Source organism: Dermacoccus sp. CCH2-D9, assembly GCF_001556795.1.
Classification (GTDB): domain Bacteria; phylum Actinomycetota; class Actinomycetes; order Actinomycetales; family Dermatophilaceae; genus Dermacoccus; species Dermacoccus nishinomiyaensis.
In genome coordinates this window covers 1-56,863 of record NZ_LSJT01000062.1, presented here as the reverse complement: position 1 = coordinate 56,863, position 56,863 = coordinate 1, and the positions used below count along the sequence as shown (strand labels likewise).

Annotated in this window: 51 protein-coding genes and 1 tRNA gene; 22 read left to right on the top strand and 30 right to left on the bottom strand. The window is 70.8% G+C overall.

The genetic code is table 11. The annotated features are described in order from the left end of the window. The first annotated feature begins 178 nt into the window (after window positions 1–178). Together AX669_RS05560 and AX669_RS05555 are read left to right on the top strand one after the other, a co-directional pair. Complete coding sequence (locus AX669_RS05560; protein WP_062257110.1) at window positions 179–1,099, top strand: FHA domain-containing protein; 921 nt, start codon at window positions 179–181, stop codon at window positions 1,097–1,099. Window positions 1,100–1,190: 91 nt separating this feature from the next. After that, complete coding sequence (locus AX669_RS05555; protein WP_160126188.1) at window positions 1,191–3,776, top strand: ATP-binding cassette domain-containing protein; 2,586 nt, start codon at window positions 1,191–1,193, stop codon at window positions 3,774–3,776. 90 nt (window positions 3,777–3,866) lie between these two features. Here the strand turns inward: AX669_RS05555 and AX669_RS05550 are convergent, their stop codons facing one another. From AX669_RS05550 to AX669_RS05520, 7 genes are all read right to left on the bottom strand, one after another. After that, a complete protein-coding gene (locus tag AX669_RS05550; RefSeq protein ID WP_131940692.1) occupies window positions 3,867–4,847 on the bottom strand; it encodes an endonuclease/exonuclease/phosphatase family protein in 981 nt (326 codons plus the stop codon). Between the two features lie 179 nt (window positions 4,848–5,026). Continuing rightward, complete coding sequence (locus tag AX669_RS05545; protein WP_131940690.1) at window positions 5,027–5,416, bottom strand: RNA-binding S4 domain-containing protein; 390 nt, start codon at window positions 5,414–5,416, stop codon at window positions 5,027–5,029. Window positions 5,417–5,658: 242 nt separating this feature from the next. Next, window positions 5,659–6,141, bottom strand: a complete 483-nt coding sequence (locus AX669_RS05540) for a hypothetical protein (protein ID WP_160126187.1) — start codon at window positions 6,139–6,141, stop codon at window positions 5,659–5,661. A 256-nt stretch (window positions 6,142–6,397) separates the two neighbouring features. Next, on the bottom strand, window positions 6,398–7,735 hold the full coding sequence (locus AX669_RS05535; protein ID WP_082740616.1) for a glycosyltransferase 87 family protein: 1,338 nt from the start codon (window positions 7,733–7,735) through the stop codon (window positions 6,398–6,400). A 62-nt stretch (window positions 7,736–7,797) separates the two neighbouring features. Continuing rightward, window positions 7,798–7,874, bottom strand: a tRNA-Met gene (locus AX669_RS05530). A 227-nt stretch (window positions 7,875–8,101) separates the two neighbouring features. After that, the gene (locus AX669_RS05525; protein WP_062257105.1) at window positions 8,102–8,626 is read right to left on the bottom strand and encodes a PPA1309 family protein; all 525 of its coding nucleotides are present in this window, start codon (window positions 8,624–8,626) and stop codon (window positions 8,102–8,104) included. A gap of 20 nt (window positions 8,627–8,646) precedes the next feature. Further along, a complete protein-coding gene (locus AX669_RS05520; protein WP_062257103.1) occupies window positions 8,647–9,744 on the bottom strand; it encodes a PDZ domain-containing protein in 1,098 nt (365 codons plus the stop codon). Window positions 9,745–9,913: 169 nt separating this feature from the next. On the opposite strand from AX669_RS05520, the gene AX669_RS05515 reads away from it, so the two are divergent. Together AX669_RS05515 and AX669_RS05510 are read left to right on the top strand one after the other, a co-directional pair. Then, window positions 9,914–11,641 (top strand): zinc-dependent metalloprotease, encoded by a 1,728-nt coding sequence (locus tag AX669_RS05515; RefSeq protein WP_040014192.1) that lies wholly within the window; start codon window positions 9,914–9,916, stop codon window positions 11,639–11,641. 77 nt (window positions 11,642–11,718) lie between these two features. Continuing rightward, window positions 11,719–12,288 (top strand): NUDIX hydrolase, encoded by a 570-nt coding sequence (locus tag AX669_RS05510; protein WP_040014202.1) that lies wholly within the window; start codon window positions 11,719–11,721, stop codon window positions 12,286–12,288. A gap of 28 nt (window positions 12,289–12,316) precedes the next feature. Here the strand turns inward: AX669_RS05510 and AX669_RS05505 are convergent, their stop codons facing one another. After that, window positions 12,317–12,934, bottom strand: coding sequence for a M48 family metallopeptidase (locus AX669_RS05505; protein WP_082740613.1), 618 nt, complete (start codon window positions 12,932–12,934; stop codon window positions 12,317–12,319). 256 nt (window positions 12,935–13,190) lie between these two features. Between AX669_RS05505 and AX669_RS05500 the strand changes: the two genes are divergently transcribed. Continuing rightward, window positions 13,191–13,880 (top strand): hypothetical protein, encoded by a 690-nt coding sequence (locus AX669_RS05500; protein WP_050786405.1) that lies wholly within the window; start codon window positions 13,191–13,193, stop codon window positions 13,878–13,880. Window positions 13,881–13,953: 73 nt separating this feature from the next. Here the strand turns inward: AX669_RS05500 and AX669_RS05495 are convergent, their stop codons facing one another. The 4 genes from AX669_RS05495 to nudC form a co-directional block, all read right to left on the bottom strand. After that, window positions 13,954–14,235, bottom strand: coding sequence for a WhiB family transcriptional regulator (locus AX669_RS05495; RefSeq protein WP_006943409.1), 282 nt, complete (start codon window positions 14,233–14,235; stop codon window positions 13,954–13,956). A gap of 182 nt (window positions 14,236–14,417) precedes the next feature. Beyond that, complete coding sequence (locus AX669_RS05490; RefSeq protein ID WP_062257101.1) at window positions 14,418–14,675, bottom strand: hypothetical protein; 258 nt, start codon at window positions 14,673–14,675, stop codon at window positions 14,418–14,420. A gap of 158 nt (window positions 14,676–14,833) precedes the next feature. After that, window positions 14,834–16,960, bottom strand: a complete 2,127-nt coding sequence (locus AX669_RS05485; protein WP_062257099.1) for an ATP-dependent DNA helicase UvrD2 — start codon at window positions 16,958–16,960, stop codon at window positions 14,834–14,836. A gap of 76 nt (window positions 16,961–17,036) precedes the next feature. Continuing rightward, a complete protein-coding gene (gene nudC / locus AX669_RS05480; RefSeq protein WP_006943437.1) occupies window positions 17,037–18,026 on the bottom strand; it encodes an NAD(+) diphosphatase in 990 nt (329 codons plus the stop codon). 44 nt (window positions 18,027–18,070) lie between these two features. Between nudC and AX669_RS05475 the strand changes: the two genes are divergently transcribed. Continuing rightward, a complete protein-coding gene (locus AX669_RS05475; protein ID WP_231729439.1) occupies window positions 18,071–19,279 on the top strand; it encodes a phosphotransferase in 1,209 nt (402 codons plus the stop codon). Between the two features lie 62 nt (window positions 19,280–19,341). Here AX669_RS05475 and AX669_RS05470 read toward each other — a convergent pair whose 3' ends face one another. The 4 genes from AX669_RS05470 to AX669_RS05455 all read right to left on the bottom strand — a co-directional run bounded on the left by AX669_RS05470 (window position 19,342) and on the right by AX669_RS05455 (window position 27,905). Further along, window positions 19,342–22,872 (bottom strand): ATP-dependent DNA helicase, encoded by a 3,531-nt coding sequence (locus AX669_RS05470; protein WP_082740612.1) that lies wholly within the window; start codon window positions 22,870–22,872, stop codon window positions 19,342–19,344. Then, window positions 22,869–26,222 carry an ATP-dependent DNA helicase gene (locus tag AX669_RS05465; protein WP_062257097.1) on the bottom strand — a complete coding sequence of 1,118 codons (3,354 nt, stop codon included), beginning with the start codon at window positions 26,220–26,222 and terminating at the stop codon, window positions 22,869–22,871. The genes AX669_RS05470 and AX669_RS05465 overlap by 4 nt, the downstream gene beginning before the upstream one ends. Before the next feature lie 65 nt (window positions 26,223–26,287). Beyond that, the gene (locus AX669_RS05460; protein ID WP_074040398.1) at window positions 26,288–26,590 is read right to left on the bottom strand and encodes an MGMT family protein; all 303 of its coding nucleotides are present in this window, start codon (window positions 26,588–26,590) and stop codon (window positions 26,288–26,290) included. Between the two features lie 7 nt (window positions 26,591–26,597). Next, complete coding sequence (locus tag AX669_RS05455; RefSeq protein ID WP_160126185.1) at window positions 26,598–27,905, bottom strand: HesA/MoeB/ThiF family protein; 1,308 nt, start codon at window positions 27,903–27,905, stop codon at window positions 26,598–26,600. A 91-nt stretch (window positions 27,906–27,996) separates the two neighbouring features. On the opposite strand from AX669_RS05455, the gene AX669_RS05450 reads away from it, so the two are divergent. The 3 genes from AX669_RS05450 (at window position 27,997) to AX669_RS05440 (ending at window position 29,444) form a co-directional block, all read left to right on the top strand. Beyond that, the gene (locus tag AX669_RS05450) at window positions 27,997–28,632 is read left to right on the top strand and encodes a TetR/AcrR family transcriptional regulator (RefSeq protein ID WP_038567284.1); all 636 of its coding nucleotides are present in this window, start codon (window positions 27,997–27,999) and stop codon (window positions 28,630–28,632) included. Window positions 28,633–28,771: 139 nt separating this feature from the next. After that, window positions 28,772–28,993 carry a DUF3107 domain-containing protein gene (locus tag AX669_RS05445; protein ID WP_006943432.1) on the top strand — a complete coding sequence of 74 codons (222 nt, stop codon included), beginning with the start codon at window positions 28,772–28,774 and terminating at the stop codon, window positions 28,991–28,993. Window positions 28,994–29,177: 184 nt separating this feature from the next. After that, window positions 29,178–29,444: a GlsB/YeaQ/YmgE family stress response membrane protein gene (locus AX669_RS05440; protein ID WP_006943429.1), complete on the top strand. Its 267-nt coding sequence runs from the start codon at window positions 29,178–29,180 to the stop codon at window positions 29,442–29,444. A 97-nt stretch (window positions 29,445–29,541) separates the two neighbouring features. Here AX669_RS05440 and AX669_RS05435 read toward each other — a convergent pair whose 3' ends face one another. Next, complete coding sequence (locus tag AX669_RS05435; protein ID WP_062257092.1) at window positions 29,542–30,249, bottom strand: ferritin-like fold-containing protein; 708 nt, start codon at window positions 30,247–30,249, stop codon at window positions 29,542–29,544. A gap of 228 nt (window positions 30,250–30,477) precedes the next feature. Between AX669_RS05435 and AX669_RS05430 the strand changes: the two genes are divergently transcribed. Together AX669_RS05430 and AX669_RS05425 are read left to right on the top strand one after the other, a co-directional pair. Beyond that, complete coding sequence (locus AX669_RS05430) at window positions 30,478–32,091, top strand: DEAD/DEAH box helicase (protein WP_006943420.1); 1,614 nt, start codon at window positions 30,478–30,480, stop codon at window positions 32,089–32,091. 150 nt (window positions 32,092–32,241) lie between these two features. Then, entirely contained in the window at window positions 32,242–33,726 is a 1,485-nt protein-coding gene (locus AX669_RS05425) for an AI-2E family transporter (protein ID WP_006943440.1), read from the top strand. A 148-nt stretch (window positions 33,727–33,874) separates the two neighbouring features. Here the strand turns inward: AX669_RS05425 and AX669_RS05420 are convergent, their stop codons facing one another. Continuing rightward, window positions 33,875–34,723 carry a PHP domain-containing protein gene (locus AX669_RS05420; protein WP_062257090.1) on the bottom strand — a complete coding sequence of 283 codons (849 nt, stop codon included), beginning with the start codon at window positions 34,721–34,723 and terminating at the stop codon, window positions 33,875–33,877. Here AX669_RS05420 and AX669_RS05415 point away from each other — a divergent pair. Together AX669_RS05415 and AX669_RS05410 are read left to right on the top strand one after the other, a co-directional pair. Then, on the top strand, window positions 34,722–35,243 hold the full coding sequence (locus AX669_RS05415; RefSeq protein WP_143181232.1) for a hypothetical protein: 522 nt from the start codon (window positions 34,722–34,724) through the stop codon (window positions 35,241–35,243). The genes AX669_RS05420 and AX669_RS05415 overlap by 2 nt on opposite strands. Before the next feature lie 28 nt (window positions 35,244–35,271). Further along, window positions 35,272–36,117: a hypothetical protein gene (locus AX669_RS05410; RefSeq protein WP_062257088.1), complete on the top strand. Its 846-nt coding sequence runs from the start codon at window positions 35,272–35,274 to the stop codon at window positions 36,115–36,117. Window positions 36,118–36,132: 15 nt separating this feature from the next. On the opposite strand, the gene AX669_RS05405 is transcribed toward AX669_RS05410, so the two are convergent. After that, window positions 36,133–37,734: a threonine/serine exporter family protein gene (locus AX669_RS05405; protein ID WP_082740607.1), complete on the bottom strand. Its 1,602-nt coding sequence runs from the start codon at window positions 37,732–37,734 to the stop codon at window positions 36,133–36,135. A 114-nt stretch (window positions 37,735–37,848) separates the two neighbouring features. Between AX669_RS05405 and AX669_RS05400 the strand changes: the two genes are divergently transcribed. Next, the gene (locus AX669_RS05400; protein WP_062257084.1) at window positions 37,849–39,342 is read left to right on the top strand and encodes an aminopeptidase P family protein; all 1,494 of its coding nucleotides are present in this window, start codon (window positions 37,849–37,851) and stop codon (window positions 39,340–39,342) included. Window positions 39,343–39,742: 400 nt separating this feature from the next. On the opposite strand, the gene AX669_RS05395 is transcribed toward AX669_RS05400, so the two are convergent. Then, entirely contained in the window at window positions 39,743–40,444 is a 702-nt protein-coding gene (locus AX669_RS05395; protein WP_006943417.1) for a L,D-transpeptidase family protein, read from the bottom strand. 346 nt (window positions 40,445–40,790) lie between these two features. Between AX669_RS05395 and AX669_RS05390 the strand changes: the two genes are divergently transcribed. From AX669_RS05390 to AX669_RS05375, 4 genes are all read left to right on the top strand, one after another. Further along, window positions 40,791–41,555: a hypothetical protein gene (locus tag AX669_RS05390; RefSeq protein WP_062257083.1), complete on the top strand. Its 765-nt coding sequence runs from the start codon at window positions 40,791–40,793 to the stop codon at window positions 41,553–41,555. Further along, a complete protein-coding gene (locus tag AX669_RS05385; protein WP_062257081.1) occupies window positions 41,552–42,859 on the top strand; it encodes a magnesium transporter MgtE N-terminal domain-containing protein in 1,308 nt (435 codons plus the stop codon). Before AX669_RS05390 ends, AX669_RS05385 begins: the two co-directional genes overlap by 4 nt. Beyond that, on the top strand, window positions 42,856–43,563 hold the full coding sequence (locus AX669_RS05380; protein ID WP_369815064.1) for a DUF1003 domain-containing protein: 708 nt from the start codon (window positions 42,856–42,858) through the stop codon (window positions 43,561–43,563). The genes AX669_RS05385 and AX669_RS05380 overlap by 4 nt, the downstream gene beginning before the upstream one ends. Before the next feature lie 63 nt (window positions 43,564–43,626). Then, window positions 43,627–44,763 carry an Mrp/NBP35 family ATP-binding protein gene (locus AX669_RS05375; protein ID WP_006947406.1) on the top strand — a complete coding sequence of 379 codons (1,137 nt, stop codon included), beginning with the start codon at window positions 43,627–43,629 and terminating at the stop codon, window positions 44,761–44,763. Between the two features lie 145 nt (window positions 44,764–44,908). Here AX669_RS05375 and AX669_RS05370 read toward each other — a convergent pair whose 3' ends face one another. The 3 genes from AX669_RS05370 to sigE are packed head-to-tail and all read right to left on the bottom strand — an operon-like array spanning window position 44,909 to window position 46,774. Next, on the bottom strand, window positions 44,909–45,436 hold the full coding sequence (locus AX669_RS05370) for a hypothetical protein (RefSeq protein WP_074040392.1): 528 nt from the start codon (window positions 45,434–45,436) through the stop codon (window positions 44,909–44,911). A gap of 25 nt (window positions 45,437–45,461) precedes the next feature. Continuing rightward, on the bottom strand, window positions 45,462–46,094 hold the full coding sequence (locus AX669_RS05365) for a hypothetical protein (protein ID WP_062257077.1): 633 nt from the start codon (window positions 46,092–46,094) through the stop codon (window positions 45,462–45,464). Beyond that, window positions 46,091–46,774: an RNA polymerase sigma factor SigE gene (gene sigE / locus AX669_RS05360; RefSeq protein ID WP_082740606.1), complete on the bottom strand. Its 684-nt coding sequence runs from the start codon at window positions 46,772–46,774 to the stop codon at window positions 46,091–46,093. Before sigE ends, AX669_RS05365 begins: the two co-directional genes overlap by 4 nt. 374 nt (window positions 46,775–47,148) lie before the next feature. Here sigE and AX669_RS05355 point away from each other — a divergent pair, with 374 nt between their 5' ends. Next, on the top strand, window positions 47,149–47,781 hold the full coding sequence (locus tag AX669_RS05355; protein ID WP_038567255.1) for an O-methyltransferase: 633 nt from the start codon (window positions 47,149–47,151) through the stop codon (window positions 47,779–47,781). A gap of 226 nt (window positions 47,782–48,007) precedes the next feature. On the opposite strand, the gene AX669_RS12970 is transcribed toward AX669_RS05355, so the two are convergent. Next, complete coding sequence (locus AX669_RS12970; protein WP_006947428.1) at window positions 48,008–48,175, bottom strand: DUF3117 domain-containing protein; 168 nt, start codon at window positions 48,173–48,175, stop codon at window positions 48,008–48,010. 198 nt (window positions 48,176–48,373) lie between these two features. Between AX669_RS12970 and AX669_RS05350 the strand changes: the two genes are divergently transcribed. Continuing rightward, entirely contained in the window at window positions 48,374–49,162 is a 789-nt protein-coding gene (locus tag AX669_RS05350) for an enoyl-CoA hydratase-related protein (RefSeq protein WP_040015157.1), read from the top strand. Window positions 49,163–49,459: 297 nt separating this feature from the next. Here AX669_RS05350 and AX669_RS05345 read toward each other — a convergent pair whose 3' ends face one another. Genes AX669_RS05345 through dapE form a run of 4 tightly spaced genes read right to left on the bottom strand, consistent with a single transcriptional unit; the run spans window position 49,460 to window position 52,567 of the window. Beyond that, window positions 49,460–50,053 carry a DNA-3-methyladenine glycosylase I gene (locus AX669_RS05345; protein WP_062257075.1) on the bottom strand — a complete coding sequence of 198 codons (594 nt, stop codon included), beginning with the start codon at window positions 50,051–50,053 and terminating at the stop codon, window positions 49,460–49,462. Then, a complete protein-coding gene (locus tag AX669_RS05340; RefSeq protein ID WP_006947425.1) occupies window positions 50,050–50,589 on the bottom strand; it encodes a DivIVA domain-containing protein in 540 nt (179 codons plus the stop codon). The genes AX669_RS05345 and AX669_RS05340 overlap by 4 nt, the downstream gene beginning before the upstream one ends. 11 nt (window positions 50,590–50,600) lie before the next feature. Then, window positions 50,601–51,509 carry a TIGR00730 family Rossman fold protein gene (locus tag AX669_RS05335; protein ID WP_006947405.1) on the bottom strand — a complete coding sequence of 303 codons (909 nt, stop codon included), beginning with the start codon at window positions 51,507–51,509 and terminating at the stop codon, window positions 50,601–50,603. Next, window positions 51,497–52,567 carry a succinyl-diaminopimelate desuccinylase gene (gene dapE / locus AX669_RS05330; protein ID WP_062257073.1) on the bottom strand — a complete coding sequence of 357 codons (1,071 nt, stop codon included), beginning with the start codon at window positions 52,565–52,567 and terminating at the stop codon, window positions 51,497–51,499. The genes AX669_RS05335 and dapE overlap by 13 nt, the downstream gene beginning before the upstream one ends. Before the next feature lie 153 nt (window positions 52,568–52,720). On the opposite strand from dapE, the gene dapD reads away from it, so the two are divergent. Beyond that, window positions 52,721–53,650 (top strand): 2,3,4,5-tetrahydropyridine-2,6-dicarboxylate N-succinyltransferase, encoded by a 930-nt coding sequence (dapD, locus tag AX669_RS05325; RefSeq protein WP_062257071.1) that lies wholly within the window; start codon window positions 52,721–52,723, stop codon window positions 53,648–53,650. Between the two features lie 131 nt (window positions 53,651–53,781). Beyond that, window positions 53,782–54,030 (top strand): hypothetical protein, encoded by a 249-nt coding sequence (locus AX669_RS05320; RefSeq protein WP_062257068.1) that lies wholly within the window; start codon window positions 53,782–53,784, stop codon window positions 54,028–54,030. A gap of 191 nt (window positions 54,031–54,221) precedes the next feature. On the opposite strand, the gene AX669_RS05315 is transcribed toward AX669_RS05320, so the two are convergent. Then, on the bottom strand, window positions 54,222–55,487 hold the full coding sequence (locus AX669_RS05315; protein ID WP_062257067.1) for a citrate synthase: 1,266 nt from the start codon (window positions 55,485–55,487) through the stop codon (window positions 54,222–54,224). Between the two features lie 121 nt (window positions 55,488–55,608). Next, complete coding sequence (dapC, locus tag AX669_RS05310; RefSeq protein WP_062257065.1) at window positions 55,609–56,724, bottom strand: succinyldiaminopimelate transaminase; 1,116 nt, start codon at window positions 56,722–56,724, stop codon at window positions 55,609–55,611. Between the last annotated feature and the right edge of the window lie 139 nt (window positions 56,725–56,863).

Here is a 56,863-nt window from a genome sequence, read left to right as displayed (position 1 = left end):
TTGGACGCTGCCCCCAGCTTACTCATTCCCGACGCCCACCCATGGGTGTGTCGCGGCCGGTAGGCTGCCCCATGACACGGGCGCGCCCGACCACCGACATCGGCGGGCCGACACCCGGATGACAACGACGGATCGACGTAGGACCGGACGGCGCCCCGCGCCGCGAACGGAGTGGACGATGAGCGAACGAGGCCGCGAGCCGTACCCCATCCAGTGGAACGCGCCCGCCACGGGCACCGCGCAGCCGGCGTGGGCCGGGCCGCGACCAGATGCCCAGCTCGACGCGCCCGCCGCGCAGGCTGACGCTCCGGCCACCGGTGGCCGTTCGTCGGGCGATGCCCCGGCCGCGCCGCAGCAGAGGGATGCGCGACAGACGGACGCGAGCTCGGCCGACGAGCAGGGCGTCGGCCCGGCCGCTCCCGGGCAGCTCGGCAACCCGTGGAACGACGCCCAGCCCGCCGCCACGCCCGTGGGGTGGGCAGGCGAACAGCAGCCCGCCGGGCGGCCTGCGCCCGGCGATGCAGGTCAGCACGCGGCGCCCTCGGCGCCTCACGCGGTGGGCTCCGACCCCGCTGACGGTGCATCCGAGTCGCCGCGCCACGACCAGGCCGACGGCGACGCCGACCAGGCACCCCGCGGGGGTGCCTCACCCGTCGGAGCCGTGCCCGCGCCGGCAGCCGACGCGCAGGCGGCGAGCCCGTCGAACGGCTACCCGTCGGCACCTCCGTCGGGTGGTTACCCGTCCGCACCTCCGTCTGGGGGCTATGCGTCGGCTCCCCCGTCGAACGGGTACTCCTCGAGCGGGTACGAGTCGGCGCCGCCTCAGGTCGTCGGCCAGAACGACGATCTGCCGGAGGACTCGCTGACGATCGGCCGCAGCCGCAGCAACAGCATCGTGCTCGACGACATGCTCGTCTCGCGCCGACACGTCGTCATCACGGCGGAGGATGAGGGTCTGCTGCTGCGCGATCTCGGGTCGCGCAACGGCACGTTCGTCAACGGGCGCCGCGTCGAGCAGACATTGCTGCACGAAGGCGACCGCATCGGCATCGGCGCCTCCACCTTCGAGGTGCGCGACGGCTGGCTCGTCTCGGTCTGAGCCGCGAACACCCGTCCGGACCGGCCGCGATCCAACCTGGACATCGACCACAGCAGCGCCCGTGGGCGCTGGAACGCTCCGGGAGGGAAGCGTGGGAATACAAGAACTGACGGTGCAGGTCGACGGGCACGTCGTGCGGTTGCAACCAGGTGAGAGCGCGACGATCGGCCGCGGCCGCGACTGCGACATCACGATCGTCGACGTCGACGTCTCACGACGCCACGCTCAGGTGAGCGCGCAGGGCGAGGGATGGCAGGTGCGTGACCTCGACAGCTCGAACGGCACCTGGGTCGACGGCCAGCGCGTGCACGGTTACCGCGATCTGCGCGGTGGTGAGGACGTCCGACTCGGCGGGCCCCGTGGGACGCGAGTCCAGTTCTCGCGAAGTTCCACCCCAGCAGGTGAGCAGGTCGCGCGCAGTGTCGACCCGAACGGCGCGAGCCCGTCACAGGCCCCGCCTGAGGCAACCTCGATCTCCGTGCCGATGCCGCGTCGCAGCAGCGGCGCTTCGAGCGCTGCGCCCACGCCCGACGCCACGACCGGTTCGAGCCTGAAGACCGGCCCGATCCGGCTGCCCCGCCCCCCGCAGGCCCCCGCCGAGCGACGTGCGAGCGGCGACGTGTTCCAGGGATGGACCGGGCAGCTCGAGCCCGAACCCACCGGCCGCCTGACCGTCCAGGGCGCCGTCCCGCAGGCCATGGCCCTGCCGTCGGGCACCATCACCATCGGTCGCGGCACCGAGAACGAGATCGTCGTGCGCGACCTGCTCGCGAGCCGGCGTCACGCCCGCCTCGTGCCGCAGGGCGACAGCTTCGCCGTCGAGGATCTCGGCAGCAGCAACGGCACCTACATCAACGGTGCGCGCATCACCCGCGGCACCTTGCGCGAGGACGACCTGCTCGCCGTCGGCCACACCCGATTCACGTTGAAGAACGGGCGTCTCGTCGCGAGCGAGGACGAAGGTGACGTCACCTTCGTCGCCAACCACCTGTCGTTCTCGCTGCCCGACGGCAAGAAGCTGCTCGACGACGTCAGTTTCGGCCTCGAAGGATCGAGCCTCGTCGCCGTCATCGGCCCCTCGGGTGCGGGCAAGTCGACGCTGCTCAAGGCCCTCATCGGTGCCCAGAAGGCTACCGAGGGCGAGGTCTACTACGACGGACGAGACCTCTACGACAACTACGAGGATCTGCGCCACCGTATCGGCGTCGTCCCGCAGGACGACGTCGTCCACCCCGAGCTGACGGTCCGTCAGGCCCTGCGGTACGCGGCCGAGCTGCGCTTCCCCGCCGACCTCGATCGTGAGTCGCGCGAGGCCCGCGTCGAGGAGGTCATCGACGAACTGGGGCTGACGGAGCACGCCACCACCCAGGTCTCACGCCTGTCCGGTGGCCAACGCAAACGCACATCCGTTGCCCTCGAGCTGCTGACGCGCCCGTCGCTGCTCTTCCTCGACGAACCGACCTCCGGCCTCGACCCGGGCCTCGACAAGCGCGTCATGCTGACGCTGCGCGGCCTCGCCGACGGCGGCCGCACCGTCGTCGTCATCACGCACAACGTCGCGAGCCTCGGCGTGTGCGACCGGGTGCTCATGCTCGCACCGGGCGGACGGGTCGCCTACTTCGGCCCGCCCGACGAGATGCTGCCCTACTTCTCGGCGAGCGATCACGCCGATGTGTTCAACACCGTCACCGACGACCCGCAGCGCTCGCAGGACGTGTTCCGCTCCTCGGCGATGATGGACAGCCAGGTGTCCGCTCCCCTGAGCGCGCCGCGCCCGTCCGCGTCGTCGCAGCGGGACGTGCCACCGCGTCAGCAGTCGATCTTTCGTCAGCTGTCGACGCTCATCCGACGCCAGTTCAGGGTCATCGCGGCCGACCGCGGCTTCGTCGCCTTCATGCTGCTGCTCCCCATCGCCCTCGCGGGCCTGGCGATGCTCGTACCGGGCACGCACGGGCTGAAGACGGTCTTCTTCGAGCAGGAACTCATCGCCAACGGGGGCGACCCCGGCAAGGTGACGCTGCGGGCTGAAGGAACCCAGATCATGACGCTCATCGTCATGGGATCGGTCTTCATGGGGTTGGCCGCCACCATCCGCGAACTCGTCGCCGAGCGCCCGATCTTCTTGCGGGAGAAGGCCGTCGGACTGTCACCCTTCGCCTACATCGGCAGCAAGGTCGTCACGTACGGGCTGCTCGTCGCGGTGCAGTGCGCCATCCTCGTCCTGCTCGTCATCGCGGGCAAGGGCGCGCCGACCGCCCCCGTCGCGCTCGCCAACACGACGCTCGAGACGTTCGTCCTCGCCTTCCTGACGGGGCTCGCGGCTGTCGCGATCGGCCTCGCGTTGTCGAGCTTCGCGAAGACGAACGAGCAGGTCATGCCGATGCTCGTCATCGTCATCATGGGCGCGCTGGTCTTCTCGGGTGGGCTGTTCGATCTCGACAGCCAGCTCATGCGCGGCCTCGGCAGCATCTTCCCGAGCCGCTGGGGCCTGGCCATGGGTGCCCAGACCGCCGACGTCAAGACGAGCATGACGATCCCCGGCCGTTCCCGCTCGTGGGATCCGTTCTGGGTGCGGGACACCGACCACTGGCTCATCGCCGCGGCCGCGCTGATCGCCATCTTCGTGGTCGGCACGACCATCGCCTGGTGGAGCTCGCGCCGCCGCAAGAGCATGTGAGGCCCGCCGGGCTCACGAGTCCTCGAACATCGCCCGGAAACGCGTCAGCCACGACGCGTTTCCGAGCGATGTTCGTCAGGGAGTGTTCCGTCAGTAGCGCAGGTCGCTCCACACGCCGGCATGATCAGTGCCGGGGACGGTGAAGGTGCCCGCATCGACGGGCACGAAACCACGCGTGAGGATGTGGTCGATCTGGGCGAACGGCGGCACGACGGCGTCCTGCGGCCACGTCGGCGGCCAGTTGCCATGCTGGGCGGGAAAGGCGTCGATGAGTCCATCCGCGAGATGCCGGAACGCCGGGTGCGCCGTCGAGGCGTTGAAATCGCCCGCCATGACGAGGTGCGGCGCGTTCTCGCCGCGTTGCCAGCGTCCCAGCGCCTCGAGCTGCGGGCGCCAGTGGTTCGCGCCGTCCTGCAGCGGCGGGTAGGTGTGCACGCCGTGCACGGTGACATCGGCGCCGGGTGCTGCGACCGTCACGATCGGCATCTGCAGATCGTAGGGGCCGAGGTGGCGGCCGTCGTCAAGCGTGTGCAGCGGGTAGCGCGACAGGACGGCCGTGCCGCGTGAGCCGTCGTCGACGAGCCCCGAGGCGCGGTACGGCAGCCGCCCACCCAGACCCGCGGCGTCGAGCAGGCGCAGCTTCACGGCCGTTGTCTCGGGCATGACGACGACGTCCGGGCGCACCCGGGCGACCTCAGCGGCGACGGCGCCTGCGTCAGCGCCTCCGAACTCGAGGTTGAGCGCGAGGACACGCAGGTGCCGCTGGCCGGCAGCATGCTGCACCGACGACGGCGGGCTCGGATGCTGCGCGAGTGCCACGCCTGCCGCCGTTGCGGCGACGAGCATGGGAAGCGCCGCGAGGAGCGCCGCGCGCCGGCGTACGAGCACCGCCGCGACGAGCATCACCGCGGCGATCAGCACCCAGACCGGCGTGAGCGCCTGCAGAACGGGCACGACGTTACCGATGAGCACGTCGCACCACATGAGAGCGCACAGCGCGGCAGTGAGCAGGCACGCGAGCGCGATGACGACACCGAGCACGCGACGAACGCGGCCTGCGGGCCTCGTCACCCAGCGTTTCGACTTGCTTCCCGACCGATCCTCGACGGCGCTTCGCCCGAATCGTGCCCTTGGCCAGCTCGAGCCGCCCTTCTCTTGATCATCGACCGCGTTCACCGTGGTCAACGCAGGTGAGTTGCCGGCATGCCCTCCGGCGCACTGATCACCGTCGGCCTGCGCACCCTGATCACTCACCGCGCTCCCCCGTGACGCAGGCGCTCCATCTCACGGCGGTCTTTCTTCGTCGGACGCCCAGCGCCGCGGTCACGCACCGGGATCTGCGGGATGGTCTCGCGCTGGCGCGGCGGCGTCGACTCGACGTAGCACTGCGCCGCGACGGGCGCCCCGACGCGCTTCTTGACCAGGCCCGTGACATGCACGATGCGGTCGAAGCCCTGCTGCCGCACGCGGAGATCGGCGCCCACCGTCACGCTCGTCGACGGCTTGACGGTCGCACCGTTCATGCGGACGTGCCCGGCGCGACACGCGGTCGTCGCCGCCGAGCGGGTCTTGTACAACCGGACAGCCCACAACCAGGCATCGATGCGGACGCTGCCCTCCACCCCCGACGTCATGCTCATGGGCGCCAGGGTAAGCCACCTCCCTGCACCGACGCTGGGCCGGCTCGCAGATCTCGCGGCGCCCAGCCGGATGGCGACTGACTCACAGGGAGGCACGTCATACGCTGCTTCCCTGTGAGTTCGTCGCCATCCTGCGTTGGGCTCGCCCGCGGCATCGTCCTACGACCGGGCGCGCATCGTGGCGTCTCGACCCTGAGCACCTGCCCCCGTGCTCGTCGCTGATCGCGCTCGTCGCTCGCCGCTCATCGGGCGCGGCGCAGGCGGCGCGTCGCGCTCAGCAGTGCACCCGCCGCACCGGGGAACGACACGACCAGCGCGCCCGGGTCGCGATCGCTCGATACGTGGTCGGTCTCGACGACCGGGCCGACGCCCGGAGGCGTCTGGCTGGGGCGCCTCGCAGGTGGCAGCAGCGTCGAGCTCGGGTGGGTCGCCGGAATCGAACCGTCCTCGACCGGCCCGGTCGGTGACCATCCGGACGTGGGTGTACCGCCGGCCGGAGTACCGCAGTGCAGGTCCGTCGCGATCTTCGCAGCGACCGCGCCGGTGCGGGGGTCGACGAACGCGAGTGTGTGGCGCCCGTCCGGCACCCCGAGTGCGCCATAGTCATGGCTCGCGGGCCGAACCTGAGCGCCCGCGTAGCCGACCCCGTCGAGGGTGACGTTCCACCGCGCCGGCGTGTTCGCGAAGTTGACGACCCACCCCGGCATAGCCGTGGCCCCTGTCACACGTCGTGCCGAGGAACGCGGCGGCCGCCGGGTAGGTGACACCGATGCTTCCGGCGATGTCGCGTCGTTTCCCCGCCGTCCCGTGCTTGATGGCCCGGGCGAGCATCGCGTCGTCGGAGGTCGCCGCAGCCGCGCTCGTGGGCACGGGCATCCCGAAGCCCTTCGCAGGCACCGCGGGCGTCGAGCTCACACGATGGCTCAGGTTCGAGCCGCGAGCAGGTGGCATGCCGGTGAATCGGCCGGCGACCGGACGACGTCAACGCGTCGGGTGCGGCTCTGTTGCCCGTCTGCTGCGCGCGATCGCGGCGGCGAGCGTCAGGAGGATCGTCAGGCTGAGCACCGGGACGGCCTCGCTGATGAAGGTCTCGAGAGGGTCGTGGTGCAGTTCGGCTCCGTTGTCGCGCGGCACGCTCTGGTACATCCCGGTGAGCACCCAGAGCCCGAGCAGGAAAGCCTGCGCCGCGATCGCCGGGTACAGCCCCTTGGCCCAACCGCGCGTCGCGAGGATCGCCCACACGGCGAACAGCGGAACGAGGACGAGGTGGTGGTACCAGGTGATCGGGCTGACCGCGCCCGTCGTGACGAAGATGACCAGGACCGCGCCCACGTCGTCGTCACGACGCAGCAGCGCGGCCGTGACGAACACCCCCGCGACGAGCGCCGCCGCGATGACGAGCAGGCGGACGAGGCCGGCGCCCGACACGTCGTGCATGACGCGCGCGACGAGGCCCGACAGCGACTGGTTCCACTCACTCTCCGGCGCGCCGGGCCGGCTCGTGTCCCACAACGCCGACGTGAAGTACGTGACGACCTCGTGCGGCAGCACGATCGCCGAGACGCCAACGGTGACGACGCCCGCCCCCAGCGCGCGCAGGGCGCTCGCGTGGTCGCGGCTGAACAGGCGCGGGACGGCGGCGAGCGCCGGCGTCACCTTGACTCCCGCAGCCAGGCCGGTGAGCACGCCTGACAGCCGACCCCCCGCGAGGCGCCGGCGGCCGAGACCGAGGTAGTCCTCGACGACGAACCAGGCCATGACGAGGTTGATCTGGCCGAAGGCGAGCGTGCCGCCGACGGCGTCCGAGCGCGCGGCTAGCAGCACCCCACCCGCGGCGGCGAGGGGCGTGAGGGCTCCCGTCGCCAAGCCGGGGGCCGGGGCTCGCTCCCCCAGCCTCCACTGTGCGATCGAGCGATCCGCGAGCAACCAGCAGATGCGGAACAGTGCGACGAGGCTGCCGAGCGTCAGCAGCGCCGTCGCGACAGACCGCGCCAATGCGGCGAGCGGCGCGAAGGCCAGGACGGCGAACGGCGGATAGGTGAACGGCCAGCCGTCACCGAACCGGCCCTCGTACAGATCGGCTGTGCCGTTCAGCGTCTTCGTCGTCGCGTCGAGGTAGATGCGAGTGTCGAACAGCGTCCAGTTCCAGGAGCGCAGCTGCAGGATGGCGCTGACGGTCACGAACGCGCAGGCGAGCAGGTACACGAGCCACGCCTCGCGACGAAACGAACGCCCCATGAACTCCCCCTCGTCCGGCCACCTCGAGCGGCCGGCCTGCTCGACAGTGAGCCACCGTCGGCGCACTGAACTCGATGTCATCACCACGACGATCTCACGACAAAAAAGCCCGCCGCCTCTGAGATCAGAAGCGGCGGGCCACGTGGTAGCGGGGACAGGATTTGAACCTGCGACCTCCGGGTTATGAGCCCGGCGAGCTACCGAGCTGCTCCACCCCGCGTCGGTATGCCTTAACCCTACGATCAGATGAACAAAGAATGCAAATCGGATGCCGCGTGAGCCTCGTCACCCCTCGCGAGACGCCTCCGCGCTGTGCCCTGCTCGAGCGTCTGCCCACGTTTTCCCCTGCGTGCAAGCGCACCCGGGTGCACTTGAGCGCAAGAGGATGCGAGTCGTCACGGAGCCGTGGAGATGGTCGTGCCGGGTGGTCGCCGCCAGGCCACGTCATCAGGTCAGCGTCGCCTTGAGCGCCTCGACGAGCCCCGGCGCGATGTTCGTGCCGATCGCCACCTTGTCGTCATCGTCCTCGGCACGACGTCGCACGAGGGTGATGATCTCGCCGTTGCGCAGCGCCGCGACGAGCAGGCGCACGTCCTCACGCTGCTCGTGGGTCGCCAGCCGCTGCGCATTCGTCCCGCCGCGACCGAACGTCTCGATCTCGGCCTGCGGCGGCACGATGATGCGCTCGACCGCGAGCGCCACCCCGTCGACGTCCGCCGGCCAAGCCGTGTGCCCTAGCGCCTTCTCGAGGTCGTCACCGCGGATGACTCCCTCCTGCTCGATCGCGGAGAACTCGTCGGGGTCGACGTCGCCGAGCATCGCCGCGAGGGCCGGCTGACGACGCAGCAGCTCACCGTTGCGGGCGAGGGAGAACAGGCGCGCCGGTTGACCCCACCCGTCTGTCGCGACGTGCGCCTCGGTCTCGAGAGCAGCGCGGGTGAGAGGGGACAGCACGGGCTTGACGGCACTCATGCGACCCATCGTAGGGGCGTTCAGCCGCAGCGCGGCAGCCCCTGCGTCGAACCGTCGGCGACGTGCTCGACCGTCGAGATGGCGTCCTTGATCGTCGCGACGCGGTAGACGTCAAGCCCGTTCGGCACGTGGCCCTTCAGTTCGGCGCAGTTGTCGGCCGGGGCGAGGAACGCCGTCGCACCGGCCTGGCGCGCGCCGACGACCTTCTCACGGATGCCGCCGATCGCGCCGACGTCACCGGCTGAGTCCATCGTGCCCGTGCCCGCGATCTGCTTGCCACCGGTGAGCGCACCGGGCGTCAGTTCGTCGTAGATCGCGAGGGCGAACATCGTGCCGGCGCTAGGGCCGCCGACGTCGCCGACGGAGATGTTCACCTTGAACGGCATCGTTGCCTTCGGATTGAGCGTCAGCCCCATGACGGCGCGGTCGTCGACCTTCGTCGTCGGCACGGCGAACGTCATCGCCTTGCCGTCGCGGGTGATGCCGAGCTGCACCTTCTGGCCCGGCGTGACCTTCTTCATCTCGCGCTGCAGCGACAGCGAATCCGCAATCTTCACCCCGTTGACGGAGACGATGACGTCCTTGACGCGCAGCAGCTTCTTCGCCTCGCTCGCCGAGTCGGAGATGCCGGCGATCTCGATCATCTCGGGCACGTCGTAGCCCGCCTGACGCGCGGCGACGACCTCGGCCGACGACTGCGACCCCGTCATCTCCGCCTCGTTCTGCTGCTGCACCTGCTCCCGCGTGGTCTGCGGCGCGAACAGCTGCGACTCTTCGTAGATCTGCGCGTGATCGTCGAGTTTCGCGAGCCCGTACTCGATGAGGCTGGGGCGGTTGCCGGGGCCGCCGACCATCGAGACCGTCGTGAAGTGCAGGCCGCCCGAGGTCGGGTAGGTCTTCGCGCCGCTCAGCGTCAACACCTTCTTTCCCTCGAAGGTGCCGAGGGTGTTCGGCGCCGGGCCGGGGCGCAGGATGACGTAGGGCACCTTGATGCCGAAGCCTGCGACCACGGCGAGGAGCACGACGACGAAGATCGCCAGCATCACCTTGGTCCGCGTGCGCATCGACGCCCAGCGTGACGGGCGGCGCTCGGCCGCGTCGACGGTTCGGGAACTCATGGGCGCCTCTCGCTGTTGTACGTCACGAAGGAGTCGAACAGCCGTCATCCTCTCACCTGCCCACAGCGGCGCGGGCGCCCGCTCAGGCCTGCCCGCCGCACGCGCGGCGCCGACGACGGCCGGTAGTGTCGGCTCCAGACGGACACGAACCTCTCGGAAGGTGCGCACCATGGCTGATGACCACAACCCGATGAACCCCTACGGCGGCCGCAAGGACGACGACGAGCGCGGTGACGCGAACGGCGGCGACGGTCTCGAGGAGATGCTGCGCGGCCTCATGGGTGGGGGCACGCCCGACCCGCAGATGATGGATGCGCTGCGCCAGATGGGCATGGGTTCGATGGACCCGGCGCAGATGGGGATGATGCAGGCGCAGCTGCAGGCGATGATGAGCGGCGACTCGGGCTCGGCGTTCAACGAACAGCTCGCGGCGAACGTCGCGCGCCAGGTCGTCTCCGCGGAGGGTGACCCGAGCGTGCCCACCTCGACGAAGAGCGACGTCGCGCAGGTCGCGGCCGTCGCCAACCTGTGGCTCGACGCGGTCACCGACTTCGCCGCTCCCGGCGCCCCGGCCCGTGCCCTGTCGCGCAGCGAATGGGTCGAGGCGACGATGCCGACCTGGCGCAAGGTCGTCGAACCCGTCGCGGGCGGCGTCGGCAACGCCGTCGCAGACGCGATGATGAAGCAGCTCGGCTCGTTCGACGCGAGCGACCTGTCGCAGCTCGGCATCCCCGAGGGCATGTTGCCGCCAGGCTTCGACATCTCCAGCCTCAGCGCTCAGATGACGCCGATGCTCAAGCAGATGAGTGCGCAGATGTTCGGCGTGCAGGTCGGCCAGGCCATCGGCGCGCTCGCGAAGGAGAGCGTCACCGGCACCGAGGTCGGCCTGCCGCTGCTGCGCCCCAACGCCGTCACGATCCTGCCGCACAACGTCGCGTCGTTCGCCGACGGCCTCGAGCTCGACGCCGGCGAGGTGCACCTCTACCTCGCGGTGCGCGAGGCCGCCCGCGTGCGCCTGTACGAGCGCGTGCCGTGGCTCGACGCGGCCCTCATCGCCGCCGTCCAGACGTACGCCGGTGACATCCGCATCGACACCGACGCCATCGAGGAGAAGCTGCGCGACATCGACCCGCAGGACGCCGAGGCCCTGCAGGGAGCGCTCGCCGGCAACCTGTTCTCCCCCGAACCGTCGGATGCGCAGAAGCGCACGCTCGCTCACCTGGAGAACCTGCTCGCTCTCGTCGAGGGGTGGGTCGACGTCGTCACCGACGCCGCGGTCGCGCAGCACCTGCCGAACGCCGCGGCCCTCGCCGAGGTCGTGCGTCGCCGTCGCGCCTCCGCCGGCCCGGCCGAGAAGGTCTTCAGCTCGCTCGTCGGGCTCGAACTGCGCCCGCGCCGCCTGCGTGAAGCGGCAGCGCTGTGGACGCAGCTGACCGACGCGACGGACGCCGCCACCCGCGACGGCGTGTGGTCGCACCCCGACCACGTTCCCAGCGCCACTGACCTCGACGACCCGTCGACGTTCATCGCGCGCGCGAGCGGCGAGGAGACTCCCGAGACGGGCCGCGATGAGATGGACGACGCCCTCGACGCGCTGCTGGCCCAGGGGCTCGCCGAGATGGGCGAGTCGAGTTCGGCCGGCGGTGAAGGCTACGGCGGTTCATCGACGGGCCGTTCGTCGTCGGATGACGCGTCGGCCGGTGCCGCGTCCGGTGAGCAGGCCGCCATGAACCCGCGCGATCCGCGTCATGACGGTCTGGACGACCGCGCGGACGAGGCCCCCGGTGAGGTCGACTCGGCGGGCAGCGCGAAGGGTGGCACGTCGGAGGACGAAGGCGGCGCCGGCGACGGAGACGGCCAGGACGATCCGACGCAGGGTGGAACGCCGGGCGCGTGAACCACTCCACGACATCCGACCACGGGGCCGGGCGGGTCGAGACCCGTTCGGCCCCGTCGTCGCGCGCCGAGCCCGCCATGCCCGAACAGTTCACGGCGCTGCACTCGCAGGCGCTCGCCGACCTGAGCACCTGGACGGCCCCGAGCCCGCCGCAGGAGCAGATGCGCGCCCGCATGGTCGAGACCCTGCGACTCGATGCGACAGCAATGTGGCGTCATCACAGCCGAGCCCACTTCACGACGTCGCTGGTCGTCGTCGATGCCGACGCCCGCCGCGTGGCGCTGACGCTGCACGCGAAGGCGAAGCGGTGGTTCCAGTTCGGCGGGCACCTCGAGTGCGGCGACGCAACGCTCGAGGCGGCGGCCCTGCGGGAGGGCCTCGAAGAATCCGGCCTCGCCGACCTGCGGCTGCTGCCTGGGCTGCTCGCCGTCGACATCCATGCTCTCGACGGGGCGTTCGGATGGTGCACGGAACACCTCGACGTGCGGTACGTCGCCGTGGCAGGCGGCGAATCCCTCACGGTGAGCGACGAATCCGACGATGTGCGTTGGTTCGACGTCGACGCCCTGCCCGAGGATGCCGAACCGGCGCTGCGCGAGGCCATCGCCCTCGCATGCGAGCGCGTCCGCGCCAACCCCGGGCTCTGAGCCCACTCGGCCGCGATCGACGCGGCCGTCACGGCTCCCTCGTCGGGTCGGCGACGTCTCCTTCCTCTTCGCCGAGGTCGTCATCGAGTGACGCCGACGGCGCGGGCGCGGCACGACTTGCCCCGAACGAGGCGCCGGCGAGGAAGGCCTGGGCGCGTTCGTGCTCCGGGTAGCGGCGCACGATCTCCTGGAAGCGCGGCCCGTGCCCGCGCTCGAGCAGGTGCGTGACCTCGTGCAGGAGCACCGCGTCGACGACGTAGTCGGGCATGCCGACCATCGCGTCGGAGAGCCGGATCGAAGCATCCCCCGGTGAGCACGACGCCCACCTGGTCGTCATGTTCGACACCCACCGCACCGAGGCAGGCTCGGGCGCGCCGGGCACGAAGCGTCGGCTGAGCGCCACGGCTCGCCGCATCAGGGTGTCGTCGTTGCGCTGCGAGCGACTCTTGCGCAGCATCTTGCGCACGAGATCTTCGACGATGCGTGTCTCCTCGCGCGCCGAGAGCGTCGCCGGGGCGAGCACGACGACGACGCCGTCCTCGAAGCGTGCCTGCACGGATCGCGTGCGGCGCGCGCTACGCCGGATCTCGACGTCCTGACCGTCGACGGTGATTCGCGTGGGTGCGGGGGCGGTGGTTCTCGGCATGCCCCGAGGCTATCGACAGCGACTGACAACCCCGGGATTCTGCGTCATCCCCAGGTGTGACGCCTGTGGACGAGCCCTGCGGCGATCTGCGCGCGCGGGGCAGGCTCGAAGACATGACGGGCACCGCCCGTCGTGCTGGATCACCTGCTCGGGTGCGCCGGCCAACCGTTCGCGTGGGCGCTCGACCGTGCCCTGTCACCCACCCGCCGTCCTCGGTATCCGTCCCATCCGCGTCACCCACCCACAGGAGCCTCTCGTGTCCGACACCGTCATCACGCCGCGTCCCCACGTCGCCGAGCGCCGCGCCCTGCGTCACCTCGTGCTGAACGACCTCGACGACACCTCGCTGCACGCCCTCACCGACCCCGAACCCGGTTCCGGTGCCCCCGCCCACGACGCAGGCTGGCGCGACCTCGTCGCCGCCGTCACCCACCGCCCGCGACGCACGACGCGCACCCTCGTCACCGGTCCTGCGGCGCTCGAACGAGCCGTCCTCGACGTCGTCGCCCCGCTGTGCGACGGGGCCGGGGTGTGGGACGGCCGCGCGAGTGCATCCGCGCCCGATCTGCTCATCGGGGCGCTGCCGTGGCGTTACGAAGAACTGGGTGACGTCCCCGATCTGCCCGGCCCGCTGACCGGCCCGGCGCCAGCCGTCCTGCCGCTCGCGTTCACGGCTCGCACCGTCACCGTCGGCCCCGTCGCTGGCGCAGGCGGCGCGTGCGCCGGGTGCGTCAACCCGGCCTATTCGAGCGGGACGCGGCGCCCAGACGCCGCCCTCAGCCCCGCCCTGTTCGCCTTCGCCGCGGGTGCGGCCGGGTTGTTCGTCCGGGCGTTCGCGGCGGGCAACGTCACGGCCTGCTCGATCAGTCTCACCTTCGACATGGCCGCGCCGCACGTCGAGCACCGCCTGTGGTCGTGCACCCCGACATGCCGAGACGCTGCCTGAGCAGCAGCTCGGGCAGCGTGTCGGGTGCATCGGTACCCCGGGTCATCGCGCGCTTCGGGGCGGGCGGTAGCGCTCACGCGGCGTTCTTGCGCGGACGCCCACGCGGGCGCTTGCGCGGCACGACGACGCCGCGTTCGAACAGCTCACCGCCCCACACGCCCCATGGCTCCTGACGCTCCTTCGCGCCCGCGAGGCACAGCTGCGCCGCGGGGCAGGTGGCGCAGAGCGCCTTGGCGAACTCGACGTCCGCCGGGGACTGCGCGAACCACAGCTCGGGGTCAGCGGTGGCGCACGGCGTGTCGACGTCACCGCCCGCCAGGGGTATCAGGGCGTCGGATATCAGGTCTTCGAACATTGCAGTCATGTCGGTCTCTCGCTCTTGCTCCGGAAAGGATGTGGGCCCCGGTGTCGGGGAGTTTCTGGTGGGGGCCCTGAGCCTCGTTCGCGAAGACGCTCGATGCTGGATCGGTTCGTCACACGAAAGAAGCCGCGGACCCGGGTTCGGATCTCGCGGCTTTCGCTGACGTTCGCAGGTGGCTAGACCACCTGCGCCGTGCAGGAGAGCGGGAAGAACCGAGGGGTGTGGGGGCGACGCTCGGCGCGGAACGGCACGCCCACCTCGCGGAAGATGTGGCGGGCTTCAGAGCCATTGATGCCGGCGGCGCGCAGCCCGGAGCCGATGACGGTCTGGGCAGACGTCTCCCCCGAAAGATCGAGGAGGAACGCCTGAGCGCTCGGGCGCAGGCAAGCACGCAGGGAGGCGGCGTACGTCGTCATCGTCGTGATGATGTCCATGAGGCACCTCCTGGGTCGGCGGTTCGCGTCGGGCGAACTCGGTTCGTTCGTGCGGATCGTTCGCGGCGCACCCAAGGCGCGGCGCGAAGTGGTCTCAGGCTAGCGGCGCCCGCGAGAAGGGAGCAACCGAATTATCGAGAAAGTTCTTCGGCGGCTTCTCAGGCCGGGTCGAAGTCGCCGAACTGCGACGGCTTCTCGACCTCGTCGAGCGGTTTCGCGCCGCCCAGGACGGCGAGGACGGACGCGCCGTACTTGGAGATCTTGGTGTTGCCGACCCCCGCGATGGCGCGCAGGCCGGCGGGGTTCGCCGGCAGCGTCTCGGCGATGGCGACGAGCGTCGCGTCGGTGAAGACGACGAACGCCGGTACCTTGTCTCGCTTCGCGACCGCGGCGCGCCATTCGCGCAGCGCCTCGAACTGGGCCTCGTCATAGGTCGCAGGGCATTCGGTGCAGCGGCCGATCTTGCGCTCGGGCGCGGAGTACAGATCCTTGCCGCAGGTGCGGCACTTCGCCGTCGAGCGCTTGGGGGCGGGCGCGGCGCGCTTCGTCTTCGTCGCCGCGACGACGGCGCCGTCGAGCGAGTCGCCCAGCCCGTCGAGGAAGCGTGACGGGTTGCGCGACGCCCGGCCACCTTCGTGGCGGCTGCGCGAGTAGCTGAGCTGCAGGAAACGGCGCGCACGCGTGATGCCGACGTACATGAGACGCCGCTCCTCCTCGATCGCCTCGGGCGCACTCGCCATCATGATGGGCAGCAGCCCGTCGCTCGCGCCGACGAAGAACACCGCGTCCCACTCGAGTCCCTTGGCCGCGTGCAGCGACGCGAGCGTCACGCCCTCGACCTTCGGCGCGTGCTGCTCGGACGCACGTCGGTCGAGCTCGGCGACGAAGTCGCGCAACCGCGCGCCGGGGACGGTGCGGGCGACGTCCTTGCTCAGTTCCGCGAGGGACTGCAGCGACTCCCACCGTTCACGGCTCGCCCCCGCCGCGGGCGCCTGCTGCGACCAGCCGGCGCCGCTCAGGACGTCGGCGACGACGTCGGGCAACGGTTTCGAGCCGTCGTCGCTGCGGGCCGCGCCGCGCATGAGCAGGACGGCCTTGCGCACCTCGTCGCGGTGGAAGAAGCGTTCACCGCCGCGTATCTGGTAGGGAACGCCGGCGTCGGCGAGCGCCGTCTCGAAGGCCTCGGACTGCGCGTTGGTGCGATACAGGACGGCGATGCCGCTGGCCTTCACGCCGTCGGCGAGGAGCCGCTTGATCTCCTTCGCGACGCCCCGCGCCTCCGCCGGATCGTCGGGGTAGGTGACGAGCTTCGGCGTGACGCCCCCCTCGCGCTGCGCCTGGAGCGTCACGCTGCCGAACGCCTGATCGGCGCGCTTCATCACGTCGTTGGCGAGGCGGACGATGGGCGGGTCGGAGCGGTAGTTGCGCACGAGCTCGACCTTCGCGGCACCCTCGAAGCGCTGGGCGAAGGTGCGCAGATGCCGCGGCGAGGCGCCGGTGAACGAGTAGATCGTCTGCGCCGGGTCACCGACGACGCACAGATCCTTGCGCTCACCGACCCACAGCGACAGCAGGTACTGCTGGACGGTGTTGACGTCCTGGTACTCGTCGACGACGAAGTGGCGGTACTGATCGCGCACCTGACGGGCGATGTCCTCGCGCTCGGCGAGGATGCCGGCGGCCAGGAGCAGGACGTCTTCGAAGTCGATGACGCCGCGCGCGGACTTGACGTCCTCGTAGGCATCGAGCAGTCGCGCCATCGCCGTGACGTCGAGATCGGCGGGCTGACGGCCGGCGCGCCGTGCTGCGGCCGGGTAGGTCTCCGGGGTGAGCATCGAGACCTTGGCCCACTCGACCTCACCGGCGAGGTCGCGCAGTCCGGTGCGATCGACCTGCAGACGCAGCCGCCCCGCCGCCTCGCCGACGAGGCTGCCCTTCGTCCCGACGACCTCCGGCGCGCCCCCACCGATCGCCTGCGGCCAGAAGTAGCGTAGTTGGCTCAGCGCCGCGGCGTGGAAGGTGCGTGCCACGACCTGCGGGACGCCCAACTCGCGAAGGCGCGTGCGCATCTCGCCCGCAGCACGCGCGGTGAACGTCACCGCCAGCGTGCGCTGACCGACGAGAGCGCCCGAGTGCACGCCGTACGCGATGCGGTGCGTGATGGCGCGCGTCTTGCCCGTGCCCGCGCCGGCGAGGACGACCATCGGGCCGAGCGGGTTCGCCGCGACCTCCCGCTGCTGCGGGTCCAGACCCGCGAGCACCGAATCGGCGTCATGCTCGTTCACTGCTCAGGTACTCCTCGAAATGGTCGTTCGTCGCGATGCGGGTGGGCGGGTTGGTCGGTCGGATCGTGCGCCACCGTCACGGGAGCGGCTCACCGTACCAATGCTCGATGAGAGCGCGCGCGATCGACAGGCGCCCCGGCAGCGCGAGGGAACCGTCGGCGAGGCCCTGACGGACGTCGGCGCGCGAGTACCACCCGATCTCCTCGATCTCGCCCTCCTGAGCGCGCAGCGGTGTCGTCACCGCACGCGCGATGCAGCCGATCATGAGGGAGGCGGGAAAGGGCCACGGCTGGCTGCCGAGATAGCGCACGTCGGTGACCTCGACGCCGGACTCCTCGAACGTCTCGCGCGCCACGGCCTGCTCGAACGACTCCCCTGGCTCGACGAAACCCGCGAGCACCGAACGGTGCGGGCCCTTCCAGCGTGGGCCGCGGGCGAGCAGGAGGCGCGAGTCGTCGGGGTCGGACTCGTCGACGATCGCCATGATGACGGCCGGGTCGGTGCGCGGGAAGTGATGCGAACCGTCCGCTTCGCAGCGACGCACCCAGCCCGCCTCGACGACGATGGTGGGCGCCCCGCAGCGCGGGCAGTGCGTGTGCGTCGCATGCCACTGGGCCAACGCGACGGCCGCGGTGACGCAGGCGAGGTCGTCGCCCGACAGTTCGAGCCCGATGTCGCGCAGGGTGCGCCACGACGGCGCGTCGTCGCCGTCATCCTCCGAAGTCGTGGCGGTAGCCGCGTTGCCAGGGCGCTCCCCCGTCGGCGCAGGGACCGGTGCGTCGTCCTGCGGGCGAAGCACGGCGAGCGCGGGGCCGTGGGACGTCTGACCGAGGTAGAGGACGACACCGCCGGTGTCGAACCACTGCCGATCCTCGGCCTGTGGTGCGCGCCAGAGCAGCTGGGTGCGCCGTTGCGGCACCGAGGCGCCGCGCACGTCGAGGACCCGCGTCGTCGCGACGGCGAGCAGCCGCTCGATGAGATCCGGTTCGGAGCGCCGCAGCGCATCACGGTCGACGACGGCGTCGCCGAGGACGAGATCGGGCAAAGGTCGCGTGGCGTCGGGCATGCCTCCCAGGCTAGACGCCACCTCCGACATACGGTGTGGGGGTGATGCGCTCGCCCCTGCTCCTCGCCGCCCTCGCCGACGCCGCCGTGCCCGGAATCCGCCCCATCAAGGTCGAAGGCCTGCCCGTGCCGGCCGGCGACCTCTACCAGAGTGCCCACATCACGGGCGCCGACGGCCGGGTCTGGCTCGTCCGCTCCGCGCTGACTGGAGCCGCAGGCGCCGAACTCGCCGCATCCGACGCCCTCGTGCAATTGCTCACGCGACGCGTCGACTTCGACGTGCCCCGCGTCGAGGGCTCCGCCCGCCCGAAGGAGGGATCGGCCGTCGCCGTCTACGCGCGCCCCCGCGGCAGGGCGCTCGACTGGCGCCACCTCGCCGGACGCTCCGCCGCGGCGCGTGCCCTCGGCCAGGCGCTCGCGCACCTGCACGGCGTCGACCCGCGCGTCGTCGAGGAGGCCGGCCTCGCCACCTACGACGCCGACACCTACCGTCAGCGTCTGCGCGCCGACGTCGATCGCGCCGCCGCGACGTCCCGGGTGCCGTCGGCCCTCATCGCCCGCTGGCGCGAGGCCCTTGACACGCCGGCGTTGTGGCGCTTCTCGACGACGGTGACGCACGGGCCGCTGCGCGGCGCCGACGTCCATGTCGACGAGGGTGAGGTGAGCGCCATCAGCGGCTGGGAGCATGCCGGCGTCGCCGACCCCGCGCGCGACTTCGCGCTGCTGTGGAACTCTGCGCCGCAGCAGGCGTTCGACACCGTGTTCGAGGCCTACGCCGCCGAACGCGCCGAGAGGCCCGACCCGAACCTGGAGCGCCGCGTCCGCCTCATGGGCGAGATGGAACTCGCGTACGCGCTGCTCGCAAGCCGCACGATGGGCGACGACGCGCGCGTCGAGCGTCACGCCGCGGCGCTCGAGGAACTCGCCTTCGAGGTGGAGGGCGACTCGAGTCTCCTGCCGCCGGCGCGCCGTGCGGGCACGGCGCCGATCGACCTCGTCCCCCCGCTCGACCCCGCCGACATCGAGGTCGTCGACGCCGAGGTCGGCGAGGAGGACGCCACCGTCGAGATCCCCGTGCGCCTGGCCCCGGAGCGAGAGGACCGCTCCGAGCACGCGGGCGCCACGCGCGTCGATGGCGACGCCGCGCGCACCCGACTGCCTCACGGCTCGTCCGAGGAGCCCGCGGCCTCGAGCGACGACTCGGCAGGCGCCGTCGCCGACGAATCGTCCGGCGGGAACGCGAGATCCCGCTGACCGCTCGGGCCGCACCCGCGGGACGCCCCGCCTCCGCGACCCGAGCGCGACAAGCACCGCCGTCAGCCCCCGACCGACCCGAGAAGCTCCTCGAGGTCGCGCTGCGACGCAACGCCGGGGCGATACGTCTCCCCCGTGGCGGCGTAGAAGAACGCGGCGTCGACGTCCTCGGGATCCAGGCCGCGCAGGCGCGCGTAACCGAGGGCGTAGGCGGCGAGCTGCAGCGAGCGATGACGCAGGGTCGGCCCCGCCGGCTTGGCTCCGGTCTTCCAGTCGACGACCGTGAACCCGCCGCCGTCACGCGCGAAGACGGCGTCGATGCGGCCGCGCACCGCGTACCCGGCGACGACGGTCTCGAGGGCGACCTCGACGTCGACCGGTACCCGATCCGCCCACTCGCTGGCCAGGAAGTTGGTCTGCAGCACGGGCAGCATCTCGTCGGCGGCCACGTCCTCGTCACCGAAGCCAGGCAGTTCGTCGAGGTCGACTAGGGCCGCAGCACCGTAGTGCCGCTCCACCCAGGCGTGGAACGCCGTACCGCGCCGCGCCGCCACCGCCGGTTCACTCGGCATCGGGCGCCGTAGGCGCCGCGCGAACAGGTCCTTGTCGCTCGCGAGTGCGACGAGCTGGGAGGCGGACAGGTGCGAGGGCAGCACGACGTCGCTGCGCAGCCGGGTGCGTTCGCGCTGTCGTTCGGCCAGGAGCAGCTCCATCTCCTGCTCCCTGTCCTCGATCGTCCCCTCCAACCCGAGCGCCAGTTGCCCGGCCGGCTCGAGGGCCTCCCCGTTCTGCAGCCGGGTGCGCAGCGCGCGCACCTGGTCCGCGGCAGGGACGAGGTGGGCGCGTTGGTCGGCCATCGCGTCGAGCGGCCACGTCGCCGTCAGGACGTCGGCGTCGAGCGGGTTGCTCGGGCGCTCGCCGTCGACCTGCGTCGGAGGCATCTGCTCCCAGTGCAGACGCTCGATGCTCGCGCCGAGATCGGGTTCCTCGAGCAGTTCGGTGAGGAAACGAGACGTCTCGCGCGGGGTCGTGCCGCTCGCGTACCAGATCGGAGCGGTGAGCAACATGGTGCTGCGCGCGCGGGTGAAGGCCACGTACGCAAGGCGGCGTTCTTCCGTCACCGCGTGCTTAAGGCCCTGCTCGCAGAACTCGGTGAACCGGTCGGCCAGCTCGTCGGAATCCTCCGCACCCGTGACGGCGAGGGCGGGCAGCCCCTCCCTGTCACCGCGCAGATCGTAGGGGATCGACTGAAGACCACTGAGCCAGCCGCGCGCCTTGTGCGGCTTGTACTGCCACTGCTCGCCCTCGGCCCGCGTCGAACCGCCGAGGCTCGGAAAGACCCCTTCGACGAGGCCGGGCACGACGACGACGTCCCACTCGAGCCCCTTCGCGGCGTGCACGGTGAGCACCTGAACCGCATGCGGGTTGACCTCGATGGCGGGCATCTCCAGGCCGCGTTCCTCCTGCCGGGCCGCGTCGAGCCACTCGAGGAACCCCCCGAGCGTCGGACGTTGGGCCTGGACCGAGAACGTCCCCGCGATGTCGGCGAAGGCGTCGAGGTGGGCCCGGGCGCTCGACGGGTCGTACCCCGGGCGGGCAAGCACCTCGATGTCGAGACCGAGCACGCGTTCGGCCTCCCCGACGAAGTCGGCGAGCGGCAGCCCGGAGAGCAACCGGAGGCGTTGCACCGACGTGTGGAACCCCCGCAGCCGCTCACGGGCGACGTCGGAGAGGTACTCGCCGTCGCGCCCACGCCATGACGCGTCGGGCAGTTCGCCGATCGCCTCGACGAGGCTCACCTCGTCCCGCGTGTCCTGCGCGAGGTCGCGCTCGGCCCGCGCACCGCGCCTGGCCGCCTCCCCATCAGGCCCGGGTTCAGGCTCAGACGGCGCGCCCTCGCCCGCGTCGGATTCGCTGCTCGCCGGTTCGGCGCTGCCGCCCTCGGCGCGCTCCTCGGTGGCTGCCGCGGCGTCGTCCTCGTGTCGCTGGTGCAACTCCTTGGCCCACGACCCGAGCGCTGCGATGTCGGCCGCACCGAGACGCATCGCCGGGGAGGTGAGCAGGCGCATGAGATGGTCGCCGCGGCTCGGGTCGTCGACCACCCACAGCATCGAGACGAGATCGACGATCTCGGGGGTCTGCAGCAGGCCACCGAGCCCGACGGCCTCCGCGGGGACGCCCGCGTCGTGGAGGGCATCCAGCATCGGCACGAACTGAGATCGCTTGCGGCACAGCACCGCAGCGGTTCGGGGTGCCTCGCCCGGACGCAGCGGACGGCGTCGTTCGGCCACCCACTGCGCGACGGCGCGTGCCTCGTCCGCCTCCGTCAGGTAGCGGGCGGCGGCCAGGGCGCCGGGGCCTGCGTCGGGGCGGGGGCGCAACGTCGCCACGGGCACGCGCGAGGCCCTGTTCAGCGGCGCGGCGGTGACGTTGGCCGCGTCGAGGACGGCGGCGTCGTTGCGCCACGACGTCGCGAGCGAGGCGACGGGCGTGAGGTCGGATCCCGGTAGGGCGAAGGAGCGACGGAATGCCGACAGGGTCGTCGCGCTCGCGCCGCGCCAGCCGAAGATCGACTGGTGGGGATCCCCCACCGCCACGACGCCCGGACGCTGCTGCGTCTCCCCGGCGGCGAAGACGGCTGCGAGGAAGGCGATCTGCGCTGAGCTCGTGTCCTGGAACTCGTCGAGCAGCACCATGCGATAGCGCGCCCGTTCGATCGAACCGATGGCCGGGAAGTGGTCGGCGAGTTCGGCGGCGAACGCGATCTGGTCGGAGAAGTCGAGCGCCGACCTGTCCTTCTTCAGCGATTGATACCGCTCGATGAGCGGCAGGATCTGCTGGTGGCCCTTCGCCTTCGCCGTGAGCGCCTTGCCCGCGTCCCCGAGGGAACGCTTTCGCGGCGCGAACGGGATCGCGTCGAGCGAGCCGAGGAGGGAGTCGTAGTAGGCGCGCAGCTCGTCGACGCTGCGCCGATGCTCGCTCAGTTCACCCGCGGTCGCGAGGACGGCCGCCGTCACGCTCGGCAGCTTGACGGTGACCTGCGACATGTCGCCGTCCCACCCACTCGCGACCTCGTGCGCGAACTGCCACGCGGCGGCCTCCGACAGCATCCGCGCATCCGGCTCGATGCCGAGGCGCAGACCGTGCTCACCGACGATGCGCCCCGCGTACGCGTTGTACGTCGAGATCGTGGGGCTCTCGCCGAGGCTCGGCGTGCCGTCCGGATCATCGGGCGGGCTCCACAGGCCACTCGCCTCGAGCATGCGCAGGCGCTGGTTGACGCGTTCGGCGAGCTCACCGGCGGCCTTGCGGGTGAAGGTGAGGCCGAGGATCTCCTGCGGGCGCACCAAGCCGTTCGCCACGAGCCACACGACGCGCGAGGCCATCGTGTCCGTCTTGCCCGAGCCGGCTCCCGCCACGACGAGCAGCGGCTCCAGCGGCGCCTCGATGACGGCGACCTGCTCGGGTGTGTGGTGATAGCGCTCCAGCGCGTCGGCGATGGCGTCCGCGCTCAGACGAGCGGGGCGATCCTTCGCCTCGGAGCCCTGTGGCCCCGACGGGTCGCTGGTTGCTGGGGTGAGGTCGTCGGTCACAGCGTTCGGCCTTCCGGCTGGATGGGGCAGGAGCTCTTGACGGGGCACATCGTGCAGTTCGGGTTGGCGGCGGCGACGAAGGTGGCGGCGCCCATGCCGTCAGCCGTGCGTTGCATGAGGTCGAACGCCCACCCGCGGGTGCCGACGATCGGTTCGTCGACCGCCCCGGGCTCGCCGTCACTCGCGGCGTCCTCGTCGGCGACGAGGGGCGGCTGGGCCTGGACGCGAGCGGTGCTGTTCGCGCCGGTGCCGGCGGCCTGGCCGAGCTGCACGAGAGCAGCCCCGGCGCTGGGACGCCCCGGGCCGAACGCGTCTGCCTCGAGCGCGGCCTGGTAGGCGGCGAGCTGCGGGTGCGCTGCGACTTCCTCGTCCTTCGGTTTCGAGCTGCCCGTCTTGTAGTCGATGACGCGCAGCCCGCGCTCGGGGTGGTGCTCGAGACGGTCGATCGAGCCGGAGATCTTGGCTCGCCCGACGATCGCGGAGAACCGTCGTTCGGCGGCCTCGCCGGCCCATCCCGTGGCCGCCGCGTCGCCGAGGTAGCCCTGCAGCTTCTTCACCATGCTCTGAGCGCGCGCCTTCTCGCCGCGCGACACCCACGAGTCGCCGAGGCCGAGACGCGGCCACCGCTTCTCGAGCGCCTCGTCCATGAGAGCGGGTTCGTCGGCGAACTCCTCGGCGAGTTCGTGCACGAGCGTGCCGATCGTGCTCGCCCCGACCGACGGGCCGAAACCACCGTTGGTCGTGAGGAGCCAGTTGAGACCGCAGCGGTGGAATCCCTCGATCTTCGACGGGCTGACCCGCACCCACTCCTGCGGCGGGCGGACCGGCCTGTCGTCGCTGCGGCTGACGAGGGCCCACCACTGCTCGGGGTCGGCGCCCGGCACGTCGTGCTCGGCGAGGCGCGCCAGACGGCGGGCGCCCTCGTCACGGACGGCCTCGTCCTGGTCGGCGAGCATGCGTCGGGCCTCGGCGACGAGCCCGGCGAGGGTCATCGGCCGGGCGACGGGGGTGAACTCTCGCATCGCGTCGGCCGCAGCGCCCGGCGCGAGCGGGTCGACGATGTCGAGGTAGACGCTCGGTTGCTCGTCCTCGTCACGCACGGCCGTCACGACGACGTGCTCGCGCGCCCGGCTCATCGCCATCGCGAACTGCCGCGTCTCGTCGTGCCGGACGGCGGCCTGCCGCGCGGGCAGCGAGCGCCCGCGACCGCTGAGGATGTCGACGAGATCCTCCGAGCCGAGCACCGAACCGCGCAATCGCAGGTCGGGCCAGACGCCCTCCTGGACGCCCGCGACGACGACCGTGTGCCACTCGCCGCCCGCCGAGCCGGCTGCGGTGACGAGCGCGACGGCGTCTTCGTCGGGGGCTGCGGCGACGAGGCGGTCGCCCGGCACGTCCTGGCTGCGGACGTGGTCGAGGAAGTCAGCCACGCCCGCGCCGGGCAGCCGCTCGACGAACTGTGCAGCCGCTGCGAAGAGCGCGAGCAGCGCATCGAGGTCACGGTCGGCGCGGGTTCCGGAGATTCCCCCGGCCAACGCGTTCGCCTCCCACGCCTCGGCGAGGCCGCTGGCCTGCCACATCTGCCACAGCACGTGCTCGGCGTCGTCGTGGGGCGGAGCGGCCTTCAGCGCGGCCGCCCCTGCCGCGAGAACACGTGACACCCGGCGCGCAGGCGCCGCTTCGGGGCCGAGGGAGACGAGCAGCGCCGGTTCGAGCAGGCAGGCGCCGAGCAGCTCGTCGGAGACGCGGTTGCCGCCGGCGGCCAGTTCCTCACGGCGCAGCGAACGTCGCAGTCGTCGCAGCACGACCGGGTCGGCTCCGCCGAGCGGCGAGGTGAGCAGGTCGAGGGCGAGGTCGGCACTGACGCCCGCCCGCGAGGCATCGGCGTCGCCGTCGACCGGGGCCTGTTCCGAGCCACGCGTCCGGCTCGTCACGATCTCGAGGGCGTGCAGGAACGGCCGCACGGCGGGTTCGTCGCGCAGGGCCAAGGACGCCGGAGGGACGGCCACGGGCACCTTGGCCGCGTTGAGGGCGCGCCGCAGCGCCGACGTTCCGGCAGCGGCTCGCACGATGACGGCCATGTCCTTCCACGCCACCCCGTCCTTGAGGTGTGCTCGACGCAGCACCCCCGCGATGTGGGCGGCTTCCTGCGCGCCGCTGCGCAGCAGCGCGACGTCGACGCCCCCACCGGGGCGCGTGACGACGCTGCGGTGCGCGATGCCGTCGACGCTGCCGATGCGCGCGGTGACGCGTTCGACCACCTCCGCGAGCCTTCGGGGCTGACGGTGGCCGTAGCCGAGCACGAACCGTCGACTCGCGCCGTGCTGTGCCGCGACCTGCTCGAGGTAGCGCGGGTCGGCGCCGCGGAAGGCCTGCACCGTGACGTCGGGGTTGCCGAGCAGGACGAGCCGCTGACCCGGGCCGACGAGTTCGGTGAGGAAACCGACGGACGCGCGCGTGAGTTCCTGCGCGTCGTCGATGACGACGAGTCTCAGCTGGGCGCGCACCCGCTCGCGCAGCGTCTCGTTCTCGCGCAACGCCTGCGCCGCCGCACCGAGGATCCAGGCCGGGTCGAACGCTCCCGGACGTGACAGGGCGGTGACGTCGTCGTACTCGTCGAGGACGTCCGCGGCCGCGATCCACTCGTCGCGCCCGTGCTCGGCGCCGAGCCGGCGCAGGTGGTCGCTGCTGACGTCCCACTCCACCGCGCGCATGATGAGGTCGCGCAGTTCGTTGCGGAACCCGCGCGTCGTCAGCGCCTCCGCCAGATCCTCGGGCCAGGCAGGCGCCGCGCCGAGGCCGAGGCGGTGGCCTTCGAGCAGTTCCTTGAGCACGACGTCCTGCTCCGGACCGGCGAGCAGGCGCGGCGCCGGCAGGTCGTCCATCGCGGCGCGCATGCGCAGGATGCCGAACGCGAGCGCCTGCGGGGTGCGCGCGATCGGCTCGCTCGAGGTGCCGCCCACGCGGGTCGTGACGCGGGCGCGCAACGCCCCGGCTGCCACGCGCGTCGGTGAGAGCAGGACGCACTCATCGGGACGCGCACCACCCTCCACGGCCTGCGCGACGAGTTCGACGGCGAGCGTCGTCTTGCCCGTGCCGGGCGCGCCGACGACGTGGAGCACCCGATCGTCGGCCTCGAGCACGGCCTGTTGCGCAGGATCGAGATCGAGCGGCGCCGCCGCTTCGGTCTGCGTCGCGCCACGCAGCGCCGGGGTGAGACGCGTCGGATCGACGCTCGCCACGACGCCCTCGACCACGCTCGGCGGCAGCGCAGCGATCGGCAGGGCGGCCTCGCCCTGGACGGGCGCGCCGGCCGGCGTCTGCGCCGTCAAACCCTCGTGATTCGTCATGATGTCATCCCAGCACAGCGCGCCGACAACGCCGGGATTCCGCGGAATTTTTCGTCACCCACCCGTCAGAACGGAGGCACCCAACCAGCCCGACGCAGGTCGACTCCCTCACCTCGCGTCGGCGTCCCCTCCGCCTCGTACTGCTCGAACGCCTGCGCCCTCAGCGCCTCCGGCAACAGCCCCCGCGCGTTCGTCACCCGCCACCACGGCCACCCCGGCCGACCGTCCGCGAGGATGCGCCCCACCTGGCGTGCGCCCGTGCCGACGACCGCGGCGATGGCACCGTACGTCGTCACGCGCCCCGGCGGCACGTCGGTGACGACCTCGGCGACCGATTCGCTCAGTTCGTCGCGTGCCCCGCCCGTCATGCCGGCCTCATGACGCCGCCGCCAGGCCCCCACGCACACTCAGGATGCGACCCGAGCGCCTCGACGATCCGTCAGCCGCCGCATCATCGCCCGGCGTCGCATCCTGACCAGAGTCCGCCTCCCGGCCCGACGCAGCAGCATGCTCCATCGCACTCGCACCCAGCACCCCCGCGGCCGCACGCGAACGCGCACCGCGCGCACAGACGAGCACGACGTCGCGCTCCCCCACCCGCGCGTGCACGGACGCTCGCGTCGCCTCGTTCCAGCCGCCGGCCCACGGTTCGACGAACGTCTCGTCGGCGCCCACCGTCATCCATGGCGGCAACGGCGCCGCCTCGACCTCATCGGGGTTGCGCACGTCGACGAGGACGAACCCCGCGTCCGGCCACTCCTGCGGCCCGATCTCGGCCACCGCGCCTGACGCCGCCGCGCGCCCGTCGGCCCCAGGGCCACCCGCCGCACCGAGACCACCAAAACCACCAGATCCACCGAAATCAGCGAACCCTGGAGGCGCATCCACCCCCTCGAGGCCGGCAACCCCCTCGAAGTACCCCGCTTCGAGCCCACAGACGCCACACTCGGGGTCGCGCGCGACGGGCAGCGTCGCCATCGTCGCGCCGAGGGCGTCGTACAACCGGATCGCATCGCGCGCCGGAGCGCCGATGCCGGAGCACAACTTGATCACCTCGACGGCCTGCATCGCGCCGAGCACGCCCGGCAGCACGCCGAGCACCCCCGCCTCCTCGCACGTCGCGAGCCCGGCGACGGCCTGCGGATCGGGGAAGACGCACCGATAGCACGGCCCGACTGCGGGCTCGACGACGCCGAACTGCCCTGCATACTGCGCGATCGACGCCCACACGAGCGGTACGCCGAGCAGCACGCAGGCGTCGTTGAGCACGTAGCGAGCCTCGATGCTGTCGGTGCAGTCGACGACGACGTCGACCTCGGCGACGAGTTCGAGCGCCCGCGTCACGCTGAGGCGCTCGGGCAGCGCACTCACCTCGACACCACTGTTCTGCGCCGCGACGGCGCGCTGCACCGACGTCACCTTCGCCGTGCCGATCGCGGCTTCGGTGTGGATGAGCTGACGCGGCAGGTTGGAGATCTCCACGACGTCCGGATCCATGACGACGAGGTGCCCGACGCCGCAGCCGGCGAGCGAGGAGATGACGGGTGAGCCGAGCCCGCCGGCGCCCACGACGAGCACCCGCGCCGCTGCCAACCGTCGCTGCCCGGTCACCCCGAAGCCGGCCAGCGAGTGGTGGCGCGCGTATCGTCGGGCGCCGGGATCGTCGGGCCGGGCGTCTCGCACAGGCACCTCATTCCGTGACCGGGCCACCGAGATGGCCCATGGGCGATAAAGTCGCACCCAGCTTATGACCGACGAGCAAGGAGCCTCATCCATGACCCACGTGGACGATTCGACCAAACGCGGACGCCTCCCCCGATCGGCGCGGCGAGCCCAACTCATGGAGGCGGCGCAGTCCGTCTTCGTCGAATCCGGCTACCACAGTGCGGCGATGGACGAGATCGCGGAGCGCGCCCACGTCAGCAAGCCGGTGCTCTACCAGCACTTTCCCGGCAAGCTCGACCTGTACCTGGCGCTGCTCGAGCAGCACACGCGTGAGGTGCCGCTCCTCGTGCGCGAGGCCATCGAGTCGACGTCCGACAACAGCCAGCGCGTCGCCGCGGCGATCGGCGCGTTCTTCGCCTTCGTCGAGCGCGAGGACGCGGGTTTCCGCCTCGTCTTCGAATCGGATCTGACGAACGAGCCCGCCGTCAGCGAGAAGGTCGAACGCATGCTGACGGAGACCGCGGCCGAGGTCGCCAAGGTCGTGCAGGAGGACACGGAGCTTCCGACGGAGCAGGCGACGCTCGTCGCCGTCGCCCTCGTCGGCATGTCGCAGGTCGTCGCGCGCTACTGGATCACGACGGGTTCGCCGATCCCCCGCGCGGAGGCCGCGCGCATCGTCGGTCTGCTGGGCTGGCGCGGCCTCGGCGGGTTCCCGAAGACCGGCGGGGATGAAATCGAGCGCTGAGGCGTTGCACCCATACGACGGGTGAGTCGCGCGGCCTCTCACCCCTGGGATGATTCCGGCGTCGCCGATGGGGCACGCTGATCTCACCCACACGTCCACCACTGATCGCGTTCCGCACGCGACGAGAAGGAGGAGAACCATGGAGGTTCGAATCGGCGTCCAGAACGTCGCCCGCGAGGTCGTCATCGACTCGCACGAGAACGCCGACGCGGTGCGCGAGCACGTGCGCGCGGCTCTCGACAGCGGCACCCCGCTCACGCTGAGTGACGAGCGCGGCCACAGCGTCACCGTGCCGGCTTCCGCCATCGGCTACGTCGACATCGCGGCGGAGCAGAAGGGCCGCGTCGGCTTCGGCGGCTGACGTTCACCCGAAGCGGTCACGGGCGTTCACCCCAAAGGGGTGAACGCCCGCCGTCGCGTAACGAAGGAATAACGCATCTAGCACCTCGCCGGTCTCGATGGTTGAAATGCGACCGCCGATTGGCTTAGGTGGAGACAAACGTTGGGACATACCGGAGCCCAGCCGAACTCATAGGAGACTCACCATGGGCATCATCAGCTCGATCATCGGCGGCCTCATCATCGGCGCCCTCGCCCGCCTGTTCCTCAAGGGCGACCAGAACATGGGGATCATCATGACGATCATCCTCGGCATCGTCGGCTCCGCCCTCGGCTCCTGGCTGACCACCCAGTTCGGCTACAAGAACTCCAACGGCGGCTTCGAGATCATCCCCTTCATTGTGGGCATCATCTGCGCGATGGTTCTCATCACCATCTACCTCACGCTGGTGGGTCGCAAGAACCGCGTCTGATCCGTCGCTCGCGCAGCTCCGCTGCGCAGGTGAAGAAGCCCGGCCCCTCGTGGGGCCGGGCTTCTTCGTTTCCGCGATCAGGTCAGAGGTCAGGCGCTCACGCCGTGAGCCCCAAGGCCTCCATGCGGCGCGTGTGATTCGACGTCAGTCGCTCGAACATGCGCGTCAGCTCGGCGAGGTCCGCGCCGACGCCGGAGCCGTCGTCGACGAGCAGGGCCGTCAGCCCGTCGTGGGTCGCGGCGACGCGCTGAGCCTGACTGAGGGCCTCACCGACGAGGCGGCGCCCCCACAGTGCGAGACGCGAACCCACTCGCGGGTCGGCCGCGATGGCGTCGCTGAGCACGCTCATGATGAACGCGTCCTGCTCATCGCTGTCGACGGCACGCTCGACGAGCGAACGCGTCTCGGGGTCGACGTAGCGCGCGATCTCCGAGTAGAAATCCGTCGCGATCGCGGCGCCGGCGTAGGCCTTCATGAGGCCCTCGTACCAGTCGGCGGGCGGCGTACGACGGTGCCATTCATCGATGGCGGCCGTGAACGGCTGCATCGAGTCCTCGGGCTCGACGCCGAGGGCGCGCAGACGGCCGGCGAGCTGCTCGTAGTGGTCGAAGTCGCCGCGCGCCATGCGCGCGAGCGCCAGCTTGTGGTCGAGGCGCGGGGCGCGAGCGGCGTCCGCCACCGTCGCGAAGGCGCCGGAGAGCTCGCCGTAGGCGATGACGCTCAGCAGGTCGATCACCCCCGCCCGGTACGTCTCGTCCTCGATCGTGCGTGAAGGGCTCGGATCAGGCGTCACAGGCTCGCTCATGCAGCGATCGTAGCGTGGCGTCGAACAGGTGTGGCGCGCGTGGGTAGACTCGAGATGACCACGGGTGACCGATCGGCCCCTCCCGGCACGTGCGGGCGTCATACGACAGACGCCCACTCCCGCCGCCCACCTCCGCACGCGAGGCCGCGCGGCGCGCAGACCTCCGATCGGCTCTCATCATCCCCGGCGCGGCCTCCGAGGCCCCGGGGCGACACAGGAAGCACGATCGTGATCAACGACAACCAGCCCACGGCTGCCGAGCTCGACTCCGCCGGCATCACCTCCATCGAGGCCGAAGCGGCCCCTGAGCCCATCGCCGAGCAGACATTCGCCGACTTCGGCATCCACCCCGACATCGTCGCCGCCCTCGAAGAGAAGGGGATCGTCCATCCCTTCCCCATCCAGGCGATGACGCTGCCCGTCGCGCTCTCGGGGCACGACATCATCGGCCAGGCGCGCACCGGCACCGGCAAGACCCTGGGCTTCGGAGTGCCGCTGCTCAGCCGCGTCACCGCGCCGGGTGAGACGTCGAAGGCCGCCGTCCCCGCGCCCGAGGGCAAGCCGCAGGCGATGGTCGTCGTCCCGACGCGCGAGCTCGCCGTCCAGGTCGCCTCCGACCTCGAGGCCGCCGCGAAGAAGCGCGGCATCCGCATCGCGCAGATCTACGGCGGTCGCGCGTTCGAGCCGCAGGTCGAGCGCCTCGAGAAAGGTGTCGAGGTCATCGTCGGCACGCCGGGTCGCATCATCGACCTCGCGACGCGTGGTCACCTCGACCTGGCGTACGTCGGCTGCCTCGTGCTCGACGAGGCCGACGAGATGCTCGACCTGGGCTTTCTGCCCGACGTCGAGAAGATCCTCGCAATGACGCCGGGTGGGCGTCAGACGATGCTGTTCTCCGCGACGATGCCGGGCGCCGTCGTCACCCTCGCGCGTCGTTACATGACGCAGCCGACGCACATCCGCGCCATGCAGGACGACGCGAGCGAGGCCGAGACGGCCTCCAACATCGAGCAGTTCGTCTACCGCGCGCACGCGATGGACAAGGTCGAGATGCTCGCCCGCATCCTGCAGGCGAAGGACCGCGGCCTGACGATCATCTTCAGCCGCACCAAGCGCACGGCCGCCAAGGTCTCCGACGAGCTCATCTCGCGCGGCTTCGCGGCCGCTCCGCTGCACGGCGACCTCGGCCAGGGCGCCCGAGAGCAGGCGCTGCGTGCGTTCCGTTCGGGCAAGGTCGACGTCCTCGTCGCGACCGACGTCGCCGCGCGCGGCATCGACGTCGAGGACGTCACGCACGTCATCAACTACCAGTGCCCGGAGGACGAGAAGACGTACGTCCACCGCATCGGCCGCACCGGCCGCGCGGGCAAGACGGGCATCGCCGTCACCCTCGTCGACTGGGACGACCTGCACCGCTGGGCGCTCATCAACAAGGCCCTCGACCTCGGCATCCCCGAACCCGAGGAGACGTACTCCAGCTCCGAGCACCTGTTCGAGGATCTCGAGATCCCCGCGAACGCGACCGGCAGCCTGCCCAAGTCGGCGCGCACCCGCCAAGGCCTCGACGCCGAGCGCGTCGAAGATCTTGGAGAGACGGGGCGAGGCGACTCGCATCAGCGCGGCGAGCGTCGTCCGCGCCGTGACGACGAGCGCGGCCGATCGGGGGGACGAGGCGGGCGCTCCGGTGGTCGCGGCGGCGAACGTCAGGCCTCGGGTGGCTCGAGCGAGCGTCGCCCGCGCCGTGACGCCGCGAGCACCGAGGGCTCCGGCGGTTCGTCGCAGCCGCGCCGACGTCGCCGTCGCACCCGCGGTGGCGCGGGTGAGACGTCTGCCGCCGACTGACGCACCCTCCCGGCGCGAGGCGCCCGGCGCCGTCCGCACTCGTTCAGACGTGACGCGGGCGAGCACCGGGCGCCTCGCGCCGCATTCGCGCCTGTGTCATCACTCTCAGTACGCTTCACGACAAATGAGCGTTGATCCGAAAGGGCACCCATGCCTGCCTCACCTCCGGACCCGGCCCTGACGCCGCCCGCGGCCGATGACTCGACGCCGCTACCGGCCGATTCCGCCTCGCCTCCGTCCACCCCGCCCGAAGAGCGCGACGAGCTGACGCTCGACGCACGCAACCGCGATGCCCGCGTCGAGAAGCAGGACCCGCACGAGCCCGAGTCACGGGCGTCCGAGGACCGCTCGCGCATCATCTCGGACGGTTTCGCCTCGTTCGCGCGCTGGTCGTTGCGGATCAGCATCATCATCGTCACGTTCTATCTCGTGTGGCGAGCGCTCACACCGTTCTGGGTCATCATCCTGCCGCTGATCCTCGGTCTCTTCATCACGACCGTCCTGTGGCCGCCTGCCGCCTGGTTGCGTCGCCGCGGCGTGCGCCCCGCCCTGGCGGCGCTCTCGAGCGTGCTCGGCGGATTGCTCGTCGTCGGTGGCATCATCGCCGCGATCGTCCCGACCGTCGCAGCCGAGGCGCCCGAGCTGGCACGCAAGTCGATGGAGGGCGTCTCCCAGATCCAACGCTGGTTGCAGGGCCCGCCGTTGAAGATCCCGGCGACCCAGATCGACAACGCAGTCAACGTGATCAACGAGAAGCTCAAGACGTCGGGCGATGCCATCGCCTCGGGCGTCTTCAGCGGCGTGACGACGGTCGGCAGCATCCTCGTCACCCTCGTCCTCAGCCTCATCCTCGCGTTCTTCTTCATCAAGGACGGGGACCGCTTCCTACCGTGGGTGCGGCTCGTCACGGGTGAGCGCACCGGCGCTCACGTCACCGAGGTGTTCACCCGCGCGTGGCAGACCCTGTCCGGGTTCATCCGCACCCAGGCGATCGTCTCGGCCATCGACTCGGTCTGCATCGGCATCGGTCTCATCGCATGCGGTGTGCCGCTGGCCCTGCCGCTGTGCGTCATCACGTTCTTCGGCGGGTTCATCCCGATCGTCGGTGCGACGGTCGCCGGCGCACTCGCCGTCCTCGTCGCGCTGGTGACGAAGGGGGTGACGACAGCGATCATCGTCCTCGTCATCATCATCCTCGTGCAGCAGCTCGAGGGGCACATCCTGCAGCCGCTGCTGCAGAGCCGCTCGATGTCGTTGCACCCTGTCCTCGTGCTGCTCGGCATCGCGGCCGGCTCCGAGGACCATGGCGTCATCGGCGGTTTCCTCGCCGTCCCCGTCGTCGCGACGCTGGCGGTGCTGTTCCGCTACATCGGTGAACAGGTGGACCTGCGCTCCGGCACCGTCACCGTCGCCGACCTCGAGTACCGCACCGATCGAGGGCGCATCGCGGCGCTGCGCACCGAGCGCCTCCGCCGCCTCGGCGAATGGGGCGCACGCGAGACCGACGAGGAGAAGGCTTCGCGCGAGGCCGTCGCGGACGGCGACGGCGACGCTCTCGCCGCCTCGACCACGAAGCAGCCCACGCATGGCCTGGGAGCCGTCGTGAGTGCGTTGCGTTCGCGCCTCAAACGCTGAGGGGAAGATGATCGGGTGCCCGGGTTCGAGCCGGGGCCACCTCGATCAGGCATCCGTCGACGACGCGTCCGGCGCCGGGGTGAGCAGGGCTCGCTCCGGCGCCGTCGTCATGCCCGCCGGACGCCCGGCACCCGCCGTCAGCACCGCGTCAGCGCCCGCGCACGACTCCCACGTCACTCGTCGCGAGCGCGACGAGGCGTTCGTACTGGTCGGGCTCGGTCGTGTTCTCCCCCAGTCGATTCGGCTTGCCGTCGCCGTGGTAATCGCTCGAGCCGGTGACGAGCAGATCGTGCGTCCGCGCGAGGTCGCGGGCGTGGCGCACCTGCTCGGGCGTGTGGTCGCGGTGGTGGGCCTCGAGGCCGAGCAACCCGGCGTCGATCATCTCCTCGATGACGGCGTCGTCGACGACGCGTCCACGGACGTCCGCGAAGGGGTGCGCCATGACGGGCACCCCGCCGGCCGCCCGCACGAGGGTGACGGCGCGCACCGGGTCGATGGCGTAGTGACCGGCGTGGTAGGGGCCCGAATTGCTCAACAGGTGCTCGAAGGCGGTGCTGCGATCGGGCACGACGCCGTTCGCGACGAGCGCATCGGCGATGTGGGGGCGCCCGATCGTCGCGTCCGGCCCCGCCTGCGCGAGCACCTGCTCGTACGTGATCGGCACGTCGCGTCCGAGCCGCTCGACCATGCGCTCGGCGCGCGTCACCCGCGACTCGCGGGCACGTTCCATCTCGTCGAACAGCTCTCCCTCGGGAGCCGGAAGGTAGGCGAGCAGGTGGATGCTGATGCCACGATGGCGGCAGGAGATCTCGATGCCCCGTACGACGTCGATGCCGACGCGGCGCGCGGCGTCGGCGGCGTCGTCCCACCCGCGGGTCGTGTCGTGGTCGGTGAGCGCGACGACGTCGAGCCCCGCCTCCGATGCCTCCGCGACGACGTCGGCGGGGCTCGTCGTGCCGTCGCTGCGGTTCGAGTGGGTGTGCAGGTCGATACGCATGGGTGACAGGTTAGTGTTGCTGCCCGTGAGGGCAGGCATGGGTGAGCACGCGCCGCGTCCGGTGCGGCGGGCCGTTGCCTGCATGATGGCCGGTGCGCTCGTGCAGGCCGTCTCGACGCTCGTCGCATGGCTCGATCGTGACGGCACCCGCGCTCAGACGGCGCGGCTCGCGCACGAGTTCCAGCGGCGCACCCTGCCCGCCGGTGAGTTGGAGCGGGCGACGGATCAGGCCCGCTGGTTCGGTCTCGTCACGGGCGCATTCTGCGTCGTGCTGTGGTTACTCGTGGCGCGCCTGTGTCTGCGCGGTCGCGCCTCCGGGCGCACGTGCGCGACCGTCCTCGCCATCGTCTACACCTTCACCTTCCTGCTGTCCGGCGTGCGCTCGTTCGGCCCCGGCGCCCTCATCGGTGCGGTGACGATGACGCTCGGCCTCGCGACCGTCTACCTGCTGTGGCGTCGCCCGGTGACGCCGTGGTTGTCATCACAGGGTGCTGCCCGCGCCGCGCGCCGCACACGCTGAGACCGCTCGCGTCGCTAGGGTTTCGACCATGGTGAAGCAGGGCCCCCTCGACATGACCCCGCGTGCGCTCCGCCGCTCGCTCCGTCGGGCCGCATGCGGCGTCGCAGCGCTCGTCACGGCCACCGGCCTCGTCGCGTTGAGTGCGTGCAGCTCGGGAGCCGACCCCAAGGACGTCTCGGCGACCCAGACCCCGTTCAGCGCGAGCTCCTCGGCGACGACGGCGTCGTCCAACCCGAGTGCCATCACCTCCCCCAGCCCCGGGTCCGTCGTCAGCTCGGACGGCGCGTTCAACTTCGTCGTGCCGGCTGGGTGGAATCTCACGTCCCAGCCGAAATCGGTCGCCTACCTGTCGTCGTCGACTCTCGCGCACGACGTCGCGCCCACGATCGTCGTCGCGCGTTCCAGCGTCACGCCTGCGCCCGAGCTGGAGGGCACGCTGCGCCGGGCGTCGCTGCAGGCCAAGCAGAGCGGCGCATCGGTGGCCGCCCTGCCCGACCGCACCGTCGGCGGTGAGAAGGCCGTCGGCTTCACGGCGACCTCGACGGAGAAGAACGTCGACCTCAAGCGCAGCTACGTGATGCTCGCGCATGACAAGGTGCTGTACTCCGTCACCCTGACCGGCGCGAAGGCTGACGCCGCCCGCGACGAGTCGGCGTTGACGGCGCTGCTCGCCAGCTGGTCGTGGACCAAGAAGGGTGACGCCGGCTCGACGGCCAGTGGCACGACTCCGGCGGCGGTGCCGACGACGAGCGTCGCGCCGTCGTCGTCGGGTGCGTCCTCGGCGCCTGCCTCGTCATCCGCAGCATCGAAGCCCGCCCAGAGCTCGGGCACCGCCCGCCCGCCCAGCGCAACCGCCTCGAGCACGGCCCGCTGACGCACTCCGCGCCGCTCAGGCGGCAGTGTCGTTCGTCGTCTCGCTGACGGTTCGTCGCACGACGCGCGCGGTGAGCGAGTCGGCGCCCGCGCTGACCTGACGGCCGAGCAGCGTGCCGAGCGACACGCCGACTGACAGCGTGAGGCCCATGAGGACGGCGTTGAGCAGAGTGGTCTGCCACAGGGTGTTCTCGCCCTCGGTGATGAACATCATGATGCCCCGGTAGACCGCCTGCCCCGGCAGCAAGGGCACGATGCCCGCGGTGATCAGTGCGATGCTCGGCACGTGCACCCGTGTCCCCACGAATGGTGCCAGCGCCCCGACGACGAGGGCCGCACCTCCTGCGGCGACGGGCTCGCTGGTGCCGACACCCCACATGAGCGTCCCGAACAGCAGCCACGAGAATCCGCCGGTGAGAACGGCGGCGAGCACGGTGCGCGGAGCGCAGTACGCGGAGACGGCGAAGGCACCGGCGATGAGTGCGGCTGCCACGATCTGGGTGAGAACAGAGCCGGCGAAGCTGCTGGAGCGTTCGACGATGACGAGGTCGACGCCGAAGCGCTGGGCGATGCTCAGGACGAGCAGCACGCCCGCGACGACGCCGCCGGTGAGCAGGACGACCTCATAGGTGCGCGCGCCGGCGGTCAGGTAGAAGCCGTCGAGTGTGTCCTGCGCAGCCGTCACGACGCTCATGCCTGCGAGGAGCACGACGACGCTGGAGGCGACGACCAGGGAGGGTCTCACCTGTCCGAGCCACATGATCGTCTCCGCGTGTTGGTGGACGACGAGCAGGCCGACGGCGATAGCCGTCGCGAACATCGCACCGAGCATCTGCCCGAAGAACGCGGAGACACCGGCGCGCGCGACGGCGTACTGGATGCGGTCGACGACCGCCGTGGACAGCCCGGCGACGAGGACCATGGCCGTGCTGCCGCCGAGCAGCATCGCGACGCCTGCTCCCATGAGCGCCCACGCGAAGGTGATGACGCCGCGGCGGTACACGTGCGGTTGCTCGAGGATGCGTTCGAGGGTGTAGAGGTTGTCGTCGATCTCGCCCGGGTCGTCGGGGTCGCGGGCGATGTCGCGCACGAGGGCGTGCAACGCCTCGAGCCGCGAGTAGTCGGTGCCGAAGTGCATGATGATGCGCATGACGGTGATCGGGTCGCGGTGCACGCCGCGATGCATCGAGATCGTGACGGACGTGTAGGTGATGTCGACGTGCGCGCCCTGGAGCCCGTAGGCGCGCCCGACGCGCAGCAGCGACGCGGTGGTGTCGGCCACGGATGCGCCGGTGACGAGCATCGCCTCTCCGAGGCGGAGGCAGAAGTCGATGACGGCGCGCGTGTGCCACTCGGAGACGCGGTCGTTGGTGCCGCGCACCGAGATCGGCTTCGTCGGCGGCCCGCTCGGACGGATGACGGACATCGCCCGACCGCGCACCCGCGTCGCGCCGGTACGTGGCATCCGCGGGGCGCTCGTCGTGGCCGCGGCGGGTTTCGTGGGGTGGGCCTGCACAGGGCGGCTCTCGGGGCTGCTCGGCGCGGCACGACGCGGCGCCGGCAACGGGGTCGCCGACGGCGGTGTCGGGGTGGCCTGGGGGCCGTCGGGATTCACCATGTCGCGCCTGCACCTCGTCTCGTCACTTCTGTCGGCCCAGCCATTGTGGGGGATGCGGCGAACTGGGCGCACACCGTCCGCCACATGTCGGGGGCCGGGGTGCAGAATGGACGGGTGAGTGAGAAGCAGCAGACAGCAGAGCACCGCAGCCGCCCGGGTGGGGCGGCCTTCCGAGAGTTCGTCGCCTCCGGGTGGGCGCCGCGCGGCACCGAGCCGACGCCCCGCGCCGAGGTCGCCGACCTGACGCCCGCGCGACGCGAGGCCCTCTCGGCGGCCTTCGAGGGGGCCCGTCTCGTCGTGCCCGCCGGCGGGTTGAAGGTGCGCAGCAACGATTGTGACTACGTGTTCCGCCCGCACACCGCGTTCGCGTGGCTGACGGGTCTCGGCGCGGACCGCGAGCCGGACGCCGTCTTCGTCCTGGAGCCGCTGGCCGAGGGCGGGCACGAGGCGCAGATCTTCTTCCGCCCGCTCGCCGGGCGCGACACCGAGGAGTTCTTCGGTGACAGCCGCTACGGCGAGTTCTGGGTCGGTGCGCGACCGACGCTCGAGGACATGGCGAACGAGCTCGGCATCACCGCTCGTCACATCGATGAGTTCGCCGACGCTGCGGCCAAGGACGCGGGCGCGACGGAGGTGCTCGTCGTACGTGACGCTGACGTCGACGTCACGGCGCAGGTCGAGCAGATCCGCGCCCACCTCGACGAGGCCACCACCGAGAAGGCGCAGGAGCGCGATCTGGAGCTCGGCCGGTGGCTGTCGACGGCGCGGTTGACGAAGGATGCGTGGGAGGTCGGTCAGATGCGCGAGGCGTGCGACGCGACCGCGCGCGGGTTCGAGGCCGTCGTCGCCGATCTGCCGGAGGCGGTGCGTCGCGGGCGCGGTGAGCGCTGGGTCGAGGGTGTCTTCGGCCTGCATGCACGCCATGCGGGCAACGGCGTCGGCTACGACTCGATCTGTGCGAGCGGCGATCACGCGAACACGTTGCACTGGATCAAGAACACGGGCGACATCAAGGACGGCGACCTCATCCTCGTCGACGCGGGCGTCGAGGTCGACTCGCTGTTCACCGCTGACGTGACGCGCACCCTGCCCGTCAACGGCACGTACTCCCCCGCGCAGCGTGAGGTGTACGAGGCGGTGCTCGCGGCGCAGGAGGCTGGGCTCGCGGCGGCGAAGCCGGGCGCGAAGTTCTCGGACGTGCATGCCGCGACGATCCGCGTCATCGCGGAGCGTCTGCACGGCTGGGGTCTGCTGCCTGACGGCGTCGACGTCGAGGCGACGCTCGACCCGGAGAACGGCCAGTTCCACCGTCGGTGGATGGTGCACGGTACGAGCCACCACCTCGGCCTCGACGTCCACGACTGCGCCCTTGCGCGCAAGGAGGACTACATGGACGCCGAGTTGAAGCCGGGCATGATCATCACGATCGAGCCGGGCCTGTACTTCAAGGCGGACGACGAGTTGGTGCCGGATCGTTTCCGCGGCGTCGGTGTGCGTATCGAGGACGACATCCTCATCACGGAGGACGGCAACGAGAACCTGTCGGCGTCGCTGCCGCGCGACCCCGACGATGTCGAGGCCTGGATGCGCGACGTCTGGAGCCGGTGAATCGTCCTCACGCTGATCCGGCGGGCAGATGACGAGGGCTTGCGGGCTCGCCCTCGTCATCTGCCCGCTCGGTGCGACACCGCGCGGGCGTCCAGCTCGAAAAAGGAACTGATCTGGGCAGGCGACCTGCGGCGCGGCTAGAGCTGCCGGGCGCCCGACGGTGTGCGGCCGCGATGCCGCAGAGCGCGACATCACGAGGCACCGGCCCCGCCGGTGAACACCATCGACGCGGACGCCGAAACGCCCGCATCCGCCGAGTTCTCGACCGAGCCTGCGAGGTCGAGAACGAGAAGCGGGTGCGGGCGTTTCGGCCCGAACGGCCGGCGCACCGAGCGAACACGACGGCCGGGGCGCATGCGCCCCGGCCGACGGTGAGCCGGAAGCTGGCCCGTGAGAGGAATCAGTACACGCTGACGGCTTCGCCGATGTAGAGCAGCTTGGAGCCGATGAGGAAGTCCTGTGCGGCGCAGGACATGCGGCAGCAACCGTGGGAGGCGGGGTAGGCCGGGATGTCGTTGGAGCCGTGCAGGGCGATGCCGCCGTTGAAGTAGAACGGGCGGTAGAGGCCACCGAGGGCGCCGTAGTCCCAGCCGGAGGTGACGGAGCGGTACGTCTTGTATTCACCGGAGGGCGTGACGGCCTTGATGCGTCGGCCGTAGTAGGTGAAGGTCTGGCCGTTGCCGGTCGAGGTGTTGAAGATGTACTTGACGGAGCCGCCGCGCACGACCATGACGATCTGGCGGCTCTTGTCTACCTCGATGCGGTTGCCGCCGCGACGGCTGCTTGGACGGACGCCGCGGTTCAGCGCATCCCATGAGCGGGCGCCGACGACGCCGTCGCGGGCGAGGCCTGCGACCTTCTGCACGGCGAGGACTGCCTGCTTGGTCTGGGCGCCGAAGGCGCCGTCGGGGTTGCCGCACCAATAGCCGAGGGCGTTGAGGCGCTTCTGGAGGGTGGTGACCGCGCTGCCCTTGCTGCCGGTCTGCAGGACGGGGTTCGCGGCGGACGCCGTGCCCGAGCCGATGAGGCCGACGACGGCGAGCGTGCCGGTGGCGCCGGCGCCGGTGACGATGGCGCGGCGGCTGATTTCGTGGTGCTGCATGTCACTTTCCCTTCGATCGAGATCGTGGTGAGCGATCTGGGCTCTGGCGCGGCCCGTGTACGTCTGGGACGCGCGCCGGCCGATCTCGGTTTCCCCCCCGGCTCGTCGTGAGTCGTGCAGAATCCGTACCGGTTCACCGATTCCTCATCATGCCAGAGGTCGTGGTAATGGGGGCGGGCTCGACGGCGGCGTCCTGCGCCGCGATGCGCAGCTGCCGACGGGCGGGTGGGGATCGTTCTCCGCGTCGTTGCAGGGGTGCGACGCAGTCTCACAAGAGCTGCGGGCCTCGGCTCACGGCGATTCGCGCCCGTCGTTCGCAACGAAATCGTGATGAAACAATGAGGGTATGACTGCCGCGAAGCCTGCCACCGACCGTCTTGTCACCGAGGCCCTCGCCAAGTCGGGGTTGCTGTGGATCACCTCGACTGCCGGCTCGGCGCCGGTCTGGCACGTCCACCTCGCCGGGGTCGCGTACACGGTGAGCGGCCCGGGCGAGCAGTTCTCCCCCGAGCACCTCGGCCGCGTCGAGGTGGTGGCGCGTTCGAAGGAGTCCCGCGCTCGCCTCGTCTCCTTCGAGGCGGACGCCGACGTCATCACGCCCGAGGACGAGGTGTGGGAGGTCGCGACATTCGCCCTCAAGGCCGGGCGGCTCAACGCGCCGGCCCACGACATCGTCGCGCGCTGGGCGCAGGAGTGCCGTGTCACGCGCTTCACCCCCGACCTGGCGACGGTGGTGCTGCGCGGTGAGCGCCTTGATGCGCCGGCGCAAGATGACGCAGAGACCTCGGCCACTGCGGAGGCGGAGGAGACCACGTCCCGGCCGGCGCCGGCAGCAGCGAGAGCGGCGTCCGGGTCGAGAGCGACGCCCGCGAAGAATGCCGCGGCAGGTGCCTCCCCGGAGGCGCAGACGAGCCCCGCCGCGGCGCAGAGCGCTCCCGCGGCCGATCTCGGCACGAGCGCGCCGGGCGAACCGCGCCCCGCCGCTGCCGCCGCGGAGCGTGAGCACCGCGCCGCCGTGCGTGCCGAGGAGGCGACGCCGGAACCCGGCGGGTCCAGCAAGCCCGCCGACCCAGCGAACGCCCAACCGGGCGTCGATAGGGTGAACCCGTGAGCACCCGTGTCTTCGTCGCCCGTCTCGTCGGCCTCACCGTCTTCGACCCTCTCGGCGACCGCGTCGGGCGGGTGCGTGACGTCGTCGTCGTGTTCGGCAAGAACCCGAGCCCGCGCGTCATCGGCCTCGTCGTCGAGGTCGTGCAGCGGCGCCGCGTGTTCCTGCCGCTGACGCGCGTGACGTCGATCGATGCGGGCAAGGTCATCACGACGGGCCTGGTCAACATGCGCCGCTTCGAGCAGCGTCACAACGAGACGCTCGTATGCGCCGAACTCTTCGACCGCCAGGTGACGGTCCGCGAGCCGGACGGCGATACGTTCACCGGCACCGTCGAGGACATGGCGATGGAGCAGAACCAGCGTCGCGACTGGGACATGACGAAGGTGTTCGTCCGTGCGCAGGAGCAGTCGTCGGGCGCCTCGCGCGCCATGCACCGTCTGACGCGTCGGCGCACCGGATCGACCAGCCTGCACGACATCCGTGATGTCTACGGCCTCAACCGGCAGCACACCGAGCAGTCGGCTGAGCGGCTGCTCGAGACGTACGACGACCTGCGCGTCGAGGATCTTGCCGAGGTCATCCACGACCTGACGCCGAAGCGTCGCGCCGAGGTGGCGCGCGCCCTCGACGACGGCACGCTCGCCGATCTACTCGAAGAGTTGCCCGAGGACGACCAGGTCGAGATCATTGCCGCCCTCGACACCGAGCGCGCGGCCGACGTCCTCGAGGCGATGGAGCCCGACGACGCCGCCGACCTGCTCGGTGATCTGCCGCCCGAGACGGCCGAGGATCTGCTGCAGCGCATGGAGCCGGCCGACGCCGCTCCCCTGCGCCGGCTGCTCACGTACGACGAGAACACCGCGGGTGGTCTCATGACGACCGAACCGGCCATCCTGGGCCCGGAGGCGACGATCGCCGAGGCCCTCGCCGTCGTGCGCCGTGAAGAGGTCGCGCCGGCGCTCGCGTCGGCCGTGTTCGTCGTGCGCCCGCCGCTCGAGGTGCCGACGGGGCGCTTCCTCGGCATGGTGCACACGCAGCGGCTGCTGCGCGAACCGCCGCACACGTCGCTCGGCAACGTCGTCGACTCGACCGTCGACCCGGTCAACGTCGACGCGCCGCTCGGCGAGGTGACGCGCACCCTCGCGCAGTACAACCTCGTGTCGCTGCCGGTCGTCGACGACGACGGGCGCCTGCTCGGCGCTGTCACCGTCGATGACGTGCTCGACCACATCCTTCCCGAGGACTGGCGCGAGGAGCGCCATGACTTCCGCCAGGACAAGACCTTTCCGGGGGTGACGCAGTGAGCCGCGAAGTGGGTTCGCGCCGTGAGCGCGGGCGTGACGAGAAGCGGGACGAGCGTCGCGACGCCAAGGAATCCCGGGAGGAATCGCGTCGCAAGGAGGCATTGAAGGAGGCTCGTCGGGACTCACGCGACGAACGCGACGCCGCCGGCCGCCTCGATCAGCCGCAGGAGAAGCGGGCGCGCGTGCTGCCACGCATCGACCTCGACTCCGAGGGCTTCGGCGTCGCGAGCGAGAAGTTCGCGCGCTACATGGGTACGGCGAACTTCCTCATCCTGATGTCGGGCTTCATCATCATCTACGTGGTGGTCAACATGACGCCACTGAAGTTCGACGAGTACCCGTTCGTCTTTCTCACGCTCCTGCTGTCGCTGCAGGCCTCGTACGCGGCGCCGCTCATCCTGCTCGCGCAGAACCGTCAGGACGATCGCGACCGCGTCGCCATCGAACAGGATCGCTCGCGCGACGAGCGCAACCTCGCCGACACCGAGTTCCTCACCCGAGAGGTCGCCTCGCTGCGCCTCTCGATGCGTGAGACGGCGACGCGTGACTTCGTGCGCTCCGAGCTGCGTTCGCTGCTCGAGGAGATGGAGGAGCGCGGCATGCTCGCCACGCCTGATGCCGAGGACGACGATGCCGGCTCGTCGAAGCAGGAGAAGAAGGCCGCGAAGAAGCAGGCCAAGAAGGACGCGCGCCCGGAGGCATGAGGGCGCGAGGGCCCGGGTGGACGTGACTCAGGCCACTCACTACCACGCCGTACGATGGAGGGCATGACCACCCCCACTCTCGACGCCATCGGCGCTGCCCTGGCGACCGTGGAGGATCCGGAGATCCACAAGCCCATCACCGAACTCGGCATGGTCGAGTCGGTCGATGTCTCCGAGTCCGGCCACGTCGCCGTCACCATCCTCCTGACGATCGCGGGCTGCCCCCTCAAGGCGAAGCTGACGGAGGACACGACGAAGGCCGTGATGGCCGTCGACGGTGTCACGGGCGTCCAGGTGAACCTCGGCGTGATGAACGATGAGCAGCGCAAGAACCTGCGCGAGCAGCTCAAGGGCTCCTCCCCCGAACGTGAGATCCCGTTCGCCAAGCCCGGTTCGATGACGCGCGTGTACGCCGTCGCGTCCGGCAAGGGCGGCGTCGGCAAGTCGTCCGTGACGACGAACCTCGCCGCCGCGCTCGCCGAGCAGGGCCTCAAGGTCGGCGTCGTCGACGCCGACATCTACGGCTTCTCCGTGCCGCGCATGCTCGGCGTCGCGCACCGCCCGACGCAGGTCGACGACATGATCCTGCCGCCCGAGGCGCACGACGTGAAGGTCATCTCGATCGGCATGTTCGTGCCCGGCAACCAGCCCGTCGTGTGGCGCGGCCCGATGCTGCACCGCGCGCTCCAGCAGTTCCTCGCCGACGTGTTCTGGGGCGACCTCGACGTCCTCCTGCTCGACCTGCCGCCCGGCACAGGCGACATCGCGATCTCCGTCGCGCAGCTCATCCCGACCGCCGAGATCCTCGTCGTGACGACGCCGCAGCAGGCCGCCGCCGAGGTCGCCGAGCGCGCCGGTGCGATCGCCCTGCAGACGAAGCAGCGCGTCGCCGGCGTCATCGAGAACATGTCGTGGCTCGAGCTGCCCGACGGCACGCGCCAGGAGATCTTCGGCGCGGGCGGCGGCGCCACCGTCGCCGAATCGCTGACGCAGTCAATCGGCGCGCCCGTCGAGCTGCTCGGCCAGATCCCGCTCGACACGACCCTGCGTGAGGGCGCCGACCACGGCATCCCCGTCGTCGTCGGCCACCCCGACGCGCCCGCCGCCGTCGCCCTGCGCGGCATCGCCAAGGGCCTCGGCACGCGCGCTCGCGGCCTCGCCGGACGCAGCCTCGGGCTGACGCCGAGTACCAAGCTGTGAGTTGACGCGCCGCTCGCGCACAGCGAGCACACCGACGAGAGCCGCAACCCTGCACGTCAGGGTTGCGGCTCTCGTCGGTGTGCGCGGAAGCTGAAACTCCCCCGCGAGGTCGGTCAGCGCTCGACCGGCACCGGTTCGGTCGAGCTCAGGTGGCGTCGTCGTCGAAGGGCGTGACGCGGTCGGGGTGGTATTCGGCAGTGACGAGGGAGCGCGGGGCGGCCGGCACGCCGTAGGCGTCCTCACCGCCGGTGCCCTCCGCTCCGATCCCTCCGGCCCCGACGCCGTCGGCTCCGCTATCGCTGCTGTATGCAGCTGCGCCGGCCGCACCCACGGCGCCCGCCGCTGTCGCGCCGGTCGACTGCGCGGTGCGCTCTCTCAGCCCGATCTCGCCCGCGATGTCGGCGTCGGGATCGTCGAACAGCGCCTCGCGCACGATCTTGCGCGGGTCGTACTGGCGGGGGTCGTACTGGCGCCAGTCGACGTCCTGGAACTCGGGGCCCATCTCCGTCTTGAGCTGCGTCTTCGCTCCCTCGGCCATCTCCCGCGCGGTGCGGATGAACGTGCGCAGCTTGTCGACATAACCCGGCAACCGCTTCGGCCCGATGAGCACGAGAGCGATGATGACGATGATGATGAATTCGCCCGAGTTGATGTCGATGAATGGAATGTTCACGCGTACGTCACCCCTGCGAACTCGCTCATGGGGCCATTCTGCCTGATCCGGCGCGACTCACCGTCACCCGCTCACCGTGCGTGACCTCGCGGCTGCCCGCGACATCGATCGTCGGGGGCGCGATCCTGTCGCTTCCGACGCTCGCCATGCGGCTGCGCTCCGGCGCCATCGGCGCGGAATGCGACGGTGTGACGAGCACGAACGCGCCCACGCATGCCGCGGTCGAGCCGAGGCCCGCGAGACCCGCGACGAGCCCCGCCCGCACGTTCGAGCGGCGCCGGCGCGCTGCCGGGTGCTGGCGCGTGGCATCCTGCCACGCGATCTCGTCCTCCCGGGAACCAGCCGCAGCGCGGTGGGGCGCCGCCTCCAGCACCATGGCCTCGTCGGCGCAGGAGCCAGGCGCCGCTGACGGCGGCCGCGACGCGCACTCCGGCGCCAGAGCGAGCAGCCCTGCGACGAGGGAAGCATGACGGTCGGGGTCGACGGGCACCGCGCGCACCTCACGAACGATGGCGCGTTCCGCGTCGACGTCACGGCGGCACACCGAGCACACGAGCAGGTGGCGCGCCGCGCACCGCATCGACACCGCGTCGAGTCTGCCGTCGACGTACAGGTCGATGGCTTCGCCCAGGTGCCCCGAGCGATACCGGCGGATCACGTGAGCCCCACGGCCGGGCGTCGCGTGAGCCCCTCCTTCGCGGCCTGGACGACGCTACGACGTCGCGCCTCACGAGCGGCGGGCGAGCGATGCGCGAGCGACTCGCGCAGGGCGGCCCGGCCGCGGTGGATGCGTGAACGCACCGTGCCGAGCTTCAGTCCGAGAGTCTGGGCGATCTCCTCGTACGTGAGGCCCTCGATGTCGCACAGCACGACCGTCGCGCGGAAGTCGGGGGCCAGCGCGTCGAGCGCGCGCTGCACGTCGTCGTCCAACTGCGCGTCGAGGACGACCTGCTCGGGCCCGGCCGCTCCGGAGGGCAGCCGGCCGTCGGCGTCGTCGGCCAGGGCGTCGAAGCGGATGCGCTGCTTGCGGCGCATGCGATCGAGGAACATGTTCGTCGTGATGCGGTGCAGCCAGCCCTCGAAGGTGCCGGGACGGTACGAACCGAGCGAATTGAACACGCGCACGAAGACGTCGTGCGTCAGGTCCTCTGCGTCGTGGACGTTGCCGGTGAGGCGGTAGGCGAGTCGGTAGACGCGCGCACTGTGCTCGGTGACGATCTCCTCCCACGTCGGCGGCTGCCAGCCAGGCGGCGCCTGCTCGGCGACATGCACACGCGAGCGCGTGTTGACGGGGTGAACGGGGTCGGCAACTGCGCCCCGGGGGTTCGACATCGACATGGGTCCTCCCGACCGCATCTCGGCGCTGGCGCGCCGCGAGCATTCATTATCCCCGGCATGCCTGTGGACTTGCTGAGGGACCCGCCGGCTGGCCGCCTCGTGCGGCTGAGGCCCAGTTGCGTTCAGAATTCGTGGGGCCCATTGCGGATGCTGCATTCTTGTCGCGCATTCCGAACGCTGCCCTGCTGCTGAGACGTCGAGCGCCTCGGGCCGCGGAGCTCGACGGCCGTCATCCGCGCACAGTGGGCTGCACAGGGGCTGGCGCCGCACTGCGCGCAGAGTCGGCTGCACTGGGCCTGGAGCCGCCATCGGCGCACAGCCGCGTGCCGACCCACGGATCGGGTGGGGCTGCGAGCGCCCCTAGGATGTCCCCCATGACCAGTTTCAAGCCCGCGAGCTGGGCGTACGCCGAGGATTTCGCCGACGAGCCCCAGCACATCGAGGCTGCCCGCATCCAGGGCGAGCACCTCGGCGCCACCCCGGTGACGAGCGCCGCGGGCGCTGCCCTGCGCATGCTCGCGGCGTCGACGGCGGCGCGCACCGTCGTCGAGATCGGCACGGGCGCCGGTTCGTCCGGGCTGTGGCTGCTCGACGGCATGCCGGCTGACGGGGTGCTCACCACGATCGACATCAGCATGGAACACCAGCGCGCCGCCCGCGCGGCGTACCAGCGCGCGGGTTACCCGCCCCAGCGCACCCGCATCATCTCCGGCAGCGCCCTGACGGTGCTGCCGCGCCTCGCGGATGCCGCCTACGACCTCGTCCTCGTCGACGGTGAGAAGGACGAATACCCCGCGTACGTCGAGCAGGCGCTGCGTCTCGTGCGGCGCGGCGGCGTCATCGTCCTCGACAACATGCTGTGGCATGACCGCGTCGCCGACCCCGCGGTGCGCGACGAGACGACGAAGCGTCTGCGCGCCCTCGGCAAGGAGCTGCGCGAACGTGACGACCTGCTCACGACGCTCCTGCCCGTCGGCGACGGCCTCCTCGTCTGCGTCAAACGCTGACGCCGGCCTGCGCGCCCTCTGCGACGAGTTGCGCGAGCACGAGGCGCGCCAAGCGCTGACGCCCGCCTGCTCACCCTCGGCCACGAGTTGCGTGAACACGAGTGGCGACACACAGCGCGGCTGCCTGTCGCGCTGCCACCCAGCCGCCGGCGCTGGCACGACGCGAACAGGCGCCTCATCCCCGGAGGGATGAGGCGCCTGTTTCGAGCGGTGCGTGACGAACGCGTCAGCCGACGCAGTCGGTGATCGCGGCGCCGAGGGCCTTGGCCTCGTCGGCGTTCATCTCGACGACGAGACGTCCGCCGCCTTCGAGCGGCATGCGCAGCAGGATGCTGCGGCCTTCCTTCGCGACCTCAAGGGGACCGTCACCGGTCCGCGGCTTCATCGCTGCCATGGGTTGACCCCTTTCGAGAACGCGCCACACGGCGCGCTAGGTTCTGCCACATCGTCGAAGCGTGCCGCGATCCTCCGTCGCGCCGAACACGACTCCCCGCTCTCGCAAGGGCGCCGGTGTGCTCGTCGATCAGCTTGTTACCCACCATTATTGCGCGTCCTGCCAGGCAGACGAAATCCATGTGTGAAACTCGTCACCATGTCTGCCACCTCTGAAGTTCTCGTCGACGTGAGCGACGGCGTCGCCACCGTCACGCTCGACCGCCCCGACTCGCTCAACTCACTGACCGACACGAGCAAGACCGCGCTGCTCGCCGCCGTCAGACAGGTCGCCGACGATGCGTCGATCCGAGCCCTCGTCCTGACGGGGGCCGGGCGCGGATTCTGCGTCGGCCAGGATCTGCGCGAGCACGCCGAGCAGCTCGGTGCCGGGTCGAAGGGCCCGTTCGAATCGGTGTCGCGCTACTACAACCCGATCGCGACGACGCTCGCGCAGATGCCGAAGCCCGTCATCGCCGCCGTCAACGGCGTGGCGGCAGGCGCCGGGTTGTCGCTCGCGATGCTGGCCGACTTCCGGATCGCCGCGCCCACGGCCAAGTTCACGACGGCGTTCGCGGGCATCGGGCTCAGCTGCGACACGGGCGCGAGCTGGAGCCTGCAGCGACTCGTCGGCTCGGCCCGCGCGCGCGAACTGCTCTTCGATGCGCGGACGATCGACGCCGACGAGGCCCTGCGCATCGGCCTGGTCAACCGCATCGAGGACGACGCCCTCGCCGCAGCGCAGTCATGGGCGGCCCGACTCGCGGCCGGCCCGACCCTCGCCTACGCCGCGATGCGCGATGCGCTCGAATTCGCGTCGAACCACTCGCTGGTGGAGTCGTTGGCCCACGAGGAGCCGCTCATGATCCGCACGGGATCGAGCGACGATCACCGACGCGCCGTCGACGCCTTCCTCACCAAGCAGCCCCCGACCTTCGAGGGCCGCTGACCCATCGGCGATGTTCCTCCACATTCGCCTACGGCGACGGCGGCCCGTCGCTCCCTCCGTTCGCAGGCTGGGGCTCCCAGAGACGCGCGAAGGGCACCCTGTGTCTGACGGTCGCCCCCGCCGGTAGTCTGGGGTGCCGAGGGGGTGCCGAGCGACGGTCCCTAGGGGGCACGGCACAGATTGCCTGCGTTCGGCGCGCACCCCCGCCGTCAACCTGATGCTCGGAGGGCTCACGCCGACGACGCAGCCGTCTCACGTTTGACCCGGCGACGGCGCCGGGCACCGGGCGCCTCGACCTCACCCCGCCAGACGTTCGATGGCGTCGCCGGCAACACACCCTGCTGCGTGGTCGTTGACGTACCCGCACGCCTGCATGAGCGAGTAGCAGGTCGTAGGTCCGACGTGCGCGAAGCCGCGCCGTTTCAGTTCTTTCGCGAGCGCGGTCGACTCGTCCGACGACCCGACGACGTCCGCCACGGTCGCCGGGCGCTCGTGCGCCGCAGGCGGGAAGGTGTCGATGAGCGCCTCGAGCCCACCGTCGGCACGCAGCTCGACGACGGCGCGCGCGTTCATCACCGCAGCCTCGATCTTGCGGCGATTACGCACGATCGAGGCATCGCCCATCAACCGCTCGACATCGGCGGCCCCGAGCGCCGCCACGGCATCCGGCTCGAACCCGACGAAGGCCGCCCGGAACGCCTCACGCTTGCGCAGGATCGTCAGCCAGGACAACCCCGACTGGAACGACTCGAGCGTCAGCCGCTCGAACAGTTCCCGCTCACCGCGCACCCGTCGCCCCCATTCGTCGTCGTGGTAGGCGACGTAATCTGGTGCGCTCGTGGCCCATGCGCAGCGGGCGACACCGTCGTCACCGACGATGAGCAGGCTCATGCGTGGCGGTCGCTCGACGACTCCCGCGACGCCGCGTGCCGGCCTCCCGGCTCATCACTGCCAACTGGCTCATCGCCCTTGTCGAGCGCCACGGCCTCGCGCGCCGCGGTCTCAGACGCCTCGTCCTCGCGCTCGTGCCCGAGCGAGCGGCGCCCGCGACGCCGGAACTGGACGATCTCGGCCGCCTCGTCACCGGCCGGGCGGCTACGAGACGCACCCTCCGCGTCGGCCACGGCGTCAGGGCGAGCCGTCGTGGCGCGCGCACCGTCGGGCTTCTCGCCGAGCTGCGATTCCAACTCACCGATCTCTTCGAACAGGCGGTCGAGCACCGCGTCGACCTGACCCATGTTGTACCCGCGCAGTGCCTGGTCGAAACGAACGGCGTCCACGCCCTGTGCGCCCAGGGGGCCGGGCGGCAACTCGAACGATGACGTGCTGCTCGGGCCCGACATCGAGTCGACGCCGATGCGTCCGGCGAGAACCGCGACGAGCGCCCCGATGATGACGATCAGGACGACGATGAGGACGATCATCATGATGGTGCTCCTCAGGCCTCGACGGGACGCTCGCCCGCGCGAGCGGCGCGGTGAGCGTCACGGATGAACGCGATGGCTTCTTCTGCGGTGTCGACGATGACCATGCGGTCGACGTCGCGCTCGGAGATCATGCCCTCGGCGAGCACCGTCGCGCGCAACCATTCGCGCAGCGGGCTCCAGAACGCGGTGCCGACGAGCACGATCGGGTAGTGCGTCACCTTCTGCGTCTGCACGAGCGTGATCGCCTCGAACATCTCGTCAAGCGTCCCCACACCGCCCGGCAGCACGATGGCGCCCTGCGTGTACTTGACGAACACCGTCTTGCGCACGAAGAAGTAGCGGAAGTTCACGCCGAGGTTGACGAAGCGGTTGAGCCCCGTCTCGAAGGGCAGTTCGATGCCGAGCCCGACGGACGTGCCGCCTGACTCGAAGGCGCCCTTGTTCGCGGCCTCCATCGCGCCCGGGCCCCCGCCGGTGACGACGGCGAAGCCCTCCTTGACCAGGGCGCGCCCCACCTGCTCGCCCACGGCGTACGCCGGATGCTCGGACTTGAGCCGCGCCGAGCCGAACACGCTGATGGCGGGCCCCAGCTCGGCGAGCGCGCCGAAGCCCTCGACGAACTCGGCCTGGATACGCATGACGCGCCATGGGTCGGTGTGGACCCAGTCCGCCTCGAAGTTCGAGTCGAGCAGTCGCTGGTCGGTCGTCGTGCGCGGCACGTGCTTGCCGCGCAGCGTGACCGCACCCTTGTGGTAGTCGTGCTCGGGGCCGGCCTTGCGGCGTTCTGCCTCGTCACGGCGGGCCGCGAGACCCGAATCGGCAACCGGGCCGGGCTGCGACGCGACGTCGACCATCTCCTCGCTCCCGCGGGCGCTACGCGCGTCGCGCTCGTCGTCGTGGTGCGCCATCAGGCCAGCCATCCCTTGAGCAGCTCGAGCGCGGTGACGATCTGATCCTCGGGGCACCACTCGTCGTCCATGTGGGCGACGTTCGGGTCCCCGGGGCCGAAGTTGACCGCAGGCACGCCGACGGCGGAAAAGCGCGCGACGTCCGTCCACCCCTCCTTCGCGACGACAGGCAGGCCGAGCGCGTCGACGAACGCCTTCGCCGCCGGGCGGTCGAGACCGGGACGGGCGCCCCCGGCGAGATCGTCGCACTCGGTGTCGAAACCATCGAAGAACGTCGTGACGTACGCGAGCGCGTCCTCGGCGCTCTTGTCCGGCGCGAAGCGGTAGTTCACCGTCACCGTGCACGCGTCGGGGATGACGTTGCCCGCGATGCCGCCGGAGATGTTCACCGCGTTGAGGCCCTCGTGGTAGTCGAGACCGTCGACGGTGACCGTCTGCGGTTCGTACTCACGCAACCGGTTGAGGATGTCGGCAGCCTTGTGGATGGCGTTGTCACCCTTCCAGGGCCGCGCCGAGTGGGCGGCGATTCCCTTGGTGCGCACGTGAACCCGCAGCGTCCCCTTGCAGCCGCCCTCGATACCGCCGTTGGTCGGCTCGAGCAGGACGGCGAACGCGGCCCCCTCGAGCAGCTCCGGTCGGGTGCGCGCAATGCGCCCCAGACCGTTGTGCTGATCCTCGATCTCCTCGCCCTCGTAGAAGACGAAGGTGATGTCGCGGTTCGGCTCCGTCAGTTCTTTGGCGATCTTGAGCTGGACGGACACCCCGCCCTTCATGTCGGTCGTGCCGCGCCCGTGCAGCTTGCCGCCGACACGCTTGACGGGCAGGTTGGCGGGATCCTTCGTCAGCGGCACCGTGTCGATGTGGCCGGCGAGGACGATGCGTTCGTCACGCCCCAGGTTCGTGCGGGCGACGATCGTGTTGCCGTCGCGTACGACGTCGAGGTGGTCGAGCGTCGCGAGCTCGGCCTCGATCGCGTCGGCGAGGTTCTTCTCATCGAGAGAGACCGACTCGATGTTGCACACCGATTCGGTGAGCGCGACGACGTCCTGCGTCAGGTCCAGAGAAGCCATGCCCACACCCTATGACCCGTCGCCGACAACCGTGGCACGGGAGAGGAACGTCCATCGCCCGGGGAGCGAATGTGTGCGCGAATCGCAGACGAGTCGGCCCGCCACCCGGACGAGCCCACCCACAGCCGCGAACCCCTCGGTAGCCTGGGCGGCATGACTGATGCACGCACCGCCTGGGGCTACGGCCTCGCCACCGTGACCGCCGACGGCACCACGCTCGACACGTGGTACCCCTCCCCCGCGCTCGGCACGCCCGACGACGCCACCAAGGCTCCGTCCGCGCTCACCGCCCTCGAGACGAAGGACGACGCGCGCACGGTGACGACGAAGGTCGTGCGCACCGTCATCGACCTCGACGCCGCCCCGGACGACGTTCCCGACGCGTACCTGCGCCTGCATCTGCTCAGCCACCGCCTCGTGCTGCCGAACACCATCAACCTCGACGGCATCTTCGGCCGGCTCGCCAACGTGGTGTGGACGAACTTCGGCCCGTGCGCCGTCGACGACTTCGAGATGACGCGCGCGCGTCTGCGTCAGCGTGGCCCCGTCAGCGTCTTCAGCATCGACAAGTTCCCGCGCATGACCGACTACGTCACGCCCAGCGGTGTCCGCGTCGCCGACGCCGACCGCGTGCGTCTCGGCGCCCACCTCGCCGAGGGCACGACCGTCATGCAGGAGGGTTTCGTCAACTTCAACGCCGGCACGCTCGGGCACTCCATGGTCGAGGGGCGTATCACGCAGGGCGTCGTCGTCGGCGACGGCTCCGACATCGGCGGCGGCGCCTCGATCATGGGCACCCTGTCGGGCGGCGGCACGCAGCGCGTCAGCCTCGGCGAACGCTGCCTGCTCGGCGCCGAATCGGGCCTCGGCATTGCGCTCGGTGACGACTGCGTCGTCGAGGCCGGCCTCTACCTCACCGCCGGCACCAAGGTGACGATGCCCGACGGCACCGTCACCAAGGCCGTCGAGCTCTCCGGTGGCGCCAACATGCTCTTCCTGCGCAACTCCGAGACGGGCGCCGTCGAGTGCCGCGCCCGCGCAGGCAGGGGCATCGAGCTCAACGCGGACCTGCACAAGAACTGACGCCACAGGCGGGCATGCGGGGTCGCGACCATCCGAGCCGCGGCGCCCCGCGGCATTTCATCACCCGTTCAACCCCACGGACCGTCAGCCAGGCGTCACACTGTGAGCGCCCCACGCACGAGGAGACGACGATGACGAGCCACCCCGACCGAACGCACCTGAACGGCCCGACCCCACGCGAGGACCTGCGGGAGCCGCACGAGACGCGGGTGCCCGTCAGCGAGCGCGACCAGGTCCGCGAGAGTGGCTTCGACGCCTACTCGGCGCCGGATCTGCAGGCCGCGTCGTCGATGAGCGGCGCGAGCAGGATGCAGCGCATCGTCGCTCTTTTCCTGCTGCTGGGCCTGCTCGCGACGTTCGGGATCGCGTTCATCGGCTGACGCCCGCCGCTCGCCGCTGCGACCGATCGAACCCAGCGCGCGCTCTTGCGTGGGGCGACACCCCCCCGTCCCTGACGCGGGGAAGGCCGTCGTACCGGCCGGACGTCAGGCATGATGGAGGGGCTGCTCACCTTCGATGGTGAACAGCCCCTTCGTCCGACGGTGCGAACGCGATCAGCGCCGCGCCGGCGTCACTTCGTCGGGTAGTCGCGCTCGGTCGCGCCGACGTACACCTGACGCGGACGGCCGATCTTCTTCGCCGCGTCCTTGTTCTGCTCACGCCACTGCGCGATCCAGCCGGGCATGCGGCCGATGGCGAACAGGACGGTGAACATGTTCGTCGGGAAGCCCATCGACTTGTAGATGAGGCCCGTGTAGAAGTCGACGTTCGGGTACAGCTTGCGCTGCACGAAGTAGTCGTCCTTCAGCGCGCGCTCCTCGAGGCCCATGGCGAGCTCGAGCTGCTCGTCCTTGCCGTTCTTCTCGAGGATCGAGTGGGTCGCCTTCTTGACGATGGCGGCGCGCGGGTCGTAGCTCTTGTAGACGCGGTGGCCGAAGCCCATGAGCTTCACGCCGTCGACCTTGTTCTTCACCTTGTCCATGAAGTCCTCGGCCGAGTCACCCGTCGACTGGATCTTCTCGAGCATCTCGAGAACAGCAGAGTTCGCGCCACCGTGCAGCGGGCCCGAGAGGGCGCCGATGCCGGCGGTGATCGACTGAAACAGGTCCGCCTCGGCGGAACCAACCATGCGGACGGTCGAGGCCGAGCAGTTCTGCTCGTGGTCGCCGTGCAGCGTGAAGAGCATGTCGAGCGCATCGGCGGTGGCCTGGTCGACGTCGCCGCCGAACATCATGTGCAGGAAGTTCTCGACGTACCCGAGCGAGGCGTCGGGCGCGATGAACGACTCACCGATCGACTTGCGGTACGAGTACGCGGCAAGCGTCGGGACGGCGCCCAGCAGGACGGCCGTCGCCTTGTCGATCGCGGCGTCGTCCTTCACCGACAGCGCGTCGGCGTAGTACGTGCCGAGCGCCGGGACGACGGAGGCGAGGATCAGCATCGGGTGCGCGCCCTTGGGGAACGCGTCGAAGATCTTCTCCAGGCCCTCGGGCAGGACAGACGCCTTCGCGACGGCCTGGGTGATCTCGTCGAGACGAGCCTGCGACGGCAGATCACCGTCGATGAGGAGCGCGGCGACCTCGAGGAACGAGGCGTTCTCCGCGACCTGGTCGATGGGGTAACCGCGGTAGCGCAGGATGCCCTGGTCACCGTCGATGTAGGTGATGGCGGACTTGCACGACGCGGTGTTGACGAAGCCGACGTCGAGGGTGACGTTGCCCGTCTCCTTCATGAGCGCCGAGATGTCGTAGCCGCTGCAGCCCTCGACGGCCTCGACGATCGGGAACTCGAGTTCCTTGTCGTCGGCCGTGAACGTGGCGTTGCCCTGAGAAGTCATGTGGGTTTTCCTCCTTGCGGACCGGCAGGGGTGTACCGGGTTAGCGAATGAGACGTTACCTGAGAATTTCCGCTGCTTTTAATCCGCTACCACCGGGTAGAGGAAAAACTTTGACTGTCCGTCAACCCGCTGTGAGGCGCCTCACAGCGGCGTCGATCCGTTCGTCGGTGGCCGTCAGCGCGATGCGGACGTGCTGCTCGCCCGCGACGCCGTAGAAGTCGCCCGGCGCAGCGAGGATGCCGAGCTCGGCGAGCGCGTCGATCGACTCGCGGCAGGGGCGTCCCTGCGTCGCCCACAGGTACAGACCGGCCTCGGAATCGTCGATCCGCCAGGCTGCCGCCTCCAGCGCAGGTTTGAGAGCGGCGCGGCGGCGCGCGTAGATCGCCTTCTGGGCGGCCACGTGGGCGTCGTCCTCGACCGCCGTCTTGAGCACCCGCTGCACCGGCCACGGCACGATCATGCCGGCGTGCTTGCGAACGTCGACGAGCTGCTTGACGATCGCTGGGTCACCCGCGACGAAGCTCGCACGGTATCCGGCAAGGCTCGACTGCTTGCTCAGGGAGTACACCGACAGCAGCCCGGTGTGATCTCCACCGCACACGCGGTCGTCGAGGATGCTCGGGGCGCTCAGCTGCCCCGCCTCGCCGGCGCCGTCACGCCAGTCGAGCTCGGCGTAGCACTCGTCGCTCGCGACGATGACGCCACGCGCGCGTGCCCAGTCGACGACCTTCTTGAGGTGCTCGACACCGAGAACCTTGCCGTTCGGGTTGCCGGGGCTGTTGATCCACAGCAGCTTCGGCGCCTGCGGCCCGAACTCGGTGAGGCCCCGCATCGGACGTGGCGTCGCGCCCGCGAGGCGAGCGCCGACGTCGTACGTCGGGTAGGCGACCTCGGGAAAGGCGACGACGTCCCCGGCGCCCAGGCCGAGCAGCGTCGGGAGCCACGCGACCAGTTCTTTAGAACCGACCGTGGGCATGACGCCGTCGGGGTCGACGTGGCTCGCGTTGCGGCGGCGTGCGTACCAGGCGGCGATCGCCTCACGCAGATCGGGGGTCCCCCACACCTGCGGGTAACCGTGGGCGTCGGCGTTGGCCGCGAGTGCGTCCTGCAGGATCTGCGGCGTCGGATCGACGGGCGTGCCGACGCTGAGGTCGACGATGCCGTCAGGGTGCTCACTCGCGCGCGCCTTGGCCGCGGCCAGCGAATCCCAGGGGAAGTCAGGAAGGTTGAGCGCCATGCCGCCATTCTCGCACCTGCCACCGACATCCCCACCCTGCCCGAACCCCCGCGCCGCCAGGGCCGCATGCCCATCGGCTAACGGCGTCCACCCCTGACTGTCAGCCTGGGTGTGAGTCACTCAGGAGGTGGGTATGCGC

Bases quoted from the DNA above. Each gene is read 5' to 3' on its own strand.
- AX669_RS05560 (WP_062257110.1), top strand. From the start codon at position 179: ATGAGCGAACGAGGCCGCGAGCCGTACCCCATCCAGTGGAACGCGCCC.
- AX669_RS05545 (WP_131940690.1), bottom strand. From the start codon at position 5,416: ATGAGCATGACGTCGGGGGTGGAGGGCAGCGTCCGCATCGATGCCTGG.
- AX669_RS05535 (WP_082740616.1), bottom strand. From the start codon at position 7,735: ATGACATCGAGTTCAGTGCGCCGACGGTGGCTCACTGTCGAGCAGGCC.
- AX669_RS05525 (WP_062257105.1), bottom strand. From the start codon at position 8,626: ATGAGTGCCGTCAAGCCCGTGCTGTCCCCTCTCACCCGCGCTGCTCTC.
- AX669_RS05520 (WP_062257103.1), bottom strand. From the start codon at position 9,744: ATGAGTTCCCGAACCGTCGACGCGGCCGAGCGCCGCCCGTCACGCTGG.
- AX669_RS05515 (WP_040014192.1), top strand. From the start codon at position 9,914: ATGGCTGATGACCACAACCCGATGAACCCCTACGGCGGCCGCAAGGAC.
- AX669_RS05510 (WP_040014202.1), top strand. From the start codon at position 11,719: ATGCCCGAACAGTTCACGGCGCTGCACTCGCAGGCGCTCGCCGACCTG.
- AX669_RS05505 (WP_082740613.1), bottom strand. From the start codon at position 12,934: ATGCCGAGAACCACCGCCCCCGCACCCACGCGAATCACCGTCGACGGT.
- AX669_RS05495 (WP_006943409.1), bottom strand. From the start codon at position 14,235: ATGTTCGAAGACCTGATATCCGACGCCCTGATACCCCTGGCGGGCGGT.
- AX669_RS05490 (WP_062257101.1), bottom strand. From the start codon at position 14,675: ATGGACATCATCACGACGATGACGACGTACGCCGCCTCCCTGCGTGCT.
- nudC (WP_006943437.1), bottom strand. From the start codon at position 18,026: ATGCCCGACGCCACGCGACCTTTGCCCGATCTCGTCCTCGGCGACGCC.
- AX669_RS05475 (WP_231729439.1), top strand. From the start codon at position 18,071: ATGCGCTCGCCCCTGCTCCTCGCCGCCCTCGCCGACGCCGCCGTGCCC.
- AX669_RS05465 (WP_062257097.1), bottom strand. From the start codon at position 26,222: ATGACGAATCACGAGGGTTTGACGGCGCAGACGCCGGCCGGCGCGCCC.
- AX669_RS05460 (WP_074040398.1), bottom strand. From the start codon at position 26,590: ATGACGGGCGGGGCACGCGACGAACTGAGCGAATCGGTCGCCGAGGTC.
- AX669_RS05450 (WP_038567284.1), top strand. From the start codon at position 27,997: ATGACCCACGTGGACGATTCGACCAAACGCGGACGCCTCCCCCGATCG.
- AX669_RS05445 (WP_006943432.1), top strand. From the start codon at position 28,772: ATGGAGGTTCGAATCGGCGTCCAGAACGTCGCCCGCGAGGTCGTCATC.
- AX669_RS05440 (WP_006943429.1), top strand. From the start codon at position 29,178: ATGGGCATCATCAGCTCGATCATCGGCGGCCTCATCATCGGCGCCCTC.
- AX669_RS05435 (WP_062257092.1), bottom strand. From the start codon at position 30,249: ATGAGCGAGCCTGTGACGCCTGATCCGAGCCCTTCACGCACGATCGAG.
- AX669_RS05425 (WP_006943440.1), top strand. From the start codon at position 32,242: ATGCCTGCCTCACCTCCGGACCCGGCCCTGACGCCGCCCGCGGCCGAT.
- AX669_RS05415 (WP_143181232.1), top strand. From the start codon at position 34,722: ATGGGTGACAGGTTAGTGTTGCTGCCCGTGAGGGCAGGCATGGGTGAG.
- AX669_RS05420 (WP_062257090.1), bottom strand. From the start codon at position 34,723: ATGCGTATCGACCTGCACACCCACTCGAACCGCAGCGACGGCACGACG.
- AX669_RS05410 (WP_062257088.1), top strand. From the start codon at position 35,272: ATGGTGAAGCAGGGCCCCCTCGACATGACCCCGCGTGCGCTCCGCCGC.
- AX669_RS05405 (WP_082740607.1), bottom strand. From the start codon at position 37,734: ATGGTGAATCCCGACGGCCCCCAGGCCACCCCGACACCGCCGTCGGCG.
- AX669_RS05395 (WP_006943417.1), bottom strand. From the start codon at position 40,444: ATGCAGCACCACGAAATCAGCCGCCGCGCCATCGTCACCGGCGCCGGC.
- AX669_RS05390 (WP_062257083.1), top strand. From the start codon at position 40,791: ATGACTGCCGCGAAGCCTGCCACCGACCGTCTTGTCACCGAGGCCCTC.
- AX669_RS05375 (WP_006947406.1), top strand. From the start codon at position 43,627: ATGACCACCCCCACTCTCGACGCCATCGGCGCTGCCCTGGCGACCGTG.
- sigE (WP_082740606.1), bottom strand. From the start codon at position 46,774: ATGTCGATGTCGAACCCCCGGGGCGCAGTTGCCGACCCCGTTCACCCC.
- AX669_RS05355 (WP_038567255.1), top strand. From the start codon at position 47,149: ATGACCAGTTTCAAGCCCGCGAGCTGGGCGTACGCCGAGGATTTCGCC.
- AX669_RS12970 (WP_006947428.1), bottom strand. From the start codon at position 48,175: ATGGCAGCGATGAAGCCGCGGACCGGTGACGGTCCCCTTGAGGTCGCG.
- AX669_RS05350 (WP_040015157.1), top strand. From the start codon at position 48,374: ATGTCTGCCACCTCTGAAGTTCTCGTCGACGTGAGCGACGGCGTCGCC.
- AX669_RS05345 (WP_062257075.1), bottom strand. From the start codon at position 50,053: ATGAGCCTGCTCATCGTCGGTGACGACGGTGTCGCCCGCTGCGCATGG.
- AX669_RS05340 (WP_006947425.1), bottom strand. From the start codon at position 50,589: ATGATGATCGTCCTCATCGTCGTCCTGATCGTCATCATCGGGGCGCTC.
- AX669_RS05335 (WP_006947405.1), bottom strand. From the start codon at position 51,509: ATGGCTGGCCTGATGGCGCACCACGACGACGAGCGCGACGCGCGTAGC.
- dapE (WP_062257073.1), bottom strand. From the start codon at position 52,567: ATGGCTTCTCTGGACCTGACGCAGGACGTCGTCGCGCTCACCGAATCG.
- dapD (WP_062257071.1), top strand. From the start codon at position 52,721: ATGACTGATGCACGCACCGCCTGGGGCTACGGCCTCGCCACCGTGACC.
- AX669_RS05320 (WP_062257068.1), top strand. From the start codon at position 53,782: ATGACGAGCCACCCCGACCGAACGCACCTGAACGGCCCGACCCCACGC.
- AX669_RS05315 (WP_062257067.1), bottom strand. From the start codon at position 55,487: ATGACTTCTCAGGGCAACGCCACGTTCACGGCCGACGACAAGGAACTC.
- dapC (WP_062257065.1), bottom strand. From the start codon at position 56,724: ATGGCGCTCAACCTTCCTGACTTCCCCTGGGATTCGCTGGCCGCGGCC.